The 57,282-nt window shown below is 63.8% G+C and carries 50 protein-coding genes and 3 pseudogenes (2 of these 53 cut by a window edge); 26 read left to right on the top strand and 27 right to left on the bottom strand.

Going from position 1 to position 57,282, the window contains the following annotated elements; all coding sequences use genetic code 11:
* Window positions 1-1,516: the 3' portion of an ABC transporter ATP-binding protein gene (locus ABT23_RS02580; protein ID WP_296630686.1), read on the top strand. It extends 251 nt beyond the left edge of the window; 1,516 of the gene's 1,767 nt are visible here — the last part of the coding sequence; the start codon falls outside the window, past its left edge; the stop codon is at window positions 1,514-1,516.
* A 328-nt stretch (window positions 1,517-1,844) separates the two neighbouring features.
* On the top strand, window positions 1,845-3,518 hold the full coding sequence (locus tag ABT23_RS02575) for a DEAD/DEAH box helicase (RefSeq protein ID WP_296630683.1): 1,674 nt from the start codon (window positions 1,845-1,847) through the stop codon (window positions 3,516-3,518).
* A gap of 105 nt (window positions 3,519-3,623) precedes the next feature.
* On the opposite strand, the gene ABT23_RS02570 is transcribed toward ABT23_RS02575, so the two are convergent.
* Entirely contained in the window at window positions 3,624-4,580 is a 957-nt protein-coding gene (locus ABT23_RS02570) for a diguanylate cyclase (protein WP_296630680.1), read from the bottom strand.
* A 251-nt stretch (window positions 4,581-4,831) separates the two neighbouring features.
* Between ABT23_RS02570 and pxpB the strand changes: the two genes are divergently transcribed.
* From pxpB to ABT23_RS02480, 18 genes and pseudogenes are all read left to right on the top strand, one after another.
* Entirely contained in the window at window positions 4,832-5,482 is a 651-nt protein-coding gene (gene pxpB / locus ABT23_RS02565; RefSeq protein WP_296630677.1) for a 5-oxoprolinase subunit PxpB, read from the top strand.
* On the top strand, window positions 5,464-6,390 hold the full coding sequence (locus tag ABT23_RS02560) for a biotin-dependent carboxyltransferase family protein (protein ID WP_296630675.1): 927 nt from the start codon (window positions 5,464-5,466) through the stop codon (window positions 6,388-6,390). The genes pxpB and ABT23_RS02560 overlap by 19 nt, the downstream gene beginning before the upstream one ends.
* Window positions 6,387-7,097, top strand: a complete 711-nt coding sequence (pxpA, locus tag ABT23_RS02555; RefSeq protein WP_296630672.1) for a 5-oxoprolinase subunit PxpA — start codon at window positions 6,387-6,389, stop codon at window positions 7,095-7,097. The genes ABT23_RS02560 and pxpA overlap by 4 nt, the downstream gene beginning before the upstream one ends.
* A 30-nt stretch (window positions 7,098-7,127) precedes the next feature.
* A complete protein-coding gene (locus ABT23_RS02550; RefSeq protein WP_296630669.1) occupies window positions 7,128-9,032 on the top strand; it encodes an ATP-binding cassette domain-containing protein in 1,905 nt (634 codons plus the stop codon).
* A gap of 90 nt (window positions 9,033-9,122) precedes the next feature.
* Complete coding sequence (gene mnmG, locus ABT23_RS02545) at window positions 9,123-11,021, top strand: tRNA uridine-5-carboxymethylaminomethyl(34) synthesis enzyme MnmG (protein ID WP_296630665.1); 1,899 nt, start codon at window positions 9,123-9,125, stop codon at window positions 11,019-11,021.
* Entirely contained in the window at window positions 11,018-11,644 is a 627-nt protein-coding gene (gene rsmG, locus ABT23_RS02540) for a 16S rRNA (guanine(527)-N(7))-methyltransferase RsmG (protein WP_296630662.1), read from the top strand. Before mnmG ends, rsmG begins: the two co-directional genes overlap by 4 nt.
* Window positions 11,641-12,412, top strand: a pseudogene (locus ABT23_RS02535) (AAA family ATPase). The gene rsmG and the pseudogene ABT23_RS02535 overlap by 4 nt, the downstream one beginning before the upstream one ends.
* Window positions 12,412-13,256, top strand: a pseudogene (locus ABT23_RS02530) (ParB/RepB/Spo0J family partition protein). The pseudogenes ABT23_RS02535 and ABT23_RS02530 overlap by 1 nt, the downstream one beginning before the upstream one ends.
* 96 nt (window positions 13,257-13,352) lie before the next feature.
* Window positions 13,353-13,730 (top strand): ATP synthase subunit I, encoded by a 378-nt coding sequence (locus ABT23_RS02525; protein ID WP_296630659.1) that lies wholly within the window; start codon window positions 13,353-13,355, stop codon window positions 13,728-13,730.
* An 86-nt stretch (window positions 13,731-13,816) separates the two neighbouring features.
* On the top strand, window positions 13,817-14,620 hold the full coding sequence (gene atpB / locus ABT23_RS02520; RefSeq protein ID WP_296630657.1) for a F0F1 ATP synthase subunit A: 804 nt from the start codon (window positions 13,817-13,819) through the stop codon (window positions 14,618-14,620).
* 78 nt (window positions 14,621-14,698) lie between these two features.
* Window positions 14,699-14,938 (top strand): F0F1 ATP synthase subunit C, encoded by a 240-nt coding sequence (gene atpE, locus ABT23_RS02515; protein WP_018509318.1) that lies wholly within the window; start codon window positions 14,699-14,701, stop codon window positions 14,936-14,938.
* 52 nt (window positions 14,939-14,990) lie between these two features.
* Window positions 14,991-15,461 (top strand): F0F1 ATP synthase subunit B, encoded by a 471-nt coding sequence (locus ABT23_RS02510; protein WP_296630655.1) that lies wholly within the window; start codon window positions 14,991-14,993, stop codon window positions 15,459-15,461.
* 3 nt (window positions 15,462-15,464) lie between these two features.
* A complete protein-coding gene (locus ABT23_RS02505; RefSeq protein ID WP_296630651.1) occupies window positions 15,465-16,001 on the top strand; it encodes a F0F1 ATP synthase subunit delta in 537 nt (178 codons plus the stop codon).
* 45 nt (window positions 16,002-16,046) lie between these two features.
* A pseudogene (gene atpA / locus ABT23_RS02500) lies at window positions 16,047-17,559 on the top strand (F0F1 ATP synthase subunit alpha).
* Between the two features lie 29 nt (window positions 17,560-17,588).
* On the top strand, window positions 17,589-18,461 hold the full coding sequence (atpG, locus tag ABT23_RS02495) for a F0F1 ATP synthase subunit gamma (protein WP_296630650.1): 873 nt from the start codon (window positions 17,589-17,591) through the stop codon (window positions 18,459-18,461).
* A gap of 55 nt (window positions 18,462-18,516) precedes the next feature.
* Complete coding sequence (gene atpD, locus ABT23_RS02490) at window positions 18,517-19,896, top strand: F0F1 ATP synthase subunit beta (protein ID WP_296630648.1); 1,380 nt, start codon at window positions 18,517-18,519, stop codon at window positions 19,894-19,896.
* Between the two features lie 80 nt (window positions 19,897-19,976).
* Entirely contained in the window at window positions 19,977-20,399 is a 423-nt protein-coding gene (locus tag ABT23_RS02485; protein ID WP_296630647.1) for a F0F1 ATP synthase subunit epsilon, read from the top strand.
* 135 nt (window positions 20,400-20,534) lie between these two features.
* Window positions 20,535-20,903 carry an Hpt domain-containing protein gene (locus ABT23_RS02480; protein ID WP_296630646.1) on the top strand — a complete coding sequence of 123 codons (369 nt, stop codon included), beginning with the start codon at window positions 20,535-20,537 and terminating at the stop codon, window positions 20,901-20,903.
* A gap of 27 nt (window positions 20,904-20,930) precedes the next feature.
* On the opposite strand, the gene ABT23_RS02475 is transcribed toward ABT23_RS02480, so the two are convergent.
* The gene (locus tag ABT23_RS02475; RefSeq protein WP_296630645.1) at window positions 20,931-21,302 is read right to left on the bottom strand and encodes a response regulator; all 372 of its coding nucleotides are present in this window, start codon (window positions 21,300-21,302) and stop codon (window positions 20,931-20,933) included.
* A 294-nt stretch (window positions 21,303-21,596) separates the two neighbouring features.
* Between ABT23_RS02475 and ABT23_RS02470 the strand changes: the two genes are divergently transcribed.
* The 3 genes from ABT23_RS02470 (at window position 21,597) to glmS (ending at window position 25,878) form a co-directional block, all read left to right on the top strand.
* Entirely contained in the window at window positions 21,597-22,475 is an 879-nt protein-coding gene (locus ABT23_RS02470) for an OmpA family protein (protein ID WP_296630643.1), read from the top strand.
* Between the two features lie 191 nt (window positions 22,476-22,666).
* Window positions 22,667-24,046: a bifunctional UDP-N-acetylglucosamine diphosphorylase/glucosamine-1-phosphate N-acetyltransferase GlmU gene (glmU, locus tag ABT23_RS02465; protein WP_296630641.1), complete on the top strand. Its 1,380-nt coding sequence runs from the start codon at window positions 22,667-22,669 to the stop codon at window positions 24,044-24,046.
* Window positions 24,047-24,048: 2 nt separating this feature from the next.
* Window positions 24,049-25,878, top strand: coding sequence for a glutamine--fructose-6-phosphate transaminase (isomerizing) (gene glmS, locus ABT23_RS02460; protein WP_296630639.1), 1,830 nt, complete (start codon window positions 24,049-24,051; stop codon window positions 25,876-25,878).
* A 77-nt stretch (window positions 25,879-25,955) separates the two neighbouring features.
* On the opposite strand, the gene ABT23_RS02455 is transcribed toward glmS, so the two are convergent.
* From ABT23_RS02455 to ABT23_RS02405, 11 genes are all read right to left on the bottom strand, one after another.
* Window positions 25,956-26,588 (bottom strand): response regulator transcription factor, encoded by a 633-nt coding sequence (locus tag ABT23_RS02455; protein ID WP_296630637.1) that lies wholly within the window; start codon window positions 26,586-26,588, stop codon window positions 25,956-25,958.
* Window positions 26,589-26,619: 31 nt separating this feature from the next.
* Entirely contained in the window at window positions 26,620-27,381 is a 762-nt protein-coding gene (locus ABT23_RS02450; protein WP_296630635.1) for an SDR family oxidoreductase, read from the bottom strand.
* 53 nt (window positions 27,382-27,434) lie between these two features.
* Entirely contained in the window at window positions 27,435-27,944 is a 510-nt protein-coding gene (locus ABT23_RS02445; RefSeq protein WP_296630773.1) for a thiol:disulfide interchange protein DsbA/DsbL, read from the bottom strand.
* A 63-nt stretch (window positions 27,945-28,007) separates the two neighbouring features.
* Window positions 28,008-28,547, bottom strand: coding sequence for an SPOR domain-containing protein (locus ABT23_RS02440; protein ID WP_296630633.1), 540 nt, complete (start codon window positions 28,545-28,547; stop codon window positions 28,008-28,010).
* 2 nt (window positions 28,548-28,549) lie between these two features.
* Complete coding sequence (gene argS, locus ABT23_RS02435) at window positions 28,550-30,223, bottom strand: arginine--tRNA ligase (protein ID WP_296630631.1); 1,674 nt, start codon at window positions 30,221-30,223, stop codon at window positions 28,550-28,552.
* A gap of 115 nt (window positions 30,224-30,338) precedes the next feature.
* The gene (locus ABT23_RS02430) at window positions 30,339-31,628 is read right to left on the bottom strand and encodes an HD domain-containing phosphohydrolase (protein ID WP_296630630.1); all 1,290 of its coding nucleotides are present in this window, start codon (window positions 31,626-31,628) and stop codon (window positions 30,339-30,341) included.
* A 108-nt stretch (window positions 31,629-31,736) separates the two neighbouring features.
* Complete coding sequence (locus ABT23_RS02425; protein ID WP_296630628.1) at window positions 31,737-33,896, bottom strand: primosomal protein N'; 2,160 nt, start codon at window positions 33,894-33,896, stop codon at window positions 31,737-31,739.
* Window positions 33,897-34,237: 341 nt separating this feature from the next.
* Window positions 34,238-35,080 (bottom strand): Tim44-like domain-containing protein, encoded by an 843-nt coding sequence (locus tag ABT23_RS02420; protein WP_296630626.1) that lies wholly within the window; start codon window positions 35,078-35,080, stop codon window positions 34,238-34,240.
* Between the two features lie 116 nt (window positions 35,081-35,196).
* Window positions 35,197-36,273, bottom strand: a complete 1,077-nt coding sequence (hemE, locus tag ABT23_RS02415) for a uroporphyrinogen decarboxylase (RefSeq protein WP_296630624.1) — start codon at window positions 36,271-36,273, stop codon at window positions 35,197-35,199.
* Between the two features lie 69 nt (window positions 36,274-36,342).
* Window positions 36,343-36,918, bottom strand: a complete 576-nt coding sequence (locus ABT23_RS02410) for a glycine zipper 2TM domain-containing protein (protein WP_296630622.1) — start codon at window positions 36,916-36,918, stop codon at window positions 36,343-36,345.
* A gap of 75 nt (window positions 36,919-36,993) precedes the next feature.
* Window positions 36,994-37,404: a hypothetical protein gene (locus ABT23_RS02405; protein ID WP_296630620.1), complete on the bottom strand. Its 411-nt coding sequence runs from the start codon at window positions 37,402-37,404 to the stop codon at window positions 36,994-36,996.
* A 320-nt stretch (window positions 37,405-37,724) separates the two neighbouring features.
* On the opposite strand from ABT23_RS02405, the gene ABT23_RS02400 reads away from it, so the two are divergent.
* Entirely contained in the window at window positions 37,725-38,879 is a 1,155-nt protein-coding gene (locus ABT23_RS02400) for an outer membrane protein transport protein (RefSeq protein ID WP_296630618.1), read from the top strand.
* An 81-nt stretch (window positions 38,880-38,960) separates the two neighbouring features.
* On the opposite strand, the gene ABT23_RS02395 is transcribed toward ABT23_RS02400, so the two are convergent.
* The 9 genes from ABT23_RS02395 to gltB all read right to left on the bottom strand — a co-directional run bounded on the left by ABT23_RS02395 (window position 38,961) and on the right by gltB (window position 50,170).
* Entirely contained in the window at window positions 38,961-39,323 is a 363-nt protein-coding gene (locus ABT23_RS02395; RefSeq protein ID WP_296630617.1) for a hypothetical protein, read from the bottom strand.
* A 64-nt stretch (window positions 39,324-39,387) separates the two neighbouring features.
* The gene (locus ABT23_RS02390) at window positions 39,388-39,867 is read right to left on the bottom strand and encodes a BON domain-containing protein (protein ID WP_296630615.1); all 480 of its coding nucleotides are present in this window, start codon (window positions 39,865-39,867) and stop codon (window positions 39,388-39,390) included.
* Between the two features lie 65 nt (window positions 39,868-39,932).
* Window positions 39,933-40,247, bottom strand: coding sequence for an EF-hand domain-containing protein (locus tag ABT23_RS02385; protein ID WP_296630612.1), 315 nt, complete (start codon window positions 40,245-40,247; stop codon window positions 39,933-39,935).
* A gap of 286 nt (window positions 40,248-40,533) precedes the next feature.
* On the bottom strand, window positions 40,534-40,701 hold the full coding sequence (locus ABT23_RS02380) for a DUF1328 domain-containing protein (protein ID WP_296630611.1): 168 nt from the start codon (window positions 40,699-40,701) through the stop codon (window positions 40,534-40,536).
* A 158-nt stretch (window positions 40,702-40,859) separates the two neighbouring features.
* Window positions 40,860-42,212, bottom strand: coding sequence for a sigma 54-interacting transcriptional regulator (locus ABT23_RS02375; protein WP_296630607.1), 1,353 nt, complete (start codon window positions 42,210-42,212; stop codon window positions 40,860-40,862).
* Window positions 42,209-42,688 (bottom strand): hypothetical protein, encoded by a 480-nt coding sequence (locus tag ABT23_RS02370; protein WP_296630604.1) that lies wholly within the window; start codon window positions 42,686-42,688, stop codon window positions 42,209-42,211. Before ABT23_RS02370 ends, ABT23_RS02375 begins: the two co-directional genes overlap by 4 nt.
* Complete coding sequence (locus ABT23_RS02365) at window positions 42,685-44,151, bottom strand: HAMP domain-containing sensor histidine kinase (RefSeq protein ID WP_296630602.1); 1,467 nt, start codon at window positions 44,149-44,151, stop codon at window positions 42,685-42,687. The genes ABT23_RS02370 and ABT23_RS02365 overlap by 4 nt, the downstream gene beginning before the upstream one ends.
* Before the next feature lie 83 nt (window positions 44,152-44,234).
* A complete protein-coding gene (locus ABT23_RS02360) occupies window positions 44,235-45,683 on the bottom strand; it encodes an FAD-dependent oxidoreductase (RefSeq protein WP_296630599.1) in 1,449 nt (482 codons plus the stop codon).
* Between the two features lie 2 nt (window positions 45,684-45,685).
* The gene (gltB, locus tag ABT23_RS02355; protein WP_296630597.1) at window positions 45,686-50,170 is read right to left on the bottom strand and encodes a glutamate synthase large subunit; all 4,485 of its coding nucleotides are present in this window, start codon (window positions 50,168-50,170) and stop codon (window positions 45,686-45,688) included.
* Window positions 50,171-50,498: 328 nt separating this feature from the next.
* On the opposite strand from gltB, the gene ABT23_RS02350 reads away from it, so the two are divergent.
* On the top strand, window positions 50,499-51,347 hold the full coding sequence (locus ABT23_RS02350; RefSeq protein WP_296630594.1) for an endonuclease/exonuclease/phosphatase family protein: 849 nt from the start codon (window positions 50,499-50,501) through the stop codon (window positions 51,345-51,347).
* A gap of 21 nt (window positions 51,348-51,368) precedes the next feature.
* Here the strand turns inward: ABT23_RS02350 and ABT23_RS02345 are convergent, their stop codons facing one another.
* The 5 genes from ABT23_RS02345 to ABT23_RS02325 all read right to left on the bottom strand — a co-directional run bounded on the left by ABT23_RS02345 (window position 51,369) and on the right by ABT23_RS02325 (window position 56,373).
* Window positions 51,369-51,938 (bottom strand): hypothetical protein, encoded by a 570-nt coding sequence (locus tag ABT23_RS02345; protein ID WP_296630592.1) that lies wholly within the window; start codon window positions 51,936-51,938, stop codon window positions 51,369-51,371.
* A 142-nt stretch (window positions 51,939-52,080) separates the two neighbouring features.
* A complete protein-coding gene (locus ABT23_RS02340; protein WP_296630591.1) occupies window positions 52,081-52,689 on the bottom strand; it encodes a nucleotidyltransferase family protein in 609 nt (202 codons plus the stop codon).
* Between the two features lie 5 nt (window positions 52,690-52,694).
* Window positions 52,695-53,699 carry an XdhC family protein gene (locus ABT23_RS02335; RefSeq protein WP_296630588.1) on the bottom strand — a complete coding sequence of 335 codons (1,005 nt, stop codon included), beginning with the start codon at window positions 53,697-53,699 and terminating at the stop codon, window positions 52,695-52,697.
* Between the two features lie 2 nt (window positions 53,700-53,701).
* On the bottom strand, window positions 53,702-55,903 hold the full coding sequence (locus tag ABT23_RS02330; protein ID WP_296630585.1) for a xanthine dehydrogenase family protein molybdopterin-binding subunit: 2,202 nt from the start codon (window positions 55,901-55,903) through the stop codon (window positions 53,702-53,704).
* 11 nt (window positions 55,904-55,914) lie between these two features.
* The gene (locus ABT23_RS02325) at window positions 55,915-56,373 is read right to left on the bottom strand and encodes a (2Fe-2S)-binding protein (RefSeq protein ID WP_296630583.1); all 459 of its coding nucleotides are present in this window, start codon (window positions 56,371-56,373) and stop codon (window positions 55,915-55,917) included.
* A 281-nt stretch (window positions 56,374-56,654) separates the two neighbouring features.
* On the opposite strand from ABT23_RS02325, the gene ABT23_RS02320 reads away from it, so the two are divergent.
* Window positions 56,655-57,282: the 5' portion of a hypothetical protein gene (locus ABT23_RS02320; protein WP_296630579.1), read on the top strand. It continues 92 nt past the right edge of the window; 628 of the gene's 720 nt are visible here — the first part of the coding sequence; its start codon is at window positions 56,655-56,657; its stop codon lies beyond the right edge, outside the window.

The following is a 57,282-nucleotide window of genomic DNA, read 5'->3' as shown; positions in this document are numbered from 1 at the left end:
GCTGACATCGATCCTGCTCAACGTCTGGCAGGGGCGCACATTTTCCCTGCTGGCCAAGGACGTGGTCTACCGCATCCGGGTGCGGATGCTCGCCCGGCTGTCGCGTATCGCGCTGTCGGAGTTCGAGACGGTAGGCGCGGGTCGGGTCACTTCGCATTTCGTGACCGACCTCAATGCCATCGACAGCTTCCTCGGGGCATCGGTTTCGGGCCTGGTGGTGTCGGTGCTGACGCTGGTCGGGGTGGCCGCTGTGCTGTTCTGGATGCACTGGCAGCTGGCGCTCTTCATCCTGCTGCTGAACCCGGTGGTGATCCTGTTTTCCACCCGGCTCGGCAAGCGGGTAAAGGATCTGAAGCGGCACGAAAACCGCGCGTTCGAGGTGTTCCAGGATGCGCTGTCCGAAACCCTCGACGCGCTGACCCAGATCCGGGCGATGAACCGCGAAAAGCATTACCTGATGCGGGTGACGGACAAGGCGGCGGATATCCGCCGGCATGCCGCGGCGTTCGCCTGGAAGTCGGACGCGATGAGCCGGATTTCGTTCTTCGTGTTTCTGGCCGGCTTCGATGCCTTCCGCGCCGGTGCGATGCTGATGGTGGTGTTTTCGAATCTCACCATCGGCGAGATGCTGGCGGTGTTCGGCTACCTCTGGTTCATGATGACGCCGGTACAGGAACTGGTGAACCTGCAATATGCCTGGTTCGCCGCCAATGCGGCACTGGCCCGCATCAATGCGCTGCTCGGTCTGCACAGCGAACCGCAGCATCCCGCGCGGTGCGACCCGTTCGTCGGCCAGCCGACCGTCGGGATCGCGCTCGAGCACGTGAGCTTTGCCTATGCGGATGGCGAGACGGTGCTGGACGACGTCAGTATCGAGGTAGCGGCGGGTGAAAAAGTGGCGCTGGTCGGAGCATCCGGCGGCGGCAAGTCGACGCTGGTGCAGGCCTTGCTGGGGCTCTATCCGGTGAAATCCGGCCGGATCCTGTATGGGACGGTGCCGGTCACCGAGATCGGCTGGGAAGCCGTGCGCGAGCATGTGGGCGTGGTATTGCAGCACCCGGTGCTGTTCAACGACAGCGTGCGGGCCAATCTCACGCTCGGCCGCGCAGCCGATGATGCCACGCTGTGGCAGGCGCTGGAAATCGCGCAGTTGAAGGACATCATCGCTGCCCTGCCGCACGGGCTGGATACCCTAGTCGGGAAACAGGGGGTACGGCTGTCCGGTGGACAGCGTCAACGGCTGGCCATTGCACGCATGATCGTCGCCCATCCGCAGATCGTGATCCTCGACGAGGCCACGTCGGCGCTCGATACCGATACCGAACGGCGGCTGCACCAGGCGCTCGGCGGCTTCCTGGCCGGGCGCACGACGCTCATCATCGCCCACCGTCTGTCGGCCGTGAAACAGGCCGACCGCATCCTGGTGTTCGAGAACGGCCGTGTGGTGGAGGAAGGCGGCCATGACGAATTGATCGGCCGCGGTGGGTTGTATCACAAGCTGTACCACCACGCGTAAATACTGTTCGGGAAAATCAGCGTTTTCTGATACACTGCGCGCAGTTGTGCATACAGCAGTGGGCAGGTCAGGCTTTTGCCGCCGTGCCTCGGGACTGTTCTCACAGCCCCATCGTCTTCGACCTCTCTTTTGTGCCGCCGGTTATTTTTGCAGCCGGCAGTGACAAGTCTTGTGGTTGGCGCCGATGTGATCGACGCGACCCGTTGGGCGTGCAGGAATCAACCGATTCCAAACGCTGCTTATTTCCGGTTCGTATTTTGTGGCCTGTCTGGCGTGTGCCGGGCGCAGGTCTGATTTGCGCGTTTGAGCGCACTTTAAAAGGTTTGCCATGAGCTTTTCCGAACTGGGGCTTGATCCCCTCATCCTTAAATCCGTTCTGGCCGCAGGCTATGAAAACGCCACGCCGGTTCAAATACAGGCGATACCCGCCGCATTGAGCGGGCGCGATCTGTTGGTATCCTCGCACACCGGCAGCGGCAAGACGGCGGCTTTCCTGCTGCCGTCGATCCAGCGTCTGCAGGCCGAGCCGGCCGTCAAGAGCATGGGCCCGCGCGTGCTGGTGCTGACGCCGACGCGTGAACTCGCGCTACAGGTCGAAAAGGCTGCCATGACCTATGGCAAGGATCTGCGCCGTTTCCGCACGGCCTGTCTGGTCGGCGGCGCGCCTTACGGCCTGCAGCTGAAGCGGCTGTCGCAACCGGTCGACGTGGTGGTGGCGACCCCGGGCCGCCTGATCGATCACCTGGAGCGCGGCAAGATCGACTTCTCGCGCCTGGAAGTGCTGGTGCTGGATGAAGCCGACCGCATGCTCGACATGGGCTTTGTCGACGACATCAAGGCCATCGCCGCGCGCTGTCCGGCCGAGCGCCAGACGCTGCTGTTCTCGGCCACGCTCGACGGCGTGGTGGGCAACCTGGCACGCGAACTGACCTGCGACGCCCAGCGAATCGAGATCGAGGCCGTGCCGCACAAGGAATCCAAGATCGAACAGCGTCTGCTGTTTGCCGACAACATGGACCACAAGAACCGTCTGCTCGACGCGCTGCTGCGCGACGTGGACATGGTGCAGGCCATCGTGTTCGCCTCGACCAAGCGCAGCACCGAGGAGATCTCCGACCTGCTGGCCGACAGTGGCTTCGCGTCCGACGCGCTGCATGGCGACATGCAGCAGGGCCAGCGCAACCGCGCGTTGCAGCGCCTGCGCGAAGGCCGCACCCGCGTGCTGGTGGCCACTGACGTCGCCGCGCGCGGCATCGACGTGGCGACCATCAGCCATGTCATCAACTTTGACCTGCCGCGCCAGGCCGAGGACTATGTCCACCGTATCGGTCGTACCGGCCGCGCCGGCCGCACCGGCATCGCGGTGAGCTTTGCCGGCATGCGTGAAGGCGGGTTGGTGAAGAACATCGAACGCTACACCGGCAACCGCATTGAGGTGCACACGTTGCCAGGGCTGGAGCCGACCCAGAAGCCGGCCTCCGGGCGTCCGTCATCGTCGGGTCGTCCGCGCAGCAACAACGGCGCGCGCGGCGGGTTCGGCGACAGGCGCCCGGACGGGCAGAAGCGCAGTTTCGGCGACCGCAACGAACCGCGCAGTTATGGTGACCGTCCGCCGCGTGGCGACAGCCGTGACAACCGCGATCGCAGCTACCGTGCCGACGCGCGTCCTGCCCGCAGCGATGCGCCGCGCGGCAACCGTTTTGAACAGGCCGCCGTGCGTGGCCCGTCCGACGTGCCTCGCATGACCGGCGATCGCCCGCCGCGCCACGAAGGGTTCCGCGGTGCTGACGTGCCGCGCGAGCCGAACGGTGAAATCAACGGCAACAGCGTCGAATATTGGGAGAAGCGCGAGCGCGAAGCCAAGGCCAAGGCAGCGGCCGCGGTGACCCGCAGCTACGGCAATCGTGCGCCCGGCGCGCGCGCGGGCGCAGCGCAGCCACGTGGCAACGACAACCGGGGTGGCGCCAACCGCGTCGGCGTACGGGGCCGGTTCAAGGACTGATTGCGCGGATGTCCGGCCGGAGAGAGAAGGGGGCAGATGCCCCCTTTTTTATTGTCTCTGGCGTATCCGGACCGCGCCGGGGCGCGGCTGACACGAGGCGGTCCATTACGACGTGGCGGGTTGTGCCAGATCCGTGAGACGGTTGAAGTGGCAGACCTGGTTCCGGCCATTGTGTTTGGCCGCGTAGAGTGCCTGGTCGGCCTTGTCGAGCAGTTCGGCCAGTATTCGGCGCGTTTCGTGTTTCTGCGTTTGCGGGATGAGCGTGGCAATGCCGATGCTGGTTGTGATGCGGGTTTTCATGTTTTCGATGGCCGCCACGGCCGCGCGCAGCCGTTCGGCCGCGACCAGACTTTCCGCTTCGCTCAATCCGAGCGCAGCCACGACAAATTCCTCGCCGCCATGTCGCGCCACGATGTCGTTATCCCGGGCTGCGGCCTTGAGGGTGGATGCGACGGCTTGCAGGACGCGATCGCCTTCGGCATGGCCGAAACGGTCGTTGATCTGTTTGAAATGATCCAGATCGATCATCAACAGCGTTGCATTTTCCTGCCGGCGGTGAGCGGTTTTGAGCATTTGTTCGGCGTATTCGTAAAATGCGCGCCAGTTATACAGGCCGGTCAGGCCGTCATGATTGGCGAGCAGCTCCAGTTCCGCATGCAACCGCCGGAGCTCGGTGGTTTGTCGCGCGAGCGCATCCTGGGCGGCCTTGCGCTCGGTGATGTCGCGTACGACACAGAGGACCAATTGGTCGCCATGAAGCATCATCGGGCTCAGCATGATGTCGACCGGAAACTCGCTGCCGTCCTTGTGCAGGGCGAAAAGCTCCGCGGTGCCGCCCATCGATCGGGCGTGTGCGTCGGTGATATAGCGGGCGCGATGGCCGGTATGGAGGGCAGCGAAGCGGGGTGGGATCAACATTTCGACAGGCTGGTTGATCAGCTTGCTTCGGTCGTAGCCGAACAAGGTTTCCGCCTGCGCGTTCGCCAGAACGATGCGCCCGGCACGGTCGATGACGAACAGGGCATCAGGTGTGTATTCAAAGATGTGTTGGTAGATTTCCATCGGAGAGATGAGACGCGATATTCCGTCAGGCGCGGGGAAGGACAGGGCGGTTGCGATACACGACCGATCTCCGCGAGGGCGGGTGTTTCCGCTTTGGTGACGTAATCCTCGCCTGGAGGGTGCTAGACGACCTGCGGGGGTTTTGTGCGGGGACTGCAAGCGCCGGTATTGCCTTTACACTGGCATCTTTCAGCATAGCGCTGCTTACGATCCGTCGCATCATGCGAAACTCCGAAAAGGGACTTCACCCTATGGGAAAGCAGACAACCGGTCAACCTCTCGTCGCCTCAAATGGTTGGCGCTGGGTCGGCGAGCGCGGCCTGAGGGTCGAGACGGGCGCCATGACGCTGGCACGCTACAATCTGTTAATTTCGAAGAATTTAACCGACGTAGAAGACATTATTCCTGCAGATGGAAGCTTGTTGTTGATATTGCGGCGGACTGCGAGGGTGTCGTCAGAGGTGCGGGCGGCGTTGAGTGCGCCCCTGGATGTTGCGCAGACGGCAGTGAAAGGGAAACGGCATGAGATCGTCGTTGACTACGGCGGCGCGGCGGGGCCGGATCTGCCGGCATTGGCCAAGCGCGCGGGCATGAGTGTGGCAGCCTATATCGATTGCCACGCCGCGACGGAATATACGGTGGCGTTTTTGGGATTCCAGCCGGGATTCCCGTATCTGCAGGGGTTGCCGTTCACGCTGCAGGCAGCACGCCGGGCGTCGCCGCGGCAACAGGTCGCAGCGGGCAGCGTGGCGATTGGCGGGCGCTATACCGGTATCTACCCGACAGATGGGCCGGGCGGCTGGCATGTGATCGGGCGAACCGATACCGTGTTGTTCGATCCCCATCGGGCGGTGCCGGCCTTGCTGATGCCGGGCGATCGGGTATGTTTCGTTCCCGCATGATCGAGGTTCTGCGTGCAGGTCTGTGCGACCTGGTGATGGATGTGGGACGCCCGGGCCGGCGGATGCTTGGCGTGCCGGCGGGCGGGGCGGCCGATCCGGCGGCACTGGCGGCGGCTAACCGCCTGGTGGGTAATGACGCGGCGGCGGCTGGGCTGGAGATCGCGTTGTCCGGGCCCCGGCTGCAGTTTCCGCTAGGCGGGGTGGCGGCGCTCACGGGCGCCCGTTTTGCCGCCCGTCGCAGCAGTGGCGCGCCCGTGGCGTGGAATGAGACGCTGGTGTTGGCGGCAGGCGAGGTGTTGAGCTTGGACCGTCCCGAGTCAGGCTGCCGCTGCTGGCTGGCACTGCGCGGCGGGGTGGCGGTCCCGTCGGTGATGGGTAGCCGCAGCACCTTTCTGCCGTCGGGGTTTGGCGGACATGGCGGGCGGGCCCTGCAGGCCGGGGATGTTCTGCACTGCGGTGTGCCGGCGAATGAAATGAAACTGCTGCGTGTCAGTCCCCCGGCCGACGAGGCGGAGGGCGACCTGCGGGTGGTGGCAGGGCCGCAGGCTGGGCAGTTCGATGATGTCGGCTTGGCCGCATTTTTCGGCACGCCATATCGGGTCGATGCGGCATCGGATCGGCGGGGTGTACGCCTGGCCGGGACACCGGTCAGCCATCGCCGGGCGGAGTTGCCGTCGCAGGGCGTCTTGCCCGGCAGCGTACAGGTCCCGCCGGACGGTCAACCGATCATCCTGGGATGGGATGGGCCGGTGACCGGCGGTTATCCGGTGATTGCCGGGGTGATTACGGCGGACGTGCCCCGGCTGGCGCAATTGAAACCCGGCGATGCGGTCCGGTTCGTGACGATCGAGGTCGAGGCGGCGTGTGAACTGGCAGCAGCGCAGTGGACGTTCAAGGAGCTGGCATGATCGAGTTGAATGCAGATATCGGCGAGGGCTGCGATGACGGCGCACTGATGCCGTATCTGTCGCGCGTGTCCATCGCCTGCGGTGGGCACACCGGCGATGCCGTGAGCATGACGGCAGCATTGCGGCTGGCGGTCGAGCATGGCGTAGCGGTAGGCGCACACCCGAGCTATCCGGACCGCATCGGATTTGGCCGCCGCGCGTTGGCCGCTTCCGCGGAAGATATTGCGGCTTGGGTTACGCAGCAGACGGAAGCGCTGGCCGAACAGGCCGCACGGTTGGGCTTGCGGTTGGTGCATGTGAAGCCGCATGGTGCGCTCTACAATGTGGCGGCTCAGGACCGCAATGTGGCCCAGGCCATTGTGCAGGCGGTCACGGCATTCGACCCCGGTCTGACACTGGTCGGGTTGGCAGAGTCGCAATTGGTCGCTGCCGGTCGGGCGGCTGGACTGATGGTATTGAATGAAGCGTTTGCCGATCGCCGCTACCAATCCAATGGCCGGCTTGTTTCACGTGAAACCGAAGGCGCATTGGTGACCGATCCCGACGGCGCGGCACAGCAGGCGCGCGCACTTGCTCAGGGTGGAGAAGTTACCGCGCTGGATGGCACGCCCCTCCGGATTCGGGCCGAAACCCTCTGCCTGCACAGTGACACTCCCCATGCATTAAATATTGCGCGAGCCGTCCATGCGGCCCTCAATCGCGGATAATTCCGCGCTCGTTGTTTCATCGTCCATACCATGCCCCTCCTTACGCTTGACCGACTTGAACTGGCCTATGGCCACTGGCCGCTGCTCGATGGCACTTCGCTGGTGGTCGAGGCGGGCGAGCGTATCGGCCTGATCGGCCGCAACGGCACGGGCAAATCCAGTCTGCTGAAGATCATTGCCGGCGAGAGCCTGGCGGATGCGGGCGAGGTGTGGCGCGTGCCCGGCTTGAAGCTGGCCTATGTGCCCCAGGAGCCGCAGTTCCAGGCCGGCCACAGTGTGTTCGAGGCGGTGGCGGAAGGCGTCGGCGCGGCACAGACCCTGCTGGCCGAATACCATGCCGTGGCGCATGCCATGGCGGAAGGCGATGAGACGGTCTATGCCGATTTCGAGCGGTTGTCGCATGCGCTGGAAGTGGCGGACGCCTGGCGGCTCAACAGCCGGGTGGAAGAAACGCTGCAACGTTTGGGCCTCAATGCCGACGCGGCAGTGGAAACGCTGTCTGGGGGACTGAAAAAGCGGGTGGCGCTGGCGCGCGCGCTGGTGACCGAGCCCGAACTGCTGCTGCTGGACGAGCCGACCAACCATCTGGATTTCTCCGCCATCGAATGGCTGGAGACCCTGCTCAACGATTATCGCGGCGCGCTGCTTTTCATCACCCATGACCGACGTTTCCTGGACAACGTCGCCAATCGCATCGTCGAGCTCGATCGCGGTCAGTTGCGCGAATACCAGGGCAACTTCAGCGCCTATCAGCTCAAGAAGGCCGAGCAGCTGGAGGTCGAGGCGGTTCATAATCGAAAATTCGACAAGTTCTGGAAACAGGAGGAAGCCTGGATCCGCAAGGGGGTCGAGGCGCGCCGCACCCGCAACGAAGGCCGGGTGCGCCGGCTGGAGGCGCTGCGGCGCACCCGCGAGGCGCGCATCGCCCATGCGGGGCAGGTGGGGTTCCAGATCGACGCCGGCGATCGCTCCGGCAAGGTGGTGGCCGAGCTCGATCACGTCAGCTACGGTTACGACAGCCGTGTGTTGATCCGCGATTTCTCCGCTACCATCCTGCGCGGGGACAAGCTCGGCCTCCTGGGCCCCAACGGCGTCGGCAAGACCACGCTGATCCGGCTGATCCTGGGCGAGTTGAAGCCGCAATCGGGCTGGATCAAACAGGGGACCAAGCTCGAGGTCGCGTATTTCGACCAGTTCCGCAACCAGTTGAACGACGAGGCGACGCTGATCGACACGATTTCGCCCGGCTCCGACTACGTTGAAATCGGCGGCCAGAAAAAACACGTCATCAGCTATCTGGAGGATTTTTTGTTTCCTGCCGAGCGCGCCCGTGCCAAGGTGTCGGCGCTGTCCGGGGGCGAGCGCAACCGGCTGTTGCTGGCACGCCTGTTCGCCCGCCCCGCCAACCTGCTGGTGCTGGACGAGCCGACCAATGATCTCGACATCGATACCCTGGAGCTGCTGGAACAACTGCTGCAGGACTATGGCGGCACCGTCATCATCGTTTCGCATGACCGTGCGTTCCTGGACAACGTTGTCACCCAGTCGATCGCGTTCGAAGGCGAAGGTCGGCTGACCGAGATCGTCGGCGGCTATGCCGACTGGCGCGCCTGGCAGCAGCGGCAGCGGGCCACAGCCGAGGCACCGCGCGGGGCCGCCCCCAAGGCGGCTGTCCAGACTGCGCCGGCCAAGCCCGCATCCAAAAGTAAACTCACTTTCAAAGAGACACGGGAGCTCGAAGCGTTGCCGGCACAGATCGAGGAGCTCGAGATCGAGCAGGCACAGATCGCCGAGCGGCTGGCGGATCCGCTGTTGTATCAATCGAGCCCACAGGATGCGGTGGCGCTGCAGGCGCGCTCGGAAGCGATCGAAGCCGAACTGCTCGAAGCGCTGACACGCTGGGAAATGCTGGAGGCGAAAGCGTCCGCGGGCTGACATGGAGTGAGTGGTGGAGGAGCGTAGCCATTTTCGCATTGCCTGTTTCACGTGAAACGGAGCCCGGCAACGGGTAGAATGGCGGCCATCATGAAATTCCCCGAATCCTTCGATGTCATCGTCGTCGGCGGTGGCCATGCTGGCACCGAGGCCGCGTTGGCGGCCGCTCGCATGGGCGTCAAGACGCTGCTGCTGACGCACAATATCGAGACCCTGGGCGCCATGTCGTGCAATCCGTCCATCGGCGGCATCGGCAAGGGGCATCTGGTCAAGGAAGTCGATGCGCTTGGCGGCGCAATGGCCTTGGCCACCGACGAGGCAGGGATCCAGTTCCGCACGCTCAATTCGTCCAAGGGTCCGGCGGTACGCGCCACCCGTGCCCAGGCCGACCGCGTGTTGTACAAGGCGGCGATCCGGACACGGCTTGAGAATCAACCCAATCTCACGCTGTTCCAGCAGGCGGTCAACGATCTGGTGCTCGATGGAGACCGCGTCGTTGGCGTGAAAACCCAACTCGGTATCGTGTTCAGTGGCCGCGCGGTGGTGCTGACCACTGGCACGTTCCTGGCCGGCCTGGTCCATGTCGGCCTGGAAAATTTTCAAGCAGGGCGCATGGGCGATCCACCTGCGGTGTCACTTGCCGCACGACTGCGCGAACTGAATCTGCCCGTAGGACGGCTGAAAACAGGCACCCCGCCGCGCATCGATGGCCGTACCATCGATTACAGCCAGACCCAGGTGCAGCCGGGCGACGATCCGGCGCCCGTGTTTTCCTTCATGGGGCGTGCGGCGATGCATCCCGAACAGCGTCCTTGCTGGATTACCCATACCACTGCGGAAACGCACGAGATCATCCGCGGCGGACTCGACCGCTCGCCGATGTACACCGGCGTCATCGAAGGGGTGGGGCCGCGCTACTGCCCGTCGATCGAGGACAAGATCACCCGCTTTGCCGACAAGGCCAGCCACCAGATTTTCCTCGAGCCCGAGGGACTGACCACACACGAGATCTATCCCAACGGCATCTCGACCTCCTTGCCGTTCGACGTTCAGCTTGCCATCGTGCGCTCGATCCCTGGACTGGAACAGGCGCACATCCTGCGCCCCGGCTACGCCATCGAGTACGACTACTACGATCCGCGCAACCTCAAGGCCTCGCTGGAGACCAAGTCGATCGCCGGGCTTTTCTTCGCCGGCCAGATCAACGGCACCACGGGTTACGAGGAGGCCGCCGCTCAGGGTCTGCTCGCGGGAATCAACGCGGGATTGCGGGTGCAGGAGAAGGCGGCCTGGAGCCCGGGTCGCCACGAGGCCTATCTCGGTGTGCTGGTCGACGACCTCATCACCCGTGGCGTGTCGGAGCCTTATCGCATGTTCACCAGTCGCGCCGAATACCGGCTGCAGCTGCGTGAGGACAATGCAGACATGCGGCTGACTGAAGTCGGGCGCGACCTTGGCGTGGTGGATGATGTCCGCTGGGATGCGTTCAATCGGAAAAGGGATGCGGTTTCACGTGAAACCGCACGCCTGAAATCGATCTGGGTCCATCCGGCCATTCTGCCTGCCGAGGCTGCCACCCGCCTGATTGGTCAGCCGATCGAGCACGAATACAGCTTGTTCGAACTGCTGCGCCGGCCTAATCTGAGTTACACGCAGGTGGTGGCCCTGCCGGGCGGCGGCGCAGGGGAGGTTGACGCGCATGTCGCCGAACAGGTCGAAATCGCCGCCAAATACCAGGGCTACATCGATCGCCAGAATGAGGAAGTCGACAAGCAGCGTGAACAGGAAAACCTGCGCCTGCCCGCGGATCTCGATTACAGCCTACTGACCGGTCTGTCGATGGAGGTTCGCCAGCGTCTGCAGAAAGCGCGTCCCGAAACGCTGGGCCAGGCGTCCCGCTTGCAGGGCATTACCCCGGCAGCGATCTCGGTGCTGCTGGTGTATGCCAAGCGCGGCTTCAAGCCCGACGAGCAGAAGAAAAGCGCATGACCCTCCAGGCGCAACTCGCGGCGGGAATCGCCGCCCTCGGGCTGGCATTGCCCGCGGATGCCGAGGCGAAGCTGCTGGCCTATCTTGCGCTGCTGGACAAATGGAACCGCGTATACAACCTGACCGCGGTGCGCGATACCGAGCGCATGGTCAGCCATCATTTGCTCGATTCTCTGGCAGCCGTCCCTTTTTTCCCGGGCGGGCGCGTGCTAGACGTGGGTAGCGGCGGCGGTTTGCCGGGCATTCCGCTGGCGATCGCGCGGCCGGATTTGCAGGTGACGCTGATCGACAGCATTGCCAAGAAGACCGCTTTCCTCCTGCAGGCCAAAACGGAACTTGGTCTGGATAATCTGAGCGTGGTGACGAATCGGGTGGAGGATTATCGGCCCGAAACGGGATTCGACCTCATTACCTCGCGAGCATTTTCCGATCTCAAGGAATTCGTCGCCTTGACTCGCCACCTACTCAAGCCGGCAGGCCGCTGGCTCGCCATGAAGGGCTTATATCCGCACGAAGAGCTTGCTTTATTGCCGGCTGGCGTGAAAGTAAGCGCTGACCATGTATTGACCGTCCCGGGTCTGGATGCGACCCGCCACTTGATTGTTCTGGAGCCTGTTGAATGAGCCGAATCCTGGCAATTGCCAATCAAAAAGGCGGCGTCGGCAAGACGACGACAGCGGTGAATCTGGCCGCGAGCTTGGCTGAACTCGGACAGCGCGTGCTGCTGGCCGACCTCGATCCGCAGGGCAACGCGACCATGGGGGCGGGTATCGAAAAGCGCACGGCACTGCCGACCGTCTATCAGATCCTGCTCAATCAGGTGAGCGTGCGCGAGGCGCGGATGCGCTCGACGCCGGGGCATTTTGACGTCATTCCGGCGAACCGCGAACTTGCCGGCGCGGAAATTGATCTGGTAAATCTGGAACAGCGCGACCTCCGGCTGAAAGTCGCGCTGGCACAAGTGGCCGACGACTACGATTTCATCCTGATGGACTGCCCGCCAACCTTGAATCTGCTGACCGTCAATGCATTTGCTTCCGCGCAATCGGTGCTGATCCCGATGCAGTGCGAGTACTACGCCCTGGAAGGACTGACTGATCTGGTGGCCACCATCAAGAAGGTCAAGCAGCGCTTGAATCCTTCGATCGAGATCGAAGGGTTGCGATCCGCGCAGCACGCTGGCGCAGCAGGTGTCGGACCAGATCAAGCAGCATTTCGGCAACAAGGTGTACGACACCGTGATTCCGCGCAACGTGCGACTTGCAGAGGCACCCAGCCACGGCCTGCCCGTGCTGGCCTACGACCGTCAGTGCAAGGGGGCCAAGGCGTATATGGAGCTCGCAGAAGAAACGTTGCGGCGTGCAGGTATAACAGTGGGGGAGACAGCATAATGGCCAAACTCAAGGGACTCGGGCGCGGGCTCGATGCGTTGCTCGGCGGGGAAGACAATGCCGCGCCGCCGCAAGGCGATCTGCGCATGATGAAGGTCGGGCAACTGGTGCCCGGCAAGTATCAGCCGCGTACCCAGATGGACAGCGAGTCGCTGCAGGAACTCGCCGATTCCATCCGCGCGCAGGGTCTGATGCAGCCGATCCTGGTACGTGAAGTCGCCAGCGGCTATGAGATCATTGCCGGCGAACGGCGCTGGCGTGCAGCGCAACTTTGAACGAAATCCCGGTGCTGGTGCGCGAAGTTGCCGACGATGCGGTAGCGGCAATGGCGCTGATCGAGAACATCCAGCGCGAAGACCTCAATGCCATTGACGAAGCGCATGGCCTGCAGCGCCTGATCCACGAATTCGGCATGACCCACGATGCGGCCGCACAGGCGGTCGGGAAATCGCGGGCGGCTGTGTCCAACCTGTTGCGTCTGCTGAACCTGTCGCACCCGGTGCAGGATATGCTCACCGCCGGGTTGATCGAGATGGGCCATGCGCGCGCGCTGCTGCCCTTGCATGCAGGCGCACAGCGCGAGTTGGCGCACGAAATCGAAACCAAAGGCCTGTCGGTGCGCGAGGTCGAGCGCCGGGTGGCGCGCTTGAAGGATGTCGCCGCCGCGCCGGCTAGTCAGGCTGTTTCGCGCGACACGCTTCGCCTGGAAGAAGCGTTGTCAGATGCCCTGGGAATGACCGCCCATGTGCGAACCAACAGCAAAGGCAGTGGCAAACTCACACTCCACTTCGCCAGCGCGGAAGAATTGCAGGGTCTGCTGCAACGTCTGGGAATCCAGTTGTAGCGGGCTCGCCAGCAACATCACTACGTACTGAAATTCATCATCAAGCAGCCTGATGATTGCATAGACCGCACTAATTCTAGTATCATAATTGGCTAAATGTTCAACGGCATCACAACCGGCACCCGACGGGTGGTTCGGGCGCAGTCGGTGCTCGTGTTCGTGGCCGCGCTAAGCGGTACTGCAATTGCAGGTATGGATGCGGGGCTGGCGGCTGCGTATGGCGTGCTCGTCGCGCTGGCCGTGAGCGCGGTGCTGGTCTGGCGTGAGCAGCAGTCGATGGCTCACCCGGAATGGGATCAGCATCGATTGTTGAAGATGTTTGTTCGCGTCAGCGTCGAGCGCCTGATCCTGCTGGTTGCCTTGTTGAGCCTGGGGCTCGGCGTGTTGAAGCTGGACCCGCTGCCCTTGCTGCTTGGCTTGGTGCTGGCCCAGTTTGCCTGGTTGGCTACTGCGGCAGGCCGAAGCGGCAAATAGCCGAAGGGCGAAGTTTTGCCAAGGTTGGTTTTGAATGGGAACGCCCCGCGTGTTCATCCAAAACCCACTTATTGAAATAGATCACTATGGCTACGGAATCCCATTCCTCCGGTGAATACATCAAGCACCACCTGCAAAACCTGACTTACGGACAACTTCCTGACGGCACCTGGGGCTTCGCCCATGGCGCCGCAGAGGCCAAGTCCATGGGCTTCTGGGCGATCAACGTCGACAGCATGCTCTTCTCGATTGGCCTGGGGTTGCTCTTCCTGCTTCTGTTCCGCATGGCAGCCAAAAAGGCAACGACCGGCACCCCGTCCGGTCTGCAAAATTTCGTCGAATGGATCATCGAGTTCATTGATGGTTCCGTGCGCGGCTCCTTCTCCCACCAGAATGCGATGGTCGCGCCGCTGGCCCTCACTGTGTTCATGTGGGTGTTCCTGATGAACCTGATGGACCTGTTCCCGGTCGATTGGTTTCCCTATGCTGCGACGCTGTCGGGCGTGCCGCACCTGAAGATCGTGCCGTCGACCGATCCCAACGTGACCTTCGGCCTGTCACTGTCGATTTTCTTCCTGGTGCTGTACTACAGCGTCAAGATGAAAGGCGCCGGCGGCTTCTTCTCCGAACTGGCCTTCCAGCCTTTCCCCAAATTCCTGTTTCCGGTCAATCTCTTGCTTGAGGGCGTCGGCCTGATCGCCAAGCCGATTTCGCTGGCACTGCGTCTCTTCGGCAACATGTACGCCGGTGAAATGATCTTCATCCTGTTTGGCGGCGCATTGCAATGGGCGTGGGCGGTGTTCCACATCCTCATCATCACGCTGCAGGCCTTCATCTTCATGACGCTGACCATCGTGTATCTGGACATGGCGCACGCCGAGCACCACTAAGCGATCCCCTGATTTCAGTCAAATTTAATTTTCTGGTTTCTTGTTTTCAACTTTAATTTTTACTTCTAGGAGCAACAAATGGAAATGACTCAAGCCGTACTGTACATCGCTGGCGCCCTGATGATGGGCCTGGGCGCGCTCGGTGCAGCCGTCGGTATCGGCATCCTCGGTGGCCGCTTCCTCGAGGGCGCAGCCCGTCAGCCCGAGCTGATCCCGATGCTGCGTACCCAGTTCTTCATCGTCATGGGTCTGGTCGACGCCGTGCCGATGATCGCCGTCGGTCTGGCCATGTACGTTCTGTTCGCCGTTGCCGGTTAATTCGCGGGTTGCTACGGAACTTGTCTAACCCCCGTCATTAAAAGGTGCGGATATGAACTTCAACGCAACTTTGATCGGCCAGTCCATCACGTTCATCTTCTTCGTGTGGTTCTGCATGAAGTTCGTGTGGCCGCCGATCATGAATGCGCTCGAAACGCGTAAAAAGCAGATCGCCGATGGCTTGGCTGCTGCGGATCGCGGCAAGCATGAACTCGAACTGGCTGCCAAGAAGGCCGGCGACAACATGCGGGACGCCAAGGCACAGGCTGCCGAAGTGATCGCCCAGGCTGAAAAGCGTGCGGCGCAGATCATCGAAGAAGCAAAAGTGGCCGCCAAGGAAGAAGGCGATCGTCAACTGGCTGCTGCCCAGGCCAATATTGCACAGGAAACCAACCGTGCGCGCGAAAGCCTGCGCGAGCAGGTGGCCGGGCTGGCTGTGGCTGGCGCGGAGAAAATCCTGCGCCGCGAGGTCAATGCGCAAACCCACGCTGACCTGCTGGGCCAGCTGAAAGCCGAGCTGTAAACCATGAGCGAACTGTCTACCCTGGCTCGCCCCTACGCCGAAGCGGTATTCCGTATGGCGCAGGGCGAAAATGACCTGGCAGGCTGGTCGAGCCGTGTCGCTACGCTGGCGGCCATCGTTTCCGACGCCCAGGTGGCACGCCTGATCACCGATCCGGCCGTTTCGGCCGAGCGGGTGGCCGGCCTCGTCATCGACGTCGCCGGTGGCGGCCTCGGCGAACGCGGAGCCAACTTCGTCAAGGTGCTGGCCGAGAACGACCGCTTGTCGCTGCTGCCGGAAGTTTGCACGCAATTCGAGACGCTGAAGGCCAACGCCGAAGGCACCCTCGAGGCCACCATCACCAGCGCGCAGGAGCTGACGCAGGCGCAGGTCGACGATCTGGTCGCAGGACTCAAGGCCAAATTCAACCGCTCAGTGAACGTGCAGGTTGCGGTCGATCCCGAACTGATCGGCGGCGCGGTGATCGCCATCGGCGACCAGGTGATAGACGGCTCGGTCAAGGGACGGCTGCAGCGCATGGCTTTCGCGCTGCAAGGCTAATCACGAACTCAAAATTATCGGAACCTCACGGTTCGGAGAACAGACATGCAATTGAATCCAAGCGAAATCAGCGAACTGATTAAAGCCAAGATCGAAAACCTCGGTGCGTCGAGCGAATTGCGCACTCAGGGCACGATCGTGTCCGTCACCGACGGCATCGTCCGCATTCATGGTTTGTCCGACGTGATGTCGGGTGAAATGATCGAGATGCCGGGCAACACCTTCGGCGTGGCGCTCAACCTCGAGCGCGACTCGGTCGGCGCGGTGATCCTGGGCGATTACGAACACATCACGGAAGGCGACGTTGCCAAGTGCACCGGCCGCATTCTCGAAGTGCCGGTGGGCCGCGGCCTGCTCGGCCGTGTGGTGAACTCGCTGGGCCAGCCCATTGACGGCAAGGGCCCCATCGCCGCCGACACCACCATGCCGATCGAGCGCATTGCGCCCGGCGTGATCGAGCGTAAATCGGTTGACCAGCCGGTGCAGACCGGCCTCAAGTCGATCGACGCCATGGTGCCCGTCGGCCGCGGCCAGCGCGAATTGATCATCGGCGACCGCCAGACCGGCAAGACCGCCGTCGCGATCGACGCCATCATCAACCAGAAGGGCACCGGCGTGAAGTGCATCTACGTCGCCGTCGGCCAGAAGGCGTCGTCGGTGGCCAACGTGGTGCGCAAGCTGGAAGAGCACGGCGCGATGGACCACACCATCGTCGTGGCCGCGACCGCTTCCGATGCGGCGGCCATGCAGTACATTGCGCCGTATTCCGGCTGCACCATGGGCGAGTACTTCCGCGACATCGGCGACCAAGCAGGCCTGGGCCTACCGTCAGGTCTCGCTGCTGCTGCGCCGTCCGCCGGGCCGCGAAGCCTACCCGGGCGACGTGTTCTACCTGCACTCGCGTCTGCTGGAACGTGCCGCGCGTGTCAACGCCGACTACGTCGAAAAGCTCACCAAGGGTGCTGTCAAGGGCAAGACCGGCTCGCTGACTGCACTACCGATCATCGAAACGCAGGCCGGCGACGTGTCCGCCTTCGTGCCGACCAACGTGATCTCGATTACCGACGGCCAGATCTTCCTGGAGACCGACCTCTTCAACGCCGGCATCCGTCCCGCGATCAACGCCGGTCTGTCCGTGTCCCGCGTCGGCGGCGCCGCGCAGACCAAGGTGATCAAGAAGCTCGGCGGCGGTGTCCGTCTGGCGCTGGCGCAGTACCGCGAACTCGCGGCCTTCGCGCAGTTTGCCTCGGACCTCGACGAGGCGACCCGCAAGCAGCTCGAGCGCGGCCGGCGCGTGACTGAACTGATGAAGCAGGCGCAGTACTCGCCGATGTCGGTGTCGCAGATGGCGCTGACCCTGTTCGCCGTCAACAAGGGTTACATGGACGACGTCGAAGTCACCAAGATCCTGCCGTTCGAATCCGCGCTGATGGCGTTTATGAAGTCCAAGTACGCCAGCATCATGGACACCATCGAGACCAGCGGTAACCTGGATGACGCGACCGAGAAGGCGCTGACCGCAGCGGTCGACGAGTTCAAGAAAACCGGCGTCTATTGATAGGCCGCGCTGATTAGTTAGGAGCCACGATGGCAGCCGGAAAAGAGATACGGACCAAGATCAAGAGCGTGGAAAACACGCGCAAGATCACCAAGGCCATGGAAATGGTCGCGGCGTCCAAGATGCGCAAGGCGCAGGAGCGCATGAAGGCCGCGCGCCCGTACGCCGAGAAGATCGCCCGCGTGGCGACCCACCTGGCGTATGCCCACACGGAATACAAGCACCCCTTCGTGATTGCGCGTGAAAACGTCAAGCGCGTCGGCCTGATTGTGGTTTCGTCCGACAAGGGTCTGTGCGGAGGCCTCAACACCAACGCCTTCCGCATGATGATCAACCAGATGAAGCAGTGGGAAGCTGCCGGTGTCGGCATCGATGTCACCGCGATCGGCAACAAGGGGCTGGGTTTTGTCCAGCGCCTGGGCACCAACGTGGTGTCGCAGCTGACCGGCATCGGCGATACGCCGCACATGGACAAGCTGATCGGCCCGGTCAAGATCATGCTGGACGCGTATCTGGAAGGTCGCATCGACGCGCTGTATATCGTCTACAACCGCTTCATCAACACGATGAAGCAGGAGCCGACGCTGACCCAGCTGCTGCCGCTGGCGCAGATGGAAGACGCCGAGGAAGCCAGCCTGAAGACGCACTGGGACTACATCTACGAGCCCGATGCCAAGCCGGTGGTGGACGGCATGCTGATGCGCTACATCGAATCGCTGGTATACCAGGGCGTGGCCGAGAACATCGCGTGCGAACAGTCGGCGCGGATGGTGGCGATGAAGGCCGCCTCCGACAACGCCAAGAACGTGATCGGCGAGTTGAAACTGGTCTACAACAAGACCCGTCAGGCCGCGATTACCAAGGAACTGTCCGAGATCGTCGCCGGTGCAGCCGCGGTTTAAGGCCCAACAGAATTTAATTGATTAGGCCAAGATTTAATTTAAATAGGAAGGCAACATGAGCAACGGAAAAATTGTTCAGATCATTGGCGCCGTGGTGGACGTGGAGTTTTCGCGTGATGCCATGCCCAAGGTCTTCGAAGCGCTGAAAATGCAGGCCCCCGAGCTGACGTTCGAGGTCCAGCAGCAGCTGGGCGACGGCGTGGTGCGCACCATTGCGATGGGCTCCACCGACGGCCTGCGCCGCGGCATGGAAGTGCTTGCCACCGGCAACCCCATCATGGTGCCGGTCGGCCAGAAGACGCTGGGCCGCATCATGAACGTGCTGGGCGACCCGGTCGACGAAGCCGGCCCGATCGGCGCGGAGAGCACCATGCCGATCCACCGCAAGGCCCCGGCTTATGCCGACCAGGCCGCCGCGGTCGAGATTCTCGAAACCGGCATCAAGGTCATCGACCTGATCATGCCGATCGCCAAGGGCGGCAAAGTCGGCCTGTTCGGCGGCGCCGGCGTGGGCAAGACCGTGACGCTGATGGAACTGATCCGCAACATCGCCGTGCAGCACAGCGGCTTCTCGGTGTTCGCCGGCGTTGGCGAGCGTACCCGCGAAGGCAACGACTTCTACCACGAGATGAAGGAAGGCGGCGTGCTGGACAAGGTGGCGCTGGTCTACGGCCAGATGAATGAGCCGCCGGGCAACCGTCTGCGCGTCGCGCTGACCGGCCTGACCATGGCCGAATACTTCCGCGACGAGGGCCGCGACGTGCTGCTGTTCGTCGACAACATCTACCGCTACACCCTGGCCGGTACCGAAGTGTCCGCGCTGCTGGGCCGGATGCCGTCCGCCGTGGGCTACCAGCCGACGCTGGCCGACGAAATGGGCCGCCTGCAGGAGCGCATCACCTCGACGCGCACCGGCTCGATCACCTCGTTCCAGGCCGTGTACGTGCCGGCGGATGACTTGACCGACCCGTCGCCGGCCACCACCTTCGCCCACTTGGATGCGACCCTGGTGTTGTCGCGTCAGGTGGCCGAACTGGGCATCTACCCCGCGGTGGACCCGCTCGATTCGACCTCGCGGATCCTTGATCCGCAGGTCGTTGGTGATGAGCACTACGGCGTCGCCCGTGCGGTGCAGGGCACTCTGCAGAAGTACAAGGAACTGCGCGACATCATCGCGATTCTGGGCATGGACGAACTGTCGCCGGAAGACAAGCTGGCCGTGTCCCGTGCACGTAAAATCCAGCGCTTCCTGTCGCAGCCCTTCTTCGTCGCCGAAGTGTTCACCGGCGCGCCCGGTAAGTACGTCACGCTGAAAGAGACCATTGCCGGTTTCAAGGCGATCGTCGAAGGCGAATATGACCATCTGCCCGAACAGGCGTTCTACATGGTCGGTGCGATCGAAGAAGCCGTCGAAAAGGCGAAGACGATTCAGTAATGGGGGAGCGGTAAGCGGTCAGCGGTGAGCCGGGTGCTTGCCGCTCACTGCTCACTGTTCACCGCTCACGAGGTTTCAAAATGGCCATGACTATCCACGTCGACATCGTCAGCGCAGAAAAATCGCTCTACTCCGGTACCGCCGAAGTGGTGATTGCCCCCGGGCAGCGCGGCGAACTCGGCATTTACCCGCGGCACACCCCGCTGCTGACCACACTCAAACCCGGTGCGGTGCGCATCAAGGTGCCGAATCAGGCCGAGGAAGAGCTGGTCTACGTGTCAGGCGGCATTCTCGAAGTGCAGCCCCACGTCGTCACTATTCTGTCTGACTCCGCCATCCGTGGCGCCGACCTCGACGAAGCGAAAGCGCTGGAAGCAAAGCGCGCCGCCGAAGAGGCGATGAAAGACAAGGCCGCCACGATGGACTACGCGCAAGCACAGGCCGAACTGGCGCAGGCCGTGGCCCAGTTGGCCGCGATCAAGAAGCTGCGCAAACTGACTTGATTCGTCGGTGTTTTTGACGTAAAAAAGGCAACCTCCGGGTTGCCCTTTTTGTTGGCAAGAACCTACTGCTCTGCCATTTATGAACCAGCGAAGGGTCAACCGTTAATCCACTCTGGAGTTACGCGCTGACGCGTCATGGCACATCCCGTACTTGATCCCAGGCTTGGCGTTGAGTGCACCTATGGTGATCCGGTCACGTGGCGCGAAGCGCTGGATCTGCTGTACGGCCTGTTGCCGGAATATGCCGACAATCTCCGTGCAGCCCTGAAAACCGGAGATATCGCACGCATGCACCGCGTGGCACATGGCCTGTCTGGTGCATCCAGCTATTGTGGAACCGTAGCCGTGTATGCCTCAGCCAAGCAGCTGGAGGCATTATGCCTGCATGAAAATGCCAGCGCTCTCCGGGAGCCGGTGAACGCGGTACTTCACCATATCGACCGTCTGATGCATTTGAGGCAATCGGGGCACCTGCCGGCTGCGGATGGCGACCCTATCTATTGAATAAATCGGTGGCACCCCGAAAGGGGCTTAATGGCAGCAACGCGTAATGGCTTCCATCACCCGTGCCGCGCTGAACGGCTTGACGATAAAGCCGTCGACGCCATGGGCATGTGCTTTTTGTACATTGCCTACGGTCGAGTCCGAACTGATCATGATGACGGCAAGGCCCGGTATGGCATGTCGGACGTGCTGCAGTGTCTCAAAGCCATCCATCTCCTGCATATTGATGTCCAGAAAAAGGATGTCGGGAATCTCGGCGGCACACTTTTGCAACGCTTCCTTGCCATTGCACGCTTCGCCGACGACTTCAACATTGTGCTGGCGCAATAGCGTGCGCAGAAGATGACGGGTCACGCTGTCGTCATCAGCAATGATGGCTTTGATCGCCCGTATCATCATGGAGTCTTTTTACGGTACACAACGCAAAATTTTAACGGTTTCTTTTGACTATATTTTTATGGGCTGGCAGGTGGCCCATGTGCGGAGCCGGCAATCCCTCAGGCAATCCCTCAGGCTATGTAAAGCACGGGACGTTGTTCATTGGCGCAATCCGTACCCAGGATTTGGTCGCCTACGCGGATGAGCGACAGGGGGCCTGCATTGACGGAGTGTCCCCATGATAAAGTAGGGTGACTGGCCGACAACAAAAGTCAGCGAATGCGCTAGATTGGTAATGTGCACACAGGATAGGGCATGACAATCGTCCGATCCAGTGATGTGCTTCCAGGGGAATACGAAAATCACGAGCATTTTCGTTTCTGTGTTTTTTACATCATCAAAGGAATATCAAATATGCGAACAACCCGTCTACTTCTCTGTGCCAGCGCGGCTACGCTGATGTCTGCCGGTGCGATTACGGCCCAAGCAGGCCAAGGCGTTTACTACGATCCCAGCAATGCGGCGAGTTCGACCGGGAAAACGATCGGCTACGAGCTCTACAGGACCATTGGTTGTCCGGGCAAGCAACTTCTGGATCAGCCCTGCGCCGTGCCCAAGGAGGTCGATAGCGACGGCGACGGTGTAGTCGACAGCAAGGACAAATGTCCCGATACGCCGGCCGGCCGCAAGGTCAACGCCGATGGATGCGAACTGGACAGTGATGGCGACGGGATTGTGGATGGCGATGACAAATGCCCCACGGTTTATGCCAAAACGGACGATGGCTGCCCGGCGGTGGTGGCCGCGCCTGTTGCGCCTGCTGCCCCGGCCGCGCCTGTTGCCGCCCCAGCTCCCAAAAAGCTGGTATTGAACGATGTCAATTTCAATTACGACAAAGCCACCCTGCGGCCGGAAGCGCACGCCACCCTGGATGAAGCGGTAGCCAGTCTGAAGGAATGGGGCGACGGTAAAGTGGAAGTTGCGGGCCACACCGACAATCGGGGAACCGCGGCTTACAACATGCGCCTCTCGCTCCGCCGCGCAGAAGCGGTACGCGATTACCTGGTCAGCAAGGGGATTGCGGCAGATCGCCTGGTGGTCAAGGCTTACGGCGAATCCCAGCCGGTCGCCGACAACAAGACGGAGGACGGCCGCTTCAAGAACCGCCGAGTCGAATTGCAGCCGCTCAATTGAGTTTGGTTGCGGAAACGTGAGCCGGCGTACGGGGCGTCGCCCCGTATCGCCGGGAGGCGATCCCACGCGCGAAAATAGAAAAGGCAACCTTCGGGTTGCCTTTTCATTTTGGCGGCCCCGTCCAGGCTTTATACTTGGCGCGCGATTTGCTCTCATTCTGCTGATGCGATTCACACACCCGGACGACCCGAATGCATTCCAAGCTTGAAATCCTGATACTCGCGGCGGGCAAGGGCACCCGGATGCGGTCCGACCAGCCCAAGGTGCTGCACAAGCTGGCGGGCAAACCCCTGCTGGGCCATGTCGTCGATACGGCCCATGCATTGGGTGCAGCTCAAACCTGCGTTGTCTACGGCTTTGGCGGCGAGGCCGTGCCGCAGGCGATGGCTGACGACAAACTGACGTTTGTGCTACAGGCCGAACAGCACGGCACGGGCCACGCCGTGAAGCAGGCGTTGCCACAACTGTCCGACGACAGTGTGACACTGGTGTTGTATGGTGACGTGCCGTTGACGCATACGCGTACCTTGCGACCGCTCGTGAGCGCGGCCCAGGCAGGCAAACTGGGGCTCCTTACTGTCAAGCTGGCGCAGCCCGACGGCTATGGGCGCATCGTGCGGGATGCCGACGGCCGGGTACGACGCATCGTCGAACACAAGGACGCGACCCCTGCCGAGCGGGCGATCCATGAGGTCAACACCGGCATCCTTGCAGTGGCGACCCGTCATCTCAGGCAGTGGATCGATGAACTGAAGAACGACAACGCACAAGGTGAGTACTACCTTACCGACATCATCGCGCTGGCGGTGCGCGATGGCCTGACAGTGGAAACCCACCATCCCGCATATGAATGGGAAGTGCTCGGCGTCAACAGCAAGGCCCAGTTGGCCGAACTCGAACGCATCCACCAAGGCGAGATCGCGCAGGGACTGCTCGACGCCGGCGTTACCTTGATGGATCCTGCCCGGCTTGACGTGCGCGGCATGCTGGCATGCGGGCGCGACGTCGTGATCGACGTCAATTGCGTATTCGAAGGCCTTGTGGAATTGGGCGACGGCGTGCAAGTGGGCGCCAACTGCGTGCTGCGGAACGTGAAGATTGCCGCGGCCACCCGCATCGACGCGTTCACTCTGATCGACGATGCCGTCATCGGCGAGGCCAATCGGCTGGGGCCGTTCTCGCGCATTCGCCCGGGTACCTCCCTGGCGCGCGACGTCCACGTCGGCAACTTCGTCGAGATCAAGAACAGCCAGATCGACGACGGCACCAAGATCAACCACCTGTCCTACGTCGGCGATACCACCATGGGCAAGCGGGTCAACATCGGCGCGGGCACCATTACCTGCAATTACGATGGTGCCAACAAGCACCGCACGGTCATTGAGGACGATGTTTTCGTGGGGTCCGACACGCAACTGGTGGCGCCCGTCACTGTCGGCCAGGGCGCGACGCTGGGCGCGGGTACGACGCTGACACGCGATGCCCCAGCCGGCGAGTTGACGTTATCGCGGGCGAAGCAGCTTACCGTCAATGGCTGGAAACGGCCGGTCAAACAGAAAAAGGAAGGCTAGGTATGTGCGGCATAGTCGGCGCGGTAGCGCAGCGTAATGTTGTCCCCATTCTGCTCGAGGGCCTGCGGCGGCTGGAATACCGTGGTTACGATTCGGCTGGCCTTGTCACCATCAATGGCGGCCTCAAGCGGGTGCGTAGCGTCGGTCGCGTTGCCGGCCTGGCCGAAGCGTGCGCCGCGCAGCAGGTGCACGGCAACCTTGGCATTGCACACACCCGCTGGGCCACGCACGGCGCACCGTCGGAGGCCAATGCGCATCCGCACGTCAGCGGCCGCCTCGCGGTGGTGCACAACGGCATTATCGAAAACCACGAAGCCCTGCGTGAACGCCTGAAGGCGGATGGCTTTGTCTTCACGTCGGAAACCGATACCGAGGTCATTGCGCATCTGATCGATCTTCACTTCCGCCAGACGAAGGATCTGCTCGCGGCCACCCGTGCTGCCGTGGCTGAACTCGAAGGTGCCTACGCCATCGGTGTGGTGAGCGAGGACGCGCCCAATCGCCTGGTGTGCGCACGCAAGGGCAGCCCTTTGCTGGTGGGCCTGGGCATCGAGGAAAACTTCATTGCCTCCGACGTGTCGGCCTTGCTGCCGGTGACCCAGCGGGTGATGTACCTGGAAGAAGGCGATGTCGCCGACATCGGCCTGTTGTCGGTAACGGTGTACGACGCGGCGGGCAACCAGGTCGACCGCAGCGTGCACGTCTCCGAGCTGACGTCCGACATGGCCGAACTCGGCAATTACCGCCACTTCATGCAGAAGGAAATCCACGAGCAGCCGCGTGCGCTCACCGATACCCTGCTGACTGCAGTGGCACAGGATCGCGTCCAGCCCGAATGGTTCGGCTTCGACGCTGCCGACGTGTTGGGCCAGGTGAAGGCGGTGACCTTCCTTGCTTGCGGCACCAGCTACCATGCCGCGAAAGTGGCTACTTACTGGCTGGAGGAGATTGCCGGCATCCCGGCCTATGCGGAAATCGCCAGCGAATACCGCTATCGCACCAGCGTGCCGAACCCTGACGCGCTGATCGTCACCATCTCGCAATCGGGTGAAACAGCCGACACACTGGCGGCGTTGAACCACGCCATTGCGCTTGGCCAGAACAAGACGTTGACCATCTGCAACGTGGCGGAATCGGCACTGACGCGCACGTCGCGGCTCAAGTTCCTGACGCGCGCCGGGCCGGAGATCGGCGTGGCCTCGACCAAGGCCTTCACCACCCAACTGGCGGGCCTGTTCCTGCTGACGCTGGTACTCGCCAAGCTACGCGGCCGGTTGACGCCTGAGCAGGAGGCTGCCCACCTTGCCGCGTTGCGCAGCCTGCCGAACAAGATGCAACAGGTACTGGCGCTGGAGCCGCAAGTCGAAGCCTGGTCGCAGCGCTTCGCCAACAAGCACCACGCGCTCTTCCTCGGCCGCGGCGTGCACTACCCGATCGCGCTCGAAGGCGCGCTGAAACTGAAGGAGATTTCCTATATCCACGCCGAAGCCTATCCGGCGGGCGAGCTCAAGCATGGTCCGCTGGCACTGGTCGACGAAGACATGCCGGTGATCACCATCGCGCCCAACGACCAGCTGATCGAGAAACTGAAATCGAACATGCAGGAAGTGCGGGCGCGCGGCGGCGAATTGTATGTGTTCGCCGACGGCGATGTGCATATCGAGGAATCGGCCTTCGTCCACGTCATCCGACTCCCGGGCGGCAGCAACGGCGTGTTGTCGCCGATCCTGCATACCGTACCGCTGCAGTTGTTGTCGTATCATGCCGCCCTGCAAAAAGGCACTGACGTCGACAAGCCGCGCAATCTGGCAAAAAGCGTCACAGTGGAATAATTCGGTTCGGCAGACACAAAAAAAGCGCGGCCCCGGCGGCCGCGTTTTCATTCGTGGAAAATGGCTTGTTGTGCCGCCTAGTGCCGCTTGCGATCTTCCTTCAGCGCCAGGGTAGCGACCTGGACGCGATTGCGCAGGCCGAGCTTTTCCATGATGTTGCGCAGGTGGTTGCGCACGGTGTTTTCCGACAGGGTCATCTTGTAGGCGATGGCCTTGTTGGAGAGCCCTTCCTTCACGTGGTCGACGATTTCCATTTCCCGCGCGGTCAGCGCCGACAGGGCATTGTTGTTGAGTTCGCCGCGCGCCATCTTCTGCATGATGTTGAGGGGAAAGCTGCTTTGACCGTCGCACACGCTGCGGATGGCGGCCAGGACCTGGTCGGGATCGCTGGATTTGACAACGTAGCCGTCGACGCCGGAAGAAATGGCTTCGGAGATCTCCTCGTCGGAGTCGGCAATGGTCAGCATGATGACCTTGATGCCCAGGTCGCGTAGATCGGAGACCAGGTCGAGGCCATCGGCATCGGGGAGGGAGCGGTCGAGCAGTGCCGCATCGGCCCGGTTGCCAGCTTCGATCCAGGCACGCAGTTCGGCGGCGTTGGCCAGTTGCGCGGTGAGGCGCAGATCCGGTTCCTGCTCGATATAGCCCGCCACACCCATGCGCAGGAGCGGATGATCGTCGATGAGGATGATGTTCAGGGGGGCAGGCATTGCTTCTCCGATACGTTTTATGCGATGCACATTATGTTGGCAGATTGCGCGGCTTGCGTGGCGCTTTTTCGAAAACTGCATCATAGACCGGAATGGGAAGCCATTTCAGCATCCGCGCCACCCAGGCCATCTGCCAGGGAATCACCGTGAAACGGCGACGGTGGGCGATGCAGCGGGCTACTTTGGCGGCAGCAGTCTGTGCCGTCATCCGGAAAGGCATGGCATAGGGATTGACCCGCGTCATGGGCGTGTCGATATAGCCTGGCGCCACCGTGACCACGACAATGTCCCGTGCTTTCAATTCGAGCCGCAGGGCTTCGAGATAGACCGTGGCCGCCGCCTTCGACGCCGAATAGGCGCTGCCGCCCGGCAGCCCGCGTATCCCGGCCACGCTAGAAATGCCGCACAGCACGCCGCCCGGCTGCAGGGCGCCGATGAACGGCTGAAAAGTGTGGACCAGCCCCAGCACGTTGGCGTCCATCACCGCGCGGAACACCGGCGCATCTTCGGCGAATTCGGTGAGTGTGCCGACGCTGATCCCGGCCGCAGCAATGACGATGTCGGGTGCGCCGACATCGCTCAAAAATGCCGTGGCAGCCTGCTGCATGGCTGCCGCGTCGCGCACATCGGCCTGATAGAGGTGTGCATTCAACCCGGTGGCGGTGTTCTGCAAGCCATCCAGGCGGCGTCCGGCCAGCCCCAGTTGCGCGCCTGCTGTGCCATAGTGTCGCGCCAACGCAGCACCGAGGCCGGAACTGGCCCCGGTGATGAAGACCCTGAGGGGTTTATTCAAAACCCGCAAGGGCCTATTCGCTACCTTGAGTGGGGCGGGGGGAGGCAACAGGCTTACTTCGCGGGTTTCTTGCCGCCGCGCTCATCGCGTGCCTTGACGATCAGCTGGTCGAGAACCTCGAACAGGCGGGGTTCGCTGCCGGTCATCGACTCCGAAGTGGTGTATTTGCCGTCGATGATAAAGGCCGGCACGCCCATGACGCCGTAGGTGGTGGCAAGCCGTGCGCCTTGCATGGCCTTGGACTGGGTGGAGAAGGAGTTGTAGATGCTCTCGAATTTCTTGCGGTCCACGCCCTGCTTCGCGATCCAGCTGCCCAGCACGGCCGGGTCGTTGAGGTTGAGGTTGTCCACGTGGTAGGCGTCGAATACCTTGTCGTGCAGGCGGCTCAACAGATCCATTTGCTGCAGGGTGTAATAGATCTTGGCGCCGGGCATCCAGTCGTCGCGGAACACGGCCGGGACGCGGCGAATCTGAGCGTCCTTGGGCAGTTTCTTCAACCACGCATTGAGACCGGGTTCAAGCGCGTTGCAATGCGGGCAGCGGTACCAGAAGAACTCCAGCACCTCCAGCAATGGCGGACAAGGACAATACGGCGGCGGCAAAAAAAGCCAAAGTGCGGGCAAACATCAAGGCGTCTCCTGTTGAGTGGGAACTTCTTTGACCAGCGTGACCGGGATATTGTTCTGCGCGAGCAGGCTGCGGGTACGGTTTGCTTCGTCAGCGGTGTGGAACGGGCCGATGCGTACGCGGTGCAGCACGCCCTTGTTGGCGACCTCGCTGGTCTGTATGACCGCCTCGACACCCAGCAAGGCCAGCTGGGCTTTCAGGTTGTCGGCTTCGTCGGCCCGCTGGAACGCGCCTGCTTGCAGATAAAGCCGGGGCGCGGTGTCGGCAGGGGTCGGGGTGGCGGGCAATGCGCTCGACGTGTTGTCGGGCAGAACCTTGTAGAAATCGAAGCTGGGTGCGGTGTCCGGTGCGGGGGATGCGGGCGCAACGGGCTTGGTGGGCGCGTTTGCGTGTTTGCCGAGTTTGAACGGGTTGACGCCGGTCGCCCACAGCGCTACGCCCACGGCGAGGATTGCGCCGATGATGAGGCCGATTAGTACGCCGGTGAAAATGGAGTTGCCACCTGAGCGGCCGGACTTGCGGGAAGCGGGTTTTGCCATGACTACATTTTCTCCGGGGCGGATACGCCGAGCAAGGCCAGGCCGTTGACGATTGCAATGCGCGTGGCATCAGCCAGAGTCAGTCGGGCAAGTTTCGTCGATGCATCGTCGACCAGGAATTTTTCGGCGTTGTACCAGGAATGGAAATCGCCCGCCAGCATCTGCAGGTAATGCACCAGCAGGTGCGGCGCCAGTTCGCGTGCGGCGGTGGCGATCGTTTCCGGATATTCGGCCAGACGCTGCAAAAGGGCCAGTTCATGCTGGGCGGTCAGCGGCGCGAGGTCGGCGCCGTCGAGCGCGTCGGACATGCCACCCCATTCCTCGAACACCCGGCAGATGCGTGCGTGCGCATACTGTACGTAGTACACCGGGTTGTCGTTGTTCTTGGCGAGTGCGAGGTCGACGTCGAAGATGTATTCGGTGTCGGGCTTGCGCGAGAGCAGGAAGAAGCGCACCGCGTCCTTGCTGGTCCACTCGATGAGATCGCGCAACGTGACATAGCTGCCGGCGCGCTTGGAGATCTTCACCTCCTCGCCGCCGCGCATCACGCGCACCATGGTGTGCAGTAGGTAATCCGGATACCCCTTGGCGATCCCCACGTCCGCTGCTTGCAGGCCGGCTCGTACGCGGGCGATGGTGCCGTGGTGGTCGGAGCCCTGGATGTTGATGGCGCGGTCGTAGCCGCGCTCCCACTTGGCGATGTGGTAGGCGACATCCGGCACGAAGTAGGTGTAGGTGCCGTCGGACTTCTTCATCACGCGGTCCTTGTCGTCGCCGTAGTCGGTGGTGCGCAGCCACAGCGCGCCGTCCTGCTCGTAGGTCTTGCCGGCGTCAATGAGCTTCTGCACCGTCGCCTTGACGCGGCCGTCGGTGTAGAGACTCGATTCCAGGTAATAGTTGTCGAAGCGTACCGCGAAGGCCTTGAGGTCGAGGTCCTGCTCGTGGCGCAGGTAGGCGACGGCGAACTGGCGGATCGAGTCAAGGTCGTCGACGTCGCCCGACGCAGTGAATTCGCGGTCGTCCGACTTCACGGTCTTCATGGCGAGGAAATCAGCCGCGATGTCGGCGATGTAGTCGCCGTTGTAGGCGGCTTCGGGCCACGCGGCGTCGCCCGGCTTCAGGCCCCTGGCGCGCGCCTGCACGCTGTTGGCGAGCGTCGCGATCTGCACGCCGGCGTCGTTGTAGTAAAACTCGCGGTAGACGCCCCAGCCCTGTGCGGCGTAGAGATTGCAGATCGCGTCGCCGAGCGCGGCCTGACGGCCGTGGCCGACGTGCAGCGGGCCGGTCGGGTTGGCTGACACGAACTCGACCAGGACCTTGTGTCCCTTGCCGGTTTCTGCGCAGCCGAATTGCATGCCGGCCGAACGGATCTGCGGCACGATCCCGTGCCAGGCGGCCGGCGTGAGGTGGAAGTTGATGAAGCCGGCGCCGGCGATCTCGGTTTTGGCGACCAAGGGCGATTTCGGCAGCTCGGTGAGGATCCGCTGGGCCAGTTCGCGCGGATTCTTCTTCAGCGGCCGCGCCAGCTGCATCGCGGCATTGCTGGAAAAGTCGCCGTGGGTGGGGTTCTTCGGGCGTTCGATCTCGAGGCTGACCGGCGTGTCGGGCGCCACCGTTTCGAGGGCTTCGCCGATCAGCAGGGCGATCTGGTCTTTAAGCGGATGGGTGTTGGACATGGTTACATTGAAGATGGGGTCGGGCAAGCATCTTCAGTGTTCAAAATGGGTAGCACGCGATTATATGCGCCACGTGCGAGGCGGCCAAACGCCAGACGACGAGTGAGCCGGCGAGTCAGCCTGCCTGGAGCAGCGTCTGTGCGCGCGCGACCCAGAACTCTACGGCGGCGCGGCCGGCGCTGTCGTCGCGAAGGGCCGCCCAGCGACGACGGACCTCTTTCAGGATGTCGCAGACCTGCCGGTGTGATTCGCTGGTCATGAGTTGTATTTCGGCCAGCACGGCCGTGTCGTTCTCGATTCCAGTCGTGAAGGCGGCTAGCGCGTCCGGATGGAAACCGGTCTCCAGTAGGGTGCGTTCCAGGTCGGTCAGGCGCTGGTTGACGAATGTCACCAGCGGTTCCTCGGCCACCTCGGGCGGACAGGTGTGGTGTGCGTGGTGCCACAAGCGGAACACTTCGGCCAACTGGTTGAGCTGAGCCGCCACCGATTCGGACGAGATGTTGTCCGCCCGCCCGCCCGGCTCCGCCCGCTCGCCGCTGTTGAGCAGCCTGACGAGATGATTGATCAATTCGCGGTCGAATTTGCGCCGGTTCATTTTCAGCATCACCGCCAGGCGAGCGGCGCCGTGGGTGTGCCAGCTCTTTTCGAACAGGGCGTTGACGGCCTCGGCCAGCATCAGAATCTGGCCTAGGCGGCCGATTTCCTCGCCCTTGAGCCCGCGCGGGTAGCCGCTGCCATCCAGCCGTTCGTGGTGCTCGAATACGGCTGTGCTGATTTCCGGGTGGAACATGGGATAGGTTTGCAGGATGAGATAGGCCGTCATCGGATGAGCGTAGATATGGCGCATCGCGTCCGGATCGAGCGCATGGCCGGGCCGCAGCAGGGCGGGATCGATATGCAGTTCGCCGATATCGTGAAGCATGCCCGCCGTGGCGACACTTGCCAGGTCGCGCTCAGGTAGGTGGCTTTTGATGGCGAGGATGAGTGCGATCAGCGTCATCTGCACGCTGTGCTCGAAAATCTCCGGGCGTCGCTCGCGTGCCACCGTGAGTTTGAACGCGAGCGGCGCGTTGAGCGGCATGGCATAGAAAGCGTTGAGCAACTGTGCGGTCCCGGGCAGGCTGGGGCGGAAAAACTGGAAGCGGGGCTCGTTGTCCAGGATCTCGCGGGCGCGGTCGCGCAGGCTGGCGTTGGTGACGCCATCGGTGACGGAGAGGCATTCGTCGATGGCCGGAATCAGCTTGTGCTTCACCAGCTTTTCACGCATGGCCGAGTTGATGCGTGCCCCGCGGTCGATCAGCTTGATGCCGTTGCGGGTGAATATTGCCTGGGTCGTGACGACCTCGTGGGTATCGCCCAGCGCGGTCACGCTATTGATGTAGTGCTCGTCGTAGTGTTCGCTCATCGGTGTTCCGCCATCGTGTGGGCTTCGATGCTGTGTTAAATCCGCGCCCCAAGATACGTTATCGAACGGAAACCGGTCTAATTGAGGACTTTCGACATACAAGGACCGCTAGAACACCAGCGGATCGACGTCGAGCGACCAGCGTGCGATACGCGGTTTGATGCTGTCGAGTTGCGGCCGCCAATCACGAACGAAGGCTTGCAGGGCCTGACGCTGCGCCGACTGGATCAGAAGTTGTGCACGTTCGAGATTGGCCACGCGCGCCATCGGCGCCGGCGTGGCGCCGAATACGCTGACGCCGACCGTGTCCGGGGCCCGCGCCGCAGCGTGTTGCAGGAAGGCCAGCGCCGCCTCCATCGTCGTCGCTTCGGCGCGCAGCAGCACCTGGCGGGTGAACGGTGGCAGATCGAGCTGCTTGCGCTCGGCCAGCAGCGTGTGGGCATAGCCGGCGTAGTCGTGGCGCTGCAGATAGCGGAACAAGGGGTGGTCGGGGAAGGCGGTCTGGATCAGTACGCGGCCGGGTTTGTCGGCGCGCCCGGCGCGCCCGGCTACCTGCATCAATTGGGCGAACAGGCGCTCGGTGGCGCGGAAATCCGGGCTGTAGAGGGCGCCGTCGGTGTCGAGGATCAGCGCCAGCGTCATGTTGGGAAAATCGTGGCCCTTGGCCAGCATTTGCGTGCCAACCAGGATGTCGACTTCGCCGCCATGCACCGCTTCGCCGAGCTCGGCCCAGGCGCGCGGCCGCATGGTGTCGCGGTCGATGCGGCGAATGCGTGCGGCAGGCAGGAAGGCGGCCAGCGTTTCCTCCAGTCGCTGCGTCCCCTGGCCGAGGGCTTTGAGGTCGGGGTTGCCGCAACTCGGGCACTCGGGCGGGATGCGCGTCTCGAATCCGCAGTGATGGCACTTCAGCCGGTGCGAGGTGCGGTGCAGCACCAGCCGCGCCGAGCAGCGCGGGCAGGGCGACACCCACGCACAGCTCGGGCAGTACAGCGCCGGGGCATAGCCGCGCCGGTTGAGAAAGACCAGGCTCTGCTCGCCGCGCGCCAGGGTGTCGGTCAGCGCCTGTAGCGCGGGCCGTGTCAGGCCGTTGTCGACCGGAATGTGCTTCAGGTCGACGAGCTCGATGTCCGGCAGTTGCGCCTGGCTGATCGCGCGCTGTTTCAGTTCGATCAGCTGGTAGCGGCCATTCAGGGCCTGCGCATAGCTTTCCAGCGAAGGCGTGGCCGAGCCGAGTATCACAGGAATATCGGCCTGCTTCCCACGGGCGATGGCGACGTCGCGTGCCGAATAGCGCAGGCCGTCCTGCTGCTTGAACGAGGCGTCGTGCTCTTCGTCGACGACGATCAACCCCAGCCGGGGAAGCGGCGTGAACACGGACAGTCGGGTGCCGAGCAGGACGTCGCAGTCGGGTGCGGCGAGCCAGTTTTCCGCGCGCGCGGTTTCGCTCAAGCCGCTGTGCAGGGTGGCGATACGCCGCCCGGGAAAACGACGGCGGAAATGTTGTTCCAGTTGCGGAGTGAGGGCGATTTCGGGGATCAGCACCAGCACCTGCCGGCCTGTTGCCAACACCACATCGATCAGGCGCAGATACAGCTCGGTCTTGCCGCTGCCGGTGACGCCGTGTATGAGGTGGACGCCGAATGGTCCCAGCGCGGGCAGCAGGCGGTCGAGCGCAGCCTGTTGCTCGACGGTCGCCGCGGGGGCCGCCTGGGTCGGTGGCGCATGGCCGGCAGCGGGCGGCAATCGCGACCATTCCGCCCAGCCGGCCGCAACCAGCGCTGCGGCGTGGCGGCCTTGTTTCTGTTCACGCAATGTCGCACGCGCCTGTGGCGCCGCGCGCAAGGCGTCGAGCAGGGCGCGTTGTGCGCGGGCACGAGCGGGGGGTTCGGTCGTCCGCCCTGCCTCGGTCACGACCAGCCAGGGCGTGTCCGCGGCAAACGGCGTCGCATTGCGCAGGCGCGGCGGTAGCGTGGCGAGCAGGATCGCGCCCAGCGGATAGTGGTAATAGTCGGCGCAAAACTGTGCCAGACGGAGGATGTCGGGCGACAGCGCGGGGCGATCGTCCAGCACGCGGATGACGTCGCGCAGCTTGTCCGCCACGATGGCGCTATCACTCTGCCGTTCCAGGGCGACGCCGATTTGTAGCGTTCGGCCGAACGGGACTTCGACCAGGCTACCCGGCTGCACCGGACCCAACTGCTCCGGCAGGCGATAGTCGAACAGCCGGTGCAGCGGGGTATCGAGCGCGACCTGGAGGATGAACGGCATGTTAGTGGCGAATCTTGGTCAGGTATCGGGAAAGTTTCACTAACTGATTGTTAGCCAAGGGTAATTTGGCGTTGTCCACGCAGGCTGTGGATAATTGTGTGGGTGATTTGTGTCGATTGCCCCCAATGCCCGTATTCAGGCGGGTCAGCCTTAAAGACTAAAAAGCAGGCAGGCCGACAAATCCATATTATTCAGTTACTTATAAACAAGGTGCGACTGTCAAGGTCTTGACACAAAAAAAGTTCCCGTGCGTCAAAACTGTGCATAAGTTGATGCTTCTATTGCCGCAATTACGGGCCTTGTGCACGTTTTTCGTGCACAAGGCCTTGTTTTGTCTGGGTTTATGCTTGCTGAATCCCGGCAATTACCCAGCCGCCCTGGCCTTGGGCGGGTTTGCTGAGGTGCCATACCTCATCGAGCGGGGTGGCGCCGAGGTCGTCGGCCGTTTCGCGAACCATCCCGGTGAAACGGACGCTGACCACATGGTGACCATCCTCGTCGGTGGCTTCGAGCACCTCGGCGTCGAGCGCCATCACGTCCGTGGTTTGCGCAGCCGCGCCGCGCTCGGCCAGTTGCATGCGGATTTCGGCGAAGACTTCGGGCGAGGTAAAGGCGCGCAGGTCGTCCAGGTTGCCGGCGTCGAAGGCTGCCTGGAGACGGATGAAGTTGAGCTTGGCCTCGCGCACGAACGCCTCGGCGTCAAATCCGGGCGGAAAGGTGGGGATGGGGCTACCGAATGCCCCGGCTGGCACCTGCTCAAACCTGGAGGATGCAGGGTTCATTGTGGAAGCCGGCATGCCGGCATATTGCATGGCCGGCGTTGTGGGCGCAGCGCGGCGCATCAGGAAGCGGAACAACATGAACGCAGCCATGGCCAGCAGTGCCAGCATCAGGAAATTGGCCATTCCTTCGCCGAAGCCGAAGTGTGAAGCCAGGGCGGCAAGCCCGAGGCCCGCGGCCAGTCCTGCGATCGGCCCCATCCAACTGCGTTTCTGCGGGGTGGCCGGGGCCGGCGTGCCGGCCGTCTGCTGGCGTTGCGGCGCAGGGGCGGCCTCCTGTTTGGCGGGCGCGCTGCGCTGCATGCCGAAGGACTTGCCGCCGCCGAGGCGTCTGGCCTCGGCGTCATGGGTGGCGAACGCGAAGGTGAGAAACACGGCGAACAGGCTGATCAGGAAAGGTTTCACGATGAGGCTCCGTAATGTCGACGAGAGCGGGTATGGTGACGTAAACCCAACCGTGCTGAAAAGTCGATTTTTATACGTAAATTATTCGAAATTTTCGATTCTTTACATCTGGAAAATCAGTTTTCACCGGCGGCACGCATGGCCCGGCTACGGCTGTGCACGGCCTCGACCAGGATGCTGACGTTGTCCGGGTTGGTGAATTGCGAAATGCCGTGGCCGAGGTTGAATACATGGCCGGGATGGTTGCCGTAGCCGTCAATGATGCGCGCGACTTCGCTGCGGATGATATCCGGCGTGCCGTGCAGGGCGCTGGGATCGAGATTGCCTTGCAGCGCCACCTGGCTGCCCACGCGGTGGCGCGCTTCGCCGATGTCGATGCTCCAGTCGAGGCCGACCGCGTCGGCGCCGCAGGCGGCGATGGCTTCCAGCCAGTTGCCGCCCCCTTTGGTGAAGACGATGCTCGGCACGCGTCGGCCGTCGCGTTCCTTGATCAGGCCGTCGACGATGCGTTCCATGTAGGCGAGCGAGAATTCCTTGTACGCGTGGGGCGTCAGGCTGCCGCCCCACGAATCGAAAATCATCACGGCCTGGGCGCCGGCCTCGATCTGCGCATTGAGGTAGTCGGTCACCGCCTGGGTGTTCACTTCGAGGATGCGATGCAGCAGGTCGGGGCGGCTGTACAGCATGGTCTTGATGTGGCGGTAGTCGTCCGAGCCGCCGCCTTCGATCATGTAGCAGGCCAGCGTGTACGGGCTGCCGGAGAAACCGATCAGCGGCACCGAGCCGTCGAGCGCACGGCGGATCGAACGTACCGCATCCATCACGTAGCCCAGCTTGTCGGTCGGATCGGGTGCGGAAAGGTCGCGGATTTCCCATTCGTCGCGCAGCGGGCGCTCGAAGCGCGGGCCTTCGCCGGTCGAGAAGTACAGTCCCAGTCCCATCGCATCGGGCACGGTGAGGATGTCGGAAAACAGGATCGCCGCGTCGAGCGGGTAGCGCGCCAGCGGTTGCAGCGTCACTTCGGTCGCCAGATCGGGGGTTTTGCACAGGGTCAGGAAATCCCCTGCGCGTGCGCGGGTGGCGTTGTATTCCGGCAGATAGCGCCCGGCCTGGCGCATCAGCCACAACGGCGTGTAATCAGTAGGCTGGCGCAGCAGCGCGCGCAGGAAAGTATCGTTCTTGAGGGCAGACATGAAGCGGGCCAGGACGCAAAGTCGGCATTTTAGCAGGCTTGGCGTCGCCGACCCGGAAGCGAGGGCTGATCAGGTGCGGCGGAAAGACCATTCCCCGCGCCCGGCCGGGCAGGCCAGCACGTCGTGTGGCCGTTGGCCATCGACCACCAGCGTGGCGTAACGGCAGCCATCGCGCGCATCGCCGCGCGGCGTGAAGCGATAGGCGTGACCGTCATGGCGCCACGCAACCGGAACGCCCGGACGGCCGAGCTCCAGGGCATGTCCCATGCAGGCGCGATCGCGGGCATCCATGCTGTCGCCGATGGCGTGGCCCAATACCGCGCCGAGTACGCCCCCGACCACCATGCCGACGACGCGATCGTCGCGTCCCGCGACCTGACCGCCGATGACCGCGCCGGACACGCCGCCGATGACCGCGCCGATTTCGTCGCGATTGCAGCGGCCGGCCGGGATGCCGTAGTCGTGCACATAGACGACCCCGCTTTGGCCCCGGTAATGTCCGGCATGGCGGTGCTGCCGACGGCCGCGGTCATCGTCGTGGTGCTTTTTGTAGTAACCGTGCGCCGGGGCATGCTCGGGCGGGTCGGCCCACGCCGGGCTGGTGCCCGCGAGCGCCGCCAAGGCCAGTGTGACAGGCACGTTCATGATGTGCTCCTGGGTTGTCTTTGGAATGGAAGTGATTGGAGTAGAAGTGATCCACGTAGCCGGCGGTGGCCGGGTTCAACGGGGCCAGGTATTGTAGGCGTAGCGTGCCTGGCGGTCATGCCGTTCTGCCCGGATATTGCGGCCGGCCTGGTCGAGTGCATGGTCGAGACGCCGGAACTCACGGGCGTCGATGATGCCGTCGGCGCGGAAATGATGCTCCATGGCCTGGATTTCGTGCTGCTCGCGCATCAAGTCGCGGACTTCATGGCGGGTCAGGCTGCCGTTATGTTTGCCAGCTTCGATACGATCCATCTGCCGCATCTGGCGCGCATTGATCTGCTGACTGTATGCCTGGCTTTGTTGGTAGGTGTGCCTGACCTGGGGGTGACCGTAACGATCCCAGTCGGCTTGCGCGGCGGTCGCTACGAGGCTCAGCCCCCCCAGCATCAGCATCCCGAGGCGGGTTGTAATCAGTGTGGTTTTCATGATGTGGCTCCTGTTCGGTTGATCAATGTCCCCGATGACAACTTTAATGCCGGCGGACAATTGCACTCTAGGCGCGCCGTGTAAGCGGCATGTTTGGAGCAGGTAACCACATGTAACGCAATGTAACGCCCTGCGGGCTAATGTTTTTCCGGCTGGTGCCGATTCATGATCAAGGAACCAGAGATCCCCCTCGCAGCATTGCCCATCCTGATGCATCAGATTTGCAAGACCCCGGCCCGCCCATACGGGCACATACATAAATAGGTTAGAATTTTCGAGTTTTCTAAAAATCTATAACGCGTCCTTCTAGGAGAACCCCGATGCAACTGAATAAACTCGCGGCCACGCTTGCCGCGGCGGGCCTTGCTGTGCCCGGCTTGGCCATGGCAACCAATGGCATGCTCATGGAAGGCTATGGCCCCATTGCCACCGGCATGGGCGGTGCGGCCATGGCATATGACAACGGCACGGCCGCCATGGCGAACAATCCCGCCACGCTGGGCCTGATGGCGGAAGGCAGCCGGATCGATGTGATGCTGGGTTTCGTGGGCCCGGACGTCAAGACGTCGATGGGGATCGGTAAATCCAAAGCGGATGCCTTCTACATGCCGGCATTCGGCTACGCGAAAAAAATGGGCAAGCTGACTTACGGCGCCGGCATCTACGGCCAGGGCGGCATGGGTACCGAATACGCCAGCGGCGATATGGCGCAGGTGAGTGTGGGGCGGGTGATTTTCCCGCTGGCCTATGCGGTCAATGACCGCTTCAATATCGGCGGCAGCGTCGACGTCGTCTGGGCCGGAATGGACATGGTGGTGACCGGATACGGCATCAACTTCAAGGACGGCAGCGACTTTACCGGCGCCGCCAAGGGCTACAGCCTGGCAGCCAAGCTCGGCTTCACCTACAAGCTGGCCGATGCGCTCACCGTCGGCGGCGTCTATCAGTCCGCCGGCAACCTGCCTGACCTCAAGGACGGCATCTACAAGGTGAAGGGCTTCGACATGCCGGCCACCCTGGGCCTGGGTCTGGCCTGGCAGGCGAACGACAAGCTCATGGTCGCGGCCGACGTCAAGGACGTGCTGTGGGGCGACAGCATGAATACCGTGACCATCTACAAAAACGGTGCCGTCTATGCGCCGTTCCAGCAGGATTGGAACGACCAGATCGTGCTGTCGCTGGGTCTCGCCTACAAACTCAACGACGCCCTGACGGGTCGCATCGGCTACAACCACGGCAAGAATCCGATTCCGGATCAGTTCGTCAACTACCTGTGGCCGGCGATCGTCGAAAACCATTACACGGCAGGCTTCGGCTATGCCTTCAGCAAGCAGTCCACCGTGAATTTCGCATTGAGCTATTCGCCCAAGGCCTCGGTGACCGGCACGGGACCCAATCCGCCCGTCGGTAATGGCGGCATGGTCATCGACCATAGCCAGTTGAACTGGCAACTGATGTACAGCTACGCGTTCTGATCGTCGTTCGATCCACACCCAGCCGGTGGCACGCGCGTGCCACCGGCTTTTTTTGGGTCTCCGCGTCGCACCGGCATGGCGCTATTGTTTCGGCATGTCGGAGCCAGGCTGCGAACCGTCCGAGTGGGCTTCCTGGGCGGGCGCCGCCGCCTCCGGGCTGGCGGATGGCGTGTTCATCTGTTGCGAACGCGCATCCTCCGCCTGCATGTCCTTGACGGCCTGATCGACCTGTTCGCCGGCCTGTTCCACCGGACCCTTGCTGTCACAGCCGTTCAACGCCAGCAGGGACGTCAGCAACGCCAGTACGCCGTATGAGGCATGCCAGGCATGTGTCCGCTTCGATTTTTGCGGGGCGGCAGCCTGCAGTCTGATTTCTGCCCCGGCGCCGCTCCATTCGTACAGCCGCATATGCTCATCGTTGAGGTGTTGCATGGTCTGATGCATGTGATTCTCCTGGTTGCGGCCGAGACAGCGGCACCTGCCGCCGCCGGCCTGATCCCTACTGCAATCAATTCTTGATCTGCAGGGTGTTCTTGACACCGGTGACGCCTTTGACACTGCGCGCGATTTTCTCGGCCTCGGCGACCTGAGTGGCGTTGTTGACCCAGCCGGCCAACAGCACCGTGCCTTTGTGGGTCTCCACGTCCACGCCGAGTCCCTTCATGCCTTCGTCTTTCAGCAACATCGTTTTGACCTTGGTGGTAATCCACGCGTCATCGATATATTTGCCGGCCTTGATGCGGTCGCCGCTGGCGTCGGCCTTGACGAGTTCATCCTGGCTCAGGCTGTTGTCATGGTTGGTGTCGCCGTCGCGGAAGGCCTGCGCCTGACCGCCGTGTTCCTGGAATTCCGTCAGGCTGATCTTGCCGTCGCCGTTGCTGTCGTAGGTTTTGAAGCTGGCCGTCGCGGCCAAGGCCTGCCCCGCAACACCCGCGCTGAACATGCTGGCAAACGCCAGCTTCAAGAGCGTTCGATTAAGGTTTTTCATGTTGGTCTCCATTGACATAGGGTGATTCGATCCGGGGCGCATACGCCAGCCGGCCGTTCACATGTTCACAGGCGATCGTTGGGACTCGGCATGCCCGGGGCCGCAGGATTGGCAGGTGCCGCGGGAGGCGTGGACGCGCTCCCTTTCTTGACGAATTCATCGTGGCTCAAACTGCCGTCGCCGTTGGCGTCGATCATGCGGAACGTGCCTTCGTTACCGCCCTGGGCCTGGTATTCCTGCTGGCTGACCTTGCCGTCGCCATTGCTGTCATAGGTTTTGAAGTCGGCTGCCGTCGATGCGGCCAGAGCGGAAGTGGCAGCGGCGGCGCCCAGCACGCTGGCCAGCGTCAAGGTCGTCAAGCGATGGTGGATGTATTTCATGGCTATCTCCTGTAATGGGTTGAGTCGAATGCACATGCACTCAAGCGGACTACAGCGACGACCGTGCCAGTTATTTTTTCCGCTGTTGAATCAAAGCCTTGAGATGGGGCAGCGGTAATTTTTTCCAGGGTCCTGGGGCCTCGACCGGGTAGATATGTCGCCGGCCGGCGACACGGGGGCATGCTGTTTTATAAGCCTATGTTTTTTCTTGTCATTTTTGTATGTCGATGGCGACAGGCCATAAAAAGGGGAGCCTGGGCTCCCCTCTTCATGCGGCACGACGGATTTACATGGTCGGCGGTCGGCGGCCCGTGGCCAGCATGACAAGAAACACGACCAGGCCCACGACAAACAGGATCTTGGCGATCCAGGCGGCGGTGCCGGCCACGCCGGCAAAGCCGAAAATTCCAGCGATGATGGCAAGGATCAGGAACGTGATGGCCCATCCAAACATGATGTTCTCCTCTGATAATTGATAAGCGCCAAGAAGGCGGTATCCCCTCAATGCAGAGTGTGTGCCAAGCGAAAATCCTTATTTGAATCAACGGACTGCGGGGTTGGCGTGCAAGCCGGCGACAGCCTGCAAGATGCAGGCGTCGCCCCTGCCCGACATTAGTCGGTTTCGTCGCGATCCTTGAACAGCGCGGGGGTGAGGTCGTGGCGCTGCAGCAGTCGGTATACCTCGGTGCGGTTGCGTCCGGCCAGCCGGGCCACTTCGCTGACCTGTCCGCGCGTCAGCTTCAGCAGGGTGATGAGGTAATCGCGCTCGAAGGCTGCGCGTGCCTCGGCCAGGGGTTGGATGTCGGCGGGTTTGTCGCGCAATGCCCGCCCGACCAGCGTGGCCGGGATGGTCGTGGTGGTGCACAGGGCGACGCACTGCTCCAGGACGTTGTGCAGCTGCCGGATATTGCCCGGCCAGTCGGCCGCTACCAGCATGTCGAGCGCATCGGGTGCGAAGCTGTGGATGCGGCGGCGGTATTTTTCCGTCAACAGACTCAGGAAATGCTGCGCCAGCAAAGGGATATCCTCACGCCGTTCGCGCAGCGGCGGCAGCGTCAGGTTGACCACGTTCAGCCGGTAATACAGGTCTTCGCGAAACTCGCCGCTGACGATCGCCTCCTCCAGGTTGCAGTGGGTCGCCGAGAGAATGCGCACGTCGACCGCGCGCGTTTCGGTCGCGCCGACCGGGCGTACTTCGCCCTCCTGCAGCACGCGCAGCAGCTTGACCTGCAGCGGGGCCGGCATGTCGCCGATCTCGTCGAGGAACACGGTGCCGCCCTGCGCGCTGAGGAACAGGCCGGGATGGTCGCGTCCCGCGCCGGTGAAGGCGCCTTTGACATGGCCGAACAGTTCCGACTCGAGCAGCTCGGCCGGGATCGCGCCGCAGTTGATCGCGACGAAGGGCTTGGCGTGACGCGGGCTGGCACGGTGGATCGCACGCGCCAGCAATTCCTTGCCGGTGCCCGATTCGCCCTGGATCATCAGCGCGGCGTCAATCTGGGCGGCCAGACGGGCTTCGGCCAGCAGCGTGTCCATTGCCGGGCTGGCGGTGACAATGTCGCTGCGCCAGCTGTCGTCGTGCGTTTCTGGACTGCAGCCGGTCAGCCGGGTGGCACGCTTCAGCAGGTCGACCAGCGTAGGTGCGTCGTAGGGCTTGGTCAGGTAGCCGAACAGCCCTTGCTGGGTGGCGGCCACCGCGTCCGGGATGGTGCCGTGCGCGGTCAGCACGATCACCGGCAGCGACGGGTCGCGTGCATGGATGGCCCGAAACAAGGCCATGCCATCGATACCGCCCATCTGCATGTCAGTCAGCACGGCGTCGGGCCGCGCCAAGGCCAGCTGTGCCAGGGCGGCCTCGCCGCTATCGACCGCCTCGACCTTGAACCCGTTGGCTTCCAGCCGCAGGGTGATCAGTTCGCGCAGTGCCGCGTCGTCGTCGACGACCAGGATAGCGGGTTTCTTCATGGCGATTTGGGGAGCGTGTTGCGCTGCTGCAGGGTTTTTTCCAGCGCCTTGATCTGATCGAGCTTGTCCTGCAGCTCCTGCGCGCGCGCAGTCTGTTGTCGGAGCTCGATGCGGGCCGAGAGTGATTTCTTCATCAGATCGAGCAGCGTATGTGCGCGGGGATCGACGTCGTCGATCATGGCCAGGCTCTTGAGGCTGCGCTCGAATGCGTCCACGCTGTCTTCGCGTTCCAGCAGCGCGGCCTGCTGGAAACGCTTGGCATCGTCGAGGCGGCGTTCATTGTCCAGCGCGGCCAGTTCGCGTCGGCGCTGTTCGGGAGACAGCGCCGCCACCCGCGACAGCTCGTTCAGGAGTGCCGATGCGCTCAACCCGAATAGCCGGGCGCCGGGTTGAGCCGGCTGGCCGGGCAGGGGCGGGACGACGCAGGCGCTCAGCGTCAGCAAAAGACTGGCAAGCAGGACGGATTTGAAGCTCATTCGGTACGCGTCAGGTTAAGCGGGCCGCGGTAAGCGGGCCACGATAATCGGAAACAGGTCGACCAGGGCGGGCGATCGACCACTTCGACGTTGCCGCCGACAGCCAGCAGCGACTCGCGCACGATCGACAGGCCGAGCCCGCTGCCCCGAACCACGCTGGCGGGTTGGCGCGCGCCCTGGAAAAACGGCTCGAAGATGTGGGAGCGTTCGGCTTCCGGGATGCCGCCGCCCTGATCGCATACCCAAACCTCGATCGCGCCGTCGACAGACGCACTCTTCACCAGGATGCGTCCGCCCTCGGGACTGAATTTGACCGCATTGGACAACAGATTGTCGAGAACGGTTTCCAGCTGACCGCGCTCGGCATGGAGCACGGGCGCGTCGAACTGCGTTTCGACCTCGATGTGGCGCGTATCGAGCCCCAGCCTTTGCCGCGCCAGGACGGCATCGAGCGCGTCGCCCAGCGCTTGCGGCGTGGCGGGCGAGGGCGTGGCGTCGCGTACCATGCTGCTGTAACGGATCAGGTCTTCGATGCGCTTCTGCAGGTCGCGGCTGCCGCTGTCCATGATGCCGACGATGCTGCGCTGGCGCGGGTTGAGGCTGCCCGCCAGTTCGTCGCCCAGCAGCGCCACGCCTTCGCGCAGCGATGCGAGCGGCGTCTTCAACTCGTGCGACACGTGGCGCAGGAAGCGCAGCTTCTGTTCTTCCAGTGCCTGCAGGCGCTGGCGCAGCCAGTCGATTTCCCGTCCCAGTTCGACGATATCCTGCGGTCCGCTGATGGCCGGCAAGGGGCGCAGGTCAGCCTGGCCGAGCTGCTGGATCGAGGTCTTGAGCTGCTTGATCGGGCGGTTGATCATCCAGGAAAACACGGCCGCGAGCAGCAGCGTCAGGGGAATCAGGGCCAACGCCAGCACGATCAACCGCCGGCGGGTCGCCTGCACCGTGCCTTCCAGCGCCTGCAATTCGCGCTGCACCGCGGCATCCGCCTGAACGAGCAGGGTGCGCGCGACATCATGCAAGTCATCGAAGGTCGGATCGAGGGCGTGAAACTGGTCGCTGTCCAGGAATTCACCCGGCCGCACCTGGCGATACAGGGTCTGGCTGCGCGCCTGCAGCGTGGCTAGCGTCGCGCGCGAACGGAGGTCGGTGAGCTGCGTATCGAGTTGCGACAACTGGGTGCGCAGTTCGTCGAAGCTTTGTCGCAGGGCCGGCCCGAATTCGGCGTCCTGCAACAGATGGTATTGTCCGGCGGCGCGTTGCAGCTGGCTGACCGACTCGACGATCTGCCGCACGTCGCGCGTGACGGCAAGGCTGGTGTGGGTGAACTGTCGCTGGGTTTCGACCACGCCTTGCAGCACGTGCACCGCATTGATCAGGCCGCTGGCGAGCGGCACGATCAATACGCCCATGGCAACGATGACCAGGATGGTGAACGAACGTGGGTAGTAAGGGCCTGAAATCATCCGGTAAGAGCGGTCGATGGCAATGCCGCAGCATACCCCGATGGGTGGACACGGGTGCGGCGGCCGCACCCGTGCAGGCGGCGTTACAGCAGGTCGAGGTAGGCGAGGATGCCCTTGGCGGCCTCGCGGCCTTCCCATACGGCGGTCACCACCAGATCGGAGCCGCGCACCATGTCGCCGCCGGCGAAGACCTTGGGGTTGGCGGTTTGGAAGGCGTGCGACTGCCCCTTGGCGATGACGCGACCGCCCGGATCGACCGCGATCTGGTGCTGTTCGAACCACGGTTGCGGATTGGGGCGGAAGCCGAAGGCGACGATTACGCGGTCGGCCGGAATGACTTCCTCGGAGCCCGGAATCACCACCGGGGTGCGGCGGCCGCGCGCATCGGGCGGGCCGAGTTCGGTGGTCACGAGTTTCACGCCTTCGACCTTGCCGTCGCCGACGATCTCGACCGGCTGGCGGTTCCACAGGAACTGCACGCCTTCTTCCTTGGCGTTGCCGACTTCGCGCTTGGAGCCGGGCATGTTCTTCTCGTCGCGGCGGTAGGCGCAGATGACCGAGGCCGCGCCCTGGCGGATGCTGGTACGGTTGCAGTCCATCGCGGTGTCGCCGCCGCCGAGCACCACGACGCGCAGGCCCTTCATGTTGTGGTAGACCTCGTCCGGCTTGGCCAGGTCGAGGCACTTGCGCACGTTGGAGATCAGGAAAGGCAACGCTTCCAGCACGCCGGGCAGATCCTCGCCGGGGAAGCCGCCCTTCATGTAGGTGTAGGTGCCCATGCCCATGAATACGGCGTCGTATTCGTCGAGCAGGGACTGCATGGGAACGTCCTTGCCGATCTCGGTATTGAGGCGGAATTCGACGCCCATGCCTTCCAGCACCTCGCGGCGGCGCGTCATCACCCATTTTTCCATCTTGAACTCGGGGATACCGAAGGTCAGCAGGCCGCCGATTTCGTCGTAGCGGTCGAATACCACCGGCTTCACGCCGTTGCGCGCCAGCACGTCGGCACAGCCGAGTCCGGCAGGGCCGGCGCCGATGATGGCGACTTTCCTGCCGGTCGGAACGACGTTCGACATGTCGGGACGCCAGCCGGCCTTGAAGGCTTCTTCGGAAATGTATTTCTCGATCTGGCCGATGGTCACCGCGCCGAAGCCGCCCGTGTTCGGCCCACCGCCGACGGCTTCACCGAAGCCGTCGGTATTGAGGGTACAGGCCCCTTCGCACAGACGATCCTGCGGGCAGACGCGGCCGCACACTTCAGGCAGCGAGTTGGTCTGGTGCGACAGTTCCGCGGCTTCGAACAGGCGCCCTTCGGTCACCAGCTTGAGCCAGTTGGGAATGTAGTTGTGCACCGGACACTTCCATTCGCAATACGGATTGCCGCAGCCGAGGCAACGGTCGGCCTGTTCCTGCGCGTGCGCCGTATCCATCAGCGCGTAGATTTCGCGGAACTCGTGCTTGCGGACATCGGCGGCCGTCTTTTCGCCGTCGCGCCGCGCCTGCTTCAGAAACTGGAATACGTCACCCATCGTTAAGCTTCCAATACTTCACGTGTCTGGCCAGGAATGTCCTCGACCAGGTCTTCAATCGAAATGCGCTTCGGCTTGACCAGCCAGACGCGAGACAAGGTGGCGTCGAACTCGGCCAGCAGCGCTTTCGCGCGGGCGCTGCCGGTGAGTGCCAGATGGCGTTCCACCTGCGTCTTGAGAAAGACGCGGAACGGCTCGGTTTCGTCGCTGGTGATGCGGGTCAGCTCGACCATTTCCTTGTTAGTCTTCGACACGAAATCGTTCGTGTCGTCGACCACGAAGGCCATGCCGCCGCTCATGCCGGCACCGAAGTTCAGGCCGGTGTCGCCCAGCACGATCACCGCGCCGCCCGTCATGTACTCGCAGCCGTGGTCGCCGATGCCTTCCACCACGGTCAATGCGCCGGAGTTGCGCACCCCGAAGCGCTCGCCGCCCATGCCGGCCGCATAGAGTTCGCCGCCGGTGGCGCCGTACAGGCAGGTGTTGCCGATCAGCGTGTTGCGGTGCGCGTCGAACGTGGCCACGCGCGGCGGGTAGATCACCAGGCGGCCGCCGCCCATGCCCTTGCCGACGTAGTCGTTGGCGTCGCCTTCGAGCGTGATCGTCAGGCCCTTGTGGTTCCACACGCCGAAGCTCTGGCCGGCCGAACCGGTGAGCTGGACGCGGATGGTGTTGTCCGGCAGGCCCTTGGAGCCATGCGCCTTGGCGATCTCGCCCGACAGGCGTGCGCCGATCGAGCGGTTGACGTTGCGCACTTCGTAGCGCAACTCGATCGGCGTGCCGGCCTTGATCGCGCCGATCGCGTCGGCCACCATCCGTTCGGCCAGTTCGCCCTTGTCGAACGACGGATTGCGCTCCTGCTGCGAAAAACGCGGCGCGTCGGCCGGGATGTCGCCCTGCGAGAGCAGCACGTCGAGCTTCAGCCGGCCCTGGCGCGGCGTGTCGCCAGTCGAGAGGTCGAGCAGGTCGGTGCGCCCGATCAGGTCGGTCAGCTTGCGGATGCCCAGCGAGGCCATCAGCTCGCGCGTTTCCTCGGCGACGAACTTGAAGTAGTTCACCACCATCTCGGGCAGGCCGATGAAGTGTTCGCGGCGCAGCTTGTCGTTCTGCGTGGCGACGCCGGTGGCGCAGTTGTTCAGGTGGCAGATGCGCAGGTACTTGCAGCCCAGCGCGACCATCGGGCCGGTACCGAAGCCGAACGACTCGGCGCCGAGGATCGCCGCCTTGACGACGTCGAGGCCGGTCTTCAGGCCGCCGTCGGTCTGCACGCGAACGCGGCCGCGCAGGCCGTTGGCGCGCAGCACCTGCTGCGCCTCGGACAGGCCGAGCTCCCACGGCGTGCCGGCGTACTTCACCGAGGTCAGCGGGCTCGCGCCGGTGCCGCCGTCGTAGCCGGAGATCGTGATGAGGTCGGCGTAGGCCTTGGCGACGCCCGCCGCAATCGTGCCGACTCCGGGCTCGGCGACCAGCTTCACCGACACCAGCGCGTCGGGGTTGACCTGCTTGAGGTCGAAGATCAGCTGCGCCAGATCCTCGATCGAGTAGATGTCGTGGTGCGGCGGCGGCGAGATCAGCGTGGTGCCGGGCTTGCAGTGGCGCAGCGAGGCGATCATCGGCGACACCTTGTCGCCGGGCAGCTGGCCGCCCTCGCCGGGCTTGGCGCCCTGGGCGATCTTGATCTGCAGCACCTCGGCGTTGACCAGGTAGGTCGCGGTCACGCCGAAGCGGCCGGAAGCGACCTGCTTGATCTTGGAGGTCTTCACCGTGCCGTAGCGCTTCGGGTCCTCGCCGCCTTCGCCCGAGTTGGAGCGGCCGCCGATGCGGTTCATGCCCTCGGCCAGCGCCTCGTGCGCTTCAGGCGACAGCGCGCCCAGCGACATACCGGCCGAGTCGAAGCGCTTGAGGATGGTTTCCAGCGGCTCGACCTCTTCCAGCGGGATCGGTTTCGCGCCGGTCTTCAGCGTCATCAGGTCGCGCACCATCGCCACCGGGCGGGTGTTGACGATCTCGGAATACTTCTTGAACTCGGCGTAGTCGCCGGTCTTCACGGCCTTCTGCAGCTGCTGCACCACGTCCGGGTTGTAGGCGTGGTATTCCTCGCCGAACATGAATTTCAGCAGGCCGCCGGCGGTCAGCGGGCGCAGCGGGTTGAACGCCGCCTTGTGCAGCAGCTTCTGGTCGGACTCGAAGTCCTCGAAATTGGCGCCGGAAATGCGCGACACCGTGCCCTTCAGGCACAGTTCGACCACATCTTCATGCAGCCCCACGCCTTCGAACAACTGGGCGCCGCGGTAGCTGGCCACCAGCGAGATGCCCATCTTGGAGAGCACCTTGTACAGGCCCTTGTCCATGCCCTTGCGGAAGTTGCACAGCGCCTTGTCGAGGTTGGGCTTGATCTCGCCGGTCTTCACGAATTCGCCGATGACCTGGTAGGCGAGGTACGGATACACCGCGGTCGCGCCATAGCCGATCAGGCAGGCATAGTGGTGCGGATCGCGCACGCTGCCGGTTTCCACCACGATGTTGGCGTTGCAGCGCAGGCCGGCCGTGATCAGCGCGTGGTGCACGGCGCCGGTGGCGAACAGCGCGTGGATCGGCAGGCGATCCTTGGCGAGGTTGCGGTCGGACAGCACCAGAATGACCTTGCCGGCCTTCACCGCGTCGACCGCGCGTGCGGTCAGCGCATGGATCGCGGCTTCCAGGGTGGTCGCCGCCGGATCGTAGTGCAGGTCGAGCGTGGTTGAAGCGAACGACGGGTCGTTCAGGTTCAAGAGCTTGTCGAAGGCCTCCTTCGACAGCAGCGGGGTGTGGACTTCCACCCGGTGCGCGTGCTCCGGGGTTTCCTTGAACAGGTTGCGCTCGGGGCCGAAGCTGGTGTTGAGCGACATCACGATGGCTTCGCGGATCGGATCGATCGGCGGGTTGGTGACCTGTGCGAACTGCTGGCGCAGGTAGTCGAACGGCGAGCGCACTTTCTGGCTCAATACCGCCATCGGCGTATCGTCGCCCATCGAGCCGATCGCCTCGGCGCCGTCCTCGGCCAGCACGCGGATGATCTGGTCACGTTCCTCGAAGCTGACGTTATGCAGTTTCTGGTGCGTCAGCAGGCTGGCCGCATCCATCACCGCCAGATCGGCGTCCTGGTTGATCGACAGCTCCAGCTTGACCACGCCGGCCTTGAGCCATTCGCGGTAGGGTTGCGCGCCCTTCAGTTCGTTGTCGATGTCTTCCGGCATCAGCAGGCGGCCGGTCTCGAGGTCGGCGGCGACCATCTGGCCCGGCTTGACGCGGCCCTTGCGCTCGACGTTGGCCGGATCGATCTGCCACACGCCGACTTCCGACGCGATGGTGAGGATGCGGTCCTTGGTCAGCACCCAGCGTGCCGGGCGCAGGCCGTTGCGGTCGAGCGTACAGACGGCGTAGCGGCCGTCGGTCAGCACCACGCCGGCGGGGCCGTCCCACGGCTCCATGTGCATCGAGTTATATTCGTAGAAGGCGCGGATGTCGGCGTCCATCGACTCGACGTTCTGCCACGCCGGCGGGATCACCAGGCGCAGTGCGCGGAACAGCCCCGCGCCGCCCATCACCAGGCCTTCGACCATGTTGTCGAGGCTCATCGAGTCCGAGCCCCGGGTGCCGACGATGGGACGGACGTCGTCCATGTTCGGGATCAGGGGCGTCACGAATTTCTGTTCGCGCGCGCGGCTCCAGTTGCGGTTGCCTTGCACCGTGTTGATCTCGCCGTTGTGGGCGAGGTAGCGGAACGGCTGGGCCAGCCGCCACTGCGGCCAAGTGTTGGTCGAGAAGCGCTGGTGGAACACGGCCAGGCTGGTGGCGAAGCGCGCGTCGTTGAGGTCGGGGTAGAACACCGGCAGGTTGTCCGGCATCACCAGGCCCTTGTAGCTGATCACGCGGCACGACAGCGTCGGCAGGTAGAACACCGGATCGGTCGGTTCCAGCGTCTTTTCGGCCTGGCGGCGGGCGATGTAGAGCTTGCGCTCGAAATCGTCTTCAGAGAGTCCAGCCGGCGCGTTGACGAACACCTGTTCGATGTGCGGCAGCGATTCCAGCGCCGATTCGCCGCACACCGACGAATCGGTCGGCACCAGGCGGAAGCCGGCGACCGTCAGGCCCTGCGCTTCCAGCGCGGACTTCAGCGTCGAACGCGCATGCGCCTGTGGCGCGGCGTCGCGCGACAGGAACACCAGACCGGCGGCATAGAGGTCGCCCACCGTGAAACCGGCGTCAGCCGCCACCGCGCGCAGGAAGGCATCCGGTTTCTTGAACAGCAGGCCGCAGCCGTCGCCCGACAAGCCGTCGGCGGCGATCGCGCCGCGGTGCGTCATGCAGGCCAGCGAGCCGATCGCATTCTGCACCAGCGTGTGGCTGGGCTGATTGTCGATCTGCGCAATCAGGCCGAAGCCGCAGCTATCCTGTTCGAAATCGGGCGAATACAGCGTCCCGTCCAGCCAGCGTTGTCGTTCCATGGTTCCGTGAGCTCAGGCAACAGCGGCCTGCCCACAGGGCAAGCCGCAAAAAATTAAAGCGAAAAGTGCGGCATTTTAATACCTCAAGCCGCGTGCGGCAATGATTGCCTCCGCCAAGGCCTTGCCGCGGCAAGGGTTTACGGCCGGACGCCGTCTCAATTGGGAGTGCCGCCGCCCCGGAAAATTCCTCGTCCGGACCGACGGACCGTCCATGCCGCGTCATCCCCTATCCCGCTGTGCAGGCCGTCCCTTGCCGACGGGCGGACCCCGCCTGCCGATGTTCCATCCAAATGAGACCATTCGCTATGCTGACGGCAAGAGGTGCGACATGAAATTACTGAGCTGGAACATTCAATGGGGGCGCGGCATGGACGGCCGCGTCGATCTCGCGCGCATCCTGCGGACGATCCGCCAGCTGGGCGATTTCGACGTCATCTGCCTGCAGGAAGTCGCGATCGATTTTCCTGGCCTGCCCGGCAGCCGCGGCGAGGACCAGGTCGCCGAATTGTCCGCCGGCCTGCCCGGCTACACGGCGGTGTATGGCGCAGCGACCGATGTGCCGGACGGCCGCGGCGGCCGCAGCCGGTTTGGCAATGTCATCTTTTCGCGCCTGCCGGTCGGCCAGGTATGGCGGCATCTGCTGCCGTGGCCGGCCGAGGCGGCGGTGCCCAGCATGCAGCGTGTGCTGGTGGAAGCCGTGGTGACGAGCGACGTCGGGCCGCTGCGCGTGCTGACCACCCACCTCGAGTACTACTCGCAGCGCCAGCGCCAGGCCCAGATCGACGCCATCCGCCGCCTGCATGCGGAAGCCTGCGCCCTGTCCGGGCGCGCGCCGATGCCGGAGGAGGCGGGTGGGTCCTTCGAGGTATTTCCCCGGCCCGTGCAGGCGCTGCTATGCGGGGACATGAATTTTCCCGCCACCGCACCCGAGCGTGCGCAAATTCTCGCCCCATTTGCCGAGGGGACGCCGGGATTTCACGATGCCTGGTCCGTGCTGCATCCTGGCGAAGCGCACGCACCCACCGTCGGCATCCACCCGGTGGATTTCGTCCGGCAGCCCGAATGCTTCGATTTCGTCTTCCTCACCGAAGGACTGGCGGAGCGGCTCAAGGCGCACGGCATCGATGCCGCGACCGAGGCATCGGACCATCAGCCGGTGTGGGTGGAGCTGGCCTGACGGCCCCCTGCGGCGCCGGGATTACTTCTTCGCGTCGGCCGCGCCTTCATGGGTTTCGAACGCCTTCTCGGCGGCCGCCTTGGTGGCTTCCATGGCGTGGCGCGCCGCATCCCGGGTGTCTTCGGCCGCTTTCCGTGCGGCTGCCTCGCCGGATTGGGCCGCCTGCCTGGCGGACACTTCGGCTTTCTTCAGGGCGTCCTCGCTCGCAAGGGCGGCTTTTTTCGCGGCGTCTTCCACTTTCTGAGCGGTTTCGCGTGTTGCTGCCGTGGCTTTCCGGGTGGCCTCGGCGGCCTTGTGCGCAGCGAATTGTGCGGCCTTCTCGGCATCCTTCGCCGCCTGTCTGGCCGCCTCGGCGGCTTTCTGCGACGTGTTGCCGACAGCCAGTTCCGCCTTGTCCATGGCCACTTTCGCGGCGTCCGCGGCCTTCTGCGCAGCCTCCTTGGCGTCCGCGGCCGTCTTCTTCGCGCTTTCTTCCGCCTTGTGCATGGAGGGTGACGTGCCTTCAGCGGGCTTGGCAGCGGGCGTGTCGGCGGCCCACACATTCGTCCCGGCCACCAACGCAGACAAAATCAACCAGTTTTTCAGTTTCATGAATTCTTCTCCTTCGATGTGGGGCCAGCATCAAGCCCGCTCCATGGGTTGGCCGGGATGCACGTGGTATCGGGCCTGTTGCCCGATACCACACAGACTTCGGCGGCGGCATAACGTTTCAAAATGGGAAACCCGCGATGCGTCACGGATACGGTGCCGGCGTTGCGCCTGGAGGGCGATCCATCAGGTCGGCCGCTTGATCCACGTCCCGCACGATGCCGGGGTCGTCCACGTCGCAGCGCACGACCGCGCCGGGAAAGGCCGTGACGATCCGCCGTGCCCCCTCGTCGCCGGCCAGGGCCGAGAGCGGTTCACCCCATTGCCGGGCGAAGCCCACCGGATGGCCCCGGCGCCCCCGGTACTCGGGGACCACGATGCTGCCTCCCTCACGCAGGGCCGCCGCCACGCGGCCGTAGCTGGCGGGGGCGATGAAGGGCATGTCCGCCAGGACGATGAGCCAGCCGCCGGCATCCGGCGCGGCGCGGACGCCCGCCGCCAGGCTGTGGCCCATGCCCTGAAGGGAGGCTGCGCTGACGACCAGTTCGAACCCTGCTGCGGCCAGCTGCGCCGCCAATTCCACACTGTCCGGACGCACCACGGCGAGGACGCGATCGCAGGCCGGGCGCAGCCGGCGGGCGGCGGCCAGCCCCATGGGCGTGCCGTCGGCCAGGGGATGCAGCAATTTGTCGCTGCCGAAGCGGCTGCCGCTGCCGGCAGCCAGGAGAATGCCGACGATGGGGCCGGGCGTCATGCGGGTTAGTCGATGCGGCAGCCGGAACGGTCCGCTGCGGGCAGCCGTCCCGTTGCTGCGAAGGGCGGGAGGCCGTTCTTGGTCGCCGTGATCTCGGCGAGGATGGAGACGGCGATTTCCGGCGGCGTGCGGCTGCCGATGGGCAGGCCGACCGGTCCGTGAAGCCGCGCCACCTCGGCCTCGGACAGGTCGAAATGCTGCAGCAGCCGTTCGCGGCGACGGGCGTTGTTGGCGCGCGAGCCGAGCGCGCCGACGTAGAAGGCCGGCGACTTGAGCGCCTCCAGCAGCGCCATGTCGTCGAGCTTGGGGTCGTGGGTCAGGGCGACCACGGCGCTGCGTGGATCGAGGGCCAGTTCGACTACCGCGTTGTCCGGCATGCCCGGCACCAGGGCGGCGCCCGGGACATCCCAGCCGGCGCTGTACTCGACCCGCGGATCGCAGATCAGCACCTGGTAGTCCAGGGCCTGGGCCATCGAGGCGAGGTAGCGCGAGATCTGGCCGGCGCCGATGATCAGCAGGCGCCAGGCGGGGCCGTGCAGCGTGGTCAGGCAGCGCCCATCCCAACTGAGCTGGTCGCTGCGGCAGCCGTCGCGGACCGTTGCCGCGCCGCTGTCGAGGTCGATGCTGCGCAACGCCAACTGGCCGGCGGCGATGCGCCGGGCGAGGTCGTCCAGTGCGGCCGCATCGGGCGCGGGTTCGATCACCAGTTCCACGACGCCGCCGCAGGGCAGGCCGAAGCGGCGCGCCTCGTCCGGGGTGACGCCATAACGCTGGACGAAAGGCTGCGTGCCGCGGAATTCGCCGGCCGCCATGCGGGCGATCAGGTCGTCCTCGATGCAGCCGCCGGACACCGAGCCCTGTACCCGGCCGTCGTCGCGCAGCGCCATCCAGGCGCCTGGGGGACGCGGCGCCGAGCCCCAGGTGCGGGCCACGGTGACGAGAACGAAGCGGTGCCCCCCGGCCGCCCAGTTGCGGACCGCCGCCAGCACCTCGCTGTCCTGGCTGTCCATGCTCAGGCGGCCAGTTCGGCGGTGTTGAACGGCATGCGCGTGAGATGCTTGCCGGTGGCGGCGGCGATGGCGTTGGCCACGGCCGGCGCCGCGGGCGGCACGCCGGGCTCGCCGATGCCGCTGGGTGCGGCGGCCGACGGCACGATATGCACCGCCACCACCGGCATCTCGTGGATGCGCAACGGCGGATAGCCGTCGAAGTTGCCCTGCTCCACACGGCCTTCCTTGAGCGTGATCTCGCCGTGCAGGGCGGCCGACAGGGCAAAGCCGATGGCGCCCTGCACCTGCGCGCGGACGTTGTCCGGGTTGATGGCGATGCCGCAATCGACTGCACAGACGATGCGATCGACCTTGATGCTGCCGTCCTTGGCGACCGTCACCTCGGCCACCTGGGCGACATAGGAGTTGAAGGATTCATGCACCGCCACGCCGCGGCCGCGGCGCTCGCCCGGCTTGCCGGGCTTGAGCGGCGTGCCCCAACCGGCCTTCTCGGCCGCGAGCTTCAGCACGCCGGCGTGACGCGGGTGCGTGGCGAGGAGTTCCAGCCGCAACGCCACCGGGTCCTTGCCCATGGCCCCGGCCACCTGGTCGAGGAAGGTCTCGGTGGAGTAGGCCGTGTGCGAGGAACCGACCGAACGCCACCACAGCACCGGCACCGGAATGTCCTTCGGGGTGTGCAGATCCACCTTCATGTTGGGAATGGCGTAGGGCAGGTTGGCGGCGCCTTCCACCGACACCTGGTCGATGCCGTCCTTGACCAGGTTCTTCTCGAACGCCGTGCCGGCCACGATGGACTGGCCCACCAGGCGATGGCGCCAGCCCGTCAGCCGGCCCTTGTCGTCCACCGCCGCCTCCAGCGCGTGATGGAACAGCGGCCGGTAGTAGCCCGCGCGCATGTCGTCCTCGCGCATCCAGACCAGCTTGACTGGTGCCTTGCCATTGATGGCCTTGACGATCTGGGCGGCCTCCAGCACGTAATCCGAGTGGCTGCTGGCGCGCCGGCCGAAGCTGCCGCCGGCGTACAGCATGTGGATGGTCACCTGTTCCGGCTTGAGGCCGAACAGGCCGGCCAGCGCGTACTGGTCGCCGGTCTGCATCTGCTCGCCGTTCCAGACCTCGCAGCCGTCGCTGCCGAGGCGGATCACGCAGTTCATCGGTTCCATGGCGGCGTGCGCCAGATAGGGGAAGTCGTAGCTCGCGCGAACCACGCGGGCGGCCTTGCCGAAGGCCTGGTCCGCGTCGCCGCTCTGGTGCGCGACCAGCCCCGGGGTCTTGGCCAGTTCCCGGTAGCGGGCGAAAATCTCCTCGCTGCCAAGCTTGAAGGCCTGGCTTTCGTCCCAGCTCACCGAGAGGGCGTCGCGCCCCTTCTTCGCGCTCCAGGTATCGCTCGCCAGCACGGCCACCCCCTGCGGGATCTGCACCACGTCCACCACCCCTTTCACCGCCTTGGCGCGGCGGGCGTCGAAGGCCTTGACCGTGGCGCCGAAGCGGGGCGGGTGGGCCACCACCGCGACCAGCATGCCCGGCAACTGCACGTCCTGGGTGAAGCGGGCCTGGCCGTTGGTCTTGTCGGCGCTGTCCTTGCGTTTTGCCTGCTTGCCGATCAGGCGGAAATCCTTCGGGTCCTTCAGCTTCAGGTCGGTGGGCACGGGCAGCGTTGCCGCGTCCACGGCCAGTTCGCCGAAGCTGGCGCGGCGCTTCGACTTCGCATGGCTGACCACGCCGTCGCGCACCATGATCTCGGCGGCAGGCACGTTCCATTTGATGGCCGCCGCGCTGACCAGCATGGCACGCCCGGCCGCGCCTGCGCGGCGCATCTGCTCCCAGGAATTGGCCATCGCGGTGCTGCCGCCGGTGCCCTGCGCCGGGCCCCAGAACAGGTTGTTGTAGCGCTTGGCGTCAGCCGGTGCCCCTTCGACGCGCACCCTGTTCCAGTCCGCGTCCAGTTCGTCCGCGAGGATGGTGGCGAGCCCGGTGTAGGTGCCCTGGCCCATTTCCAGATGCTTGGACAGCACCGTCACGGTGTTGTCGGTGCCGATGCGGAGGAAGGCATTGGGCTCGAAATGGATCGGCCCGACCGCCCCTTCCCCGGCCTTGCCGGGACCGGCAAGCGGGGCGGCGAGGGCGGGCAGGCAGAAGCCGAGCGTGAGGCCGGCGCCGCCCTGCAGGAAACGGCGGCGGCTGAGGTTTTCGATCGTGTTCATCGCGGCGTCTCCTAGGCGAGGGTCTTGGCGGCTTCGTGGATGGCCGCCCGGATGCGGACGTAGGTCGCACAGCGGCACAGGTTGCCGGACATGGCGTTGTCGATGTCGTCGTCGCTAGGCCTGCGGTTCTGGCGCAGCAGCGACACCGCGCTCATGATCTGCCCGGACTGGCAGTAGCCGCACTGGACCACGTCGAGCTTCCGCCACGCGTCCTGCACCGCCTTGCCGACGCGGTCGGCGTCCACCGCCTCGATGGTGGTGATCCTGCGGCCGGCCACCGCCGACACCGGGGTCACGCAGGACCGCGTCGGCGCGCCATCCACCTGCACCGTGCAGGCGCCGCAGAGCGCCTGGCCGCAGCCGTATTTGGTGCCGGTCAGGTGCAGCGTGTCGCGCAGCGCCCACAGCAGCGGGGTGTCAGGCGCCACATCGAGCTGATGCTGTTTGCCATTCAGGTCGAGTTTGATCATGGGTAAGACTCCTCAGGAGATGGATGAAGCCGGCCGCGGCGTCCCGGATGACGGAACGGCAGACCCTATGCGGAAGCGATACCCATCGATTCTAGATCATGAAAAGCCGGCCGGAATCGCCGTTCCGAAGCGGGCATGGGCGGGCCGCGCGGCGCCGCTATCGGCTGGCCGATACCCGAAAAATGACGGCGGATGGGCGGCCATCGCGTTTTCGGCCTAAACACTTGGCCGTGCCTGCCGCTATAGCCTTACTCGGCAAAACAACGAACTCCGTATCGAGGATGCCTTCACGTTCCCCTTTTTCCCGTCTCTTGCGGCGCGCTTTCTACGCATTCGTGGCTGCGGGGCTGCTTGGCTTCGTGGCGCTCGGCATCATCAGCTGGGACCGGGAGCAGGCGGACGAACGGAAGAATCTCTCTGTTCTTTCCGGATTCCTGGCGTCTGCGACCCAGGCCTTTTTCGACGACCTGGGCCATGGCCTCGATCCGCTCGGCCAGCTGCTGCAGCAGATCGATGTCGTCAACCACCCCGAGGCGGCCCGCGCCGCCCTGGAAAAATTCCAGAAGCGCTATCCCCAGGTCGGCGCCATGGCCGTCATCGATACCAGCGGCCGGATGCTGATCAATACGGCCTTGCCGCCTGGCGCCCCGCTGCCGGACTACCGACACACGACGGATTACATGGCCCCCTTCCAGGCAGCGCTGGACGACCCCGGGCTGTATACGATCGGTCGCCCCGAATACGGCCAGGTCATCGGTGAGTGGCGCTTCCCGTTCCGCTACACCATGCGGGACGAACAGGGGCAGGCCCTGTTCATGATCCAGGCCGCCATCCCCCTGGGAACGGGCATGCATTTCCTGCGCAACCTGTCGTTGCCGCCGAATAGCCTGGTCGGCATCCTGCGCGAGG

The organism is Thiobacillus sp. SCN 63-57 (assembly GCF_001725555.1).
In the GTDB taxonomy this organism is placed as follows: Bacteria; Pseudomonadota; Gammaproteobacteria; order Burkholderiales; family Thiobacillaceae; genus Thiobacillus.
The sequence above is the reverse complement of the archived record's forward strand: the minus strand, read 5'-3'. Positions and strand labels throughout refer to the sequence as shown.

Coding starts and splice junctions, on each gene's coding strand:
- ABT23_RS02575 (WP_296630683.1), top strand. CDS start 1,845: ATGAGCTTTTCCGAACTGGGGCTTGATCCCCTCATCCTTAAATCCGTT.
- ABT23_RS02570 (WP_296630680.1), bottom strand. CDS start 4,580: ATGGAAATCTACCAACACATCTTTGAATACACACCTGATGCCCTGTTC.
- pxpB (WP_296630677.1), top strand. CDS start 4,832: ATGGGAAAGCAGACAACCGGTCAACCTCTCGTCGCCTCAAATGGTTGG.
- ABT23_RS02560 (WP_296630675.1), top strand. CDS start 5,464: ATGTTTCGTTCCCGCATGATCGAGGTTCTGCGTGCAGGTCTGTGCGAC.
- pxpA (WP_296630672.1), top strand. CDS start 6,387: ATGATCGAGTTGAATGCAGATATCGGCGAGGGCTGCGATGACGGCGCA.
- ABT23_RS02550 (WP_296630669.1), top strand. CDS start 7,128: ATGCCCCTCCTTACGCTTGACCGACTTGAACTGGCCTATGGCCACTGG.
- mnmG (WP_296630665.1), top strand. CDS start 9,123: ATGAAATTCCCCGAATCCTTCGATGTCATCGTCGTCGGCGGTGGCCAT.
- rsmG (WP_296630662.1), top strand. CDS start 11,018: ATGACCCTCCAGGCGCAACTCGCGGCGGGAATCGCCGCCCTCGGGCTG.
- ABT23_RS02525 (WP_296630659.1), top strand. CDS start 13,353: ATGTTCAACGGCATCACAACCGGCACCCGACGGGTGGTTCGGGCGCAG.
- atpB (WP_296630657.1), top strand. CDS start 13,817: ATGGCTACGGAATCCCATTCCTCCGGTGAATACATCAAGCACCACCTG.
- atpE (WP_018509318.1), top strand. CDS start 14,699: ATGGAAATGACTCAAGCCGTACTGTACATCGCTGGCGCCCTGATGATG.
- ABT23_RS02510 (WP_296630655.1), top strand. CDS start 14,991: ATGAACTTCAACGCAACTTTGATCGGCCAGTCCATCACGTTCATCTTC.
- ABT23_RS02505 (WP_296630651.1), top strand. CDS start 15,465: ATGAGCGAACTGTCTACCCTGGCTCGCCCCTACGCCGAAGCGGTATTC.
- atpG (WP_296630650.1), top strand. CDS start 17,589: ATGGCAGCCGGAAAAGAGATACGGACCAAGATCAAGAGCGTGGAAAAC.
- atpD (WP_296630648.1), top strand. CDS start 18,517: ATGAGCAACGGAAAAATTGTTCAGATCATTGGCGCCGTGGTGGACGTG.
- ABT23_RS02485 (WP_296630647.1), top strand. CDS start 19,977: ATGGCCATGACTATCCACGTCGACATCGTCAGCGCAGAAAAATCGCTC.
- ABT23_RS02480 (WP_296630646.1), top strand. CDS start 20,535: ATGGCACATCCCGTACTTGATCCCAGGCTTGGCGTTGAGTGCACCTAT.
- ABT23_RS02475 (WP_296630645.1), bottom strand. CDS start 21,302: ATGATGATACGGGCGATCAAAGCCATCATTGCTGATGACGACAGCGTG.
- ABT23_RS02470 (WP_296630643.1), top strand. CDS start 21,597: ATGACAATCGTCCGATCCAGTGATGTGCTTCCAGGGGAATACGAAAAT.
- glmU (WP_296630641.1), top strand. CDS start 22,667: ATGCATTCCAAGCTTGAAATCCTGATACTCGCGGCGGGCAAGGGCACC.
- glmS (WP_296630639.1), top strand. CDS start 24,049: ATGTGCGGCATAGTCGGCGCGGTAGCGCAGCGTAATGTTGTCCCCATT.
- ABT23_RS02455 (WP_296630637.1), bottom strand. CDS start 26,588: ATGCCTGCCCCCCTGAACATCATCCTCATCGACGATCATCCGCTCCTG.
- ABT23_RS02440 (WP_296630633.1), bottom strand. CDS start 28,547: ATGGCAAAACCCGCTTCCCGCAAGTCCGGCCGCTCAGGTGGCAACTCC.
- argS (WP_296630631.1), bottom strand. CDS start 30,223: ATGTCCAACACCCATCCGCTTAAAGACCAGATCGCCCTGCTGATCGGC.
- ABT23_RS02430 (WP_296630630.1), bottom strand. CDS start 31,628: ATGAGCGAACACTACGACGAGCACTACATCAATAGCGTGACCGCGCTG.
- ABT23_RS02425 (WP_296630628.1), bottom strand. CDS start 33,896: ATGCCGTTCATCCTCCAGGTCGCGCTCGATACCCCGCTGCACCGGCTG.
- hemE (WP_296630624.1), bottom strand. CDS start 36,273: ATGTCTGCCCTCAAGAACGATACTTTCCTGCGCGCGCTGCTGCGCCAG.
- ABT23_RS02410 (WP_296630622.1), bottom strand. CDS start 36,918: ATGAACGTGCCTGTCACACTGGCCTTGGCGGCGCTCGCGGGCACCAGC.
- ABT23_RS02405 (WP_296630620.1), bottom strand. CDS start 37,404: ATGAAAACCACACTGATTACAACCCGCCTCGGGATGCTGATGCTGGGG.
- ABT23_RS02400 (WP_296630618.1), top strand. CDS start 37,725: ATGCAACTGAATAAACTCGCGGCCACGCTTGCCGCGGCGGGCCTTGCT.
- ABT23_RS02395 (WP_296630617.1), bottom strand. CDS start 39,323: ATGCATCAGACCATGCAACACCTCAACGATGAGCATATGCGGCTGTAC.
- ABT23_RS02390 (WP_296630615.1), bottom strand. CDS start 39,867: ATGAAAAACCTTAATCGAACGCTCTTGAAGCTGGCGTTTGCCAGCATG.
- ABT23_RS02385 (WP_296630612.1), bottom strand. CDS start 40,247: ATGAAATACATCCACCATCGCTTGACGACCTTGACGCTGGCCAGCGTG.
- ABT23_RS02380 (WP_296630611.1), bottom strand. CDS start 40,701: ATGTTTGGATGGGCCATCACGTTCCTGATCCTTGCCATCATCGCTGGA.
- ABT23_RS02375 (WP_296630607.1), bottom strand. CDS start 42,212: ATGAAGAAACCCGCTATCCTGGTCGTCGACGACGACGCGGCACTGCGC.
- ABT23_RS02370 (WP_296630604.1), bottom strand. CDS start 42,688: ATGAGCTTCAAATCCGTCCTGCTTGCCAGTCTTTTGCTGACGCTGAGC.
- ABT23_RS02365 (WP_296630602.1), bottom strand. CDS start 44,151: ATGATTTCAGGCCCTTACTACCCACGTTCGTTCACCATCCTGGTCATC.
- ABT23_RS02360 (WP_296630599.1), bottom strand. CDS start 45,683: ATGGGTGACGTATTCCAGTTTCTGAAGCAGGCGCGGCGCGACGGCGAA.
- gltB (WP_296630597.1), bottom strand. CDS start 50,170: ATGGAACGACAACGCTGGCTGGACGGGACGCTGTATTCGCCCGATTTC.
- ABT23_RS02350 (WP_296630594.1), top strand. CDS start 50,499: ATGAAATTACTGAGCTGGAACATTCAATGGGGGCGCGGCATGGACGGC.
- ABT23_RS02345 (WP_296630592.1), bottom strand. CDS start 51,938: ATGAAACTGAAAAACTGGTTGATTTTGTCTGCGTTGGTGGCCGGGACG.
- ABT23_RS02340 (WP_296630591.1), bottom strand. CDS start 52,689: ATGACGCCCGGCCCCATCGTCGGCATTCTCCTGGCTGCCGGCAGCGGC.
- ABT23_RS02335 (WP_296630588.1), bottom strand. CDS start 53,699: ATGGACAGCCAGGACAGCGAGGTGCTGGCGGCGGTCCGCAACTGGGCG.
- ABT23_RS02330 (WP_296630585.1), bottom strand. CDS start 55,903: ATGAACACGATCGAAAACCTCAGCCGCCGCCGTTTCCTGCAGGGCGGC.
- ABT23_RS02325 (WP_296630583.1), bottom strand. CDS start 56,373: ATGATCAAACTCGACCTGAATGGCAAACAGCATCAGCTCGATGTGGCG.